This window comes from Streptomyces sp. NBC_00158 (genome assembly GCF_045160885.1).
Taxonomy (GTDB): Bacteria; Actinomycetota; Actinomycetes; order Streptomycetales; family Streptomycetaceae; genus Streptomyces.
In genome coordinates, this window is the sequence record NZ_CP108161.1 from 1,419,917 (window position 1) to 1,477,587 (window position 57,671).

Here is a 57,671-nt window from a genome sequence, read left to right on the forward strand (position 1 = left end):
GGCGATCCCGCGCACGGGGGTGCCGGTGAGGATCCGCGCCCCGGCGGCCCGGCAGGCGTCGGCGACGGCGAGCGGGAGCCGGCCGATGCCGCCGGCGATCCCGGCGAAGAAGGCGCCGGTGGCGGCCGCGCCGGTGACGGTGGTGCGTTCGGCGGCCGCGCGGGCGGCGGCGCCGCTCTGGAGGGAGCGGACGCTCTCGGTGAGCGTGGGGTGCCTGCGTACGGCCTGGTAGAGGGCGGGGACGGCGGCGCGCATCGAGATGCGGTAGGCGTCGCCCGCGTAGACCCCGCCGAGCAGCGGCTCGACCAGCCGGTCGACGACCTCGCGGCCCATGCGGGCGGCGACGTACTCGCCGACGGCGACGTCCTCGCCGACCTCGGTGGGCGGGAGCCTGGTGTCGGCGGCGATGCGGGCGAGGCCCTCGGCGGACAGGACGCCGGAGGCGGCGAGCGGGGCGGTGTCGCCGGGGACGCCCATGACGTGCCCCTTGGGCATGTCGCGCAGCGCGCCGCGGGTCCACAGCCGGGCGGTGGCGGTCGCCGGGGGCTGGAGGGCGTCGCCGAGGCCGACGGCCCGGGCCAGCTCCAGGGCCTCGGGGCGGCGGGCGAGCACGGATTCGGCACCGAGGTCGACGGGGGCGCCCGCGAGCTCTCCGGCGTACAGCTTGCCGCCGAGGCGGTGCCCGGCCTCCAGCAGGGTGACGCGGACCCCGTCGGCGAGCAGCCGGTGGGCGGCCGCGAGGCCGGAGATGCCGCCGCCGATGACGACGACGTGCCGCGGGGTGCCCGGCCGGTCCGTACGTGTGTCCGCTTCGTGCATGAACACATGGTCTCAGACCGGTCGGTGAGGCCTGAACGTGACCGCATCGGGACCGGGTCGGGACCTGGGGGGCGAAACCCGGCGGGGGCCGTCGGGCGTCGAAACGGGGACATCAGCCGATCCCCCGGGGGTACTGACGATGCACACGCTCCACAGACACCGCGGCGCCGCGGCGCTGGCCGGCCTCTCGCTCACGGGGGCCCTCGTGCTCACGGGCTGCTCGGCCGACGACAGCGCGAGGTCCTCCTCGGACCGGGCGGCGGTCGCCGGGCCCCGGGAGGGTGGGGCCGCGCAGGGCAAGCCGGGCGCCGAGGCGGCCGCACCCCCGGCGGCGGCGCCGGACGCCAAGGCCGGGTCGCAGGCGCCGCTGCGCCCGCACGTCATCCGTACGGGGACGCTGGGCATCGAGACGGCCGAACCGCAGAAGGCCCTCGCCGCGGCCCGTACGGCGGCGGAGGGCGCGGGAGGCTACGTCGGCAACGAGTCCACGGAGCGCGGCCGGGACGGCCGGATGACGTCGACGCTGACGCTGCGGGTGCCCGGCGAGCGGTTCGACTCGGTGATCGGCGCGCTGGAGGGCGGCGGGAAGCTGCTGAACCGGAAGGTCGAGGCGCAGGACGTGACCCAGAAGGTCGCCGACGTCGACAGCCGGGTGAAGTCGCAGCAGGCCAGCGTGGCCCGGGTGCGGGAGATGATGGAGAAGGCCTCCGCGCTGAGCGACGTGGTGATGCTGGAGGGCGAGCTGAGCCGGCGCCAGTCGGACCTGGAGTCGCTGCTGGCACAGCAGAACGCGCTGAAGGACCAGACGGCGATGGGCACGATCACGGTGTCGGTCTCGGAGCCGCCGCCGGCCGCGGCGGAACCGGAGAAGGACGGGGCCCCGGGGCTGGGCGACGCCCTGGGCGCCGGCTGGGGCGTGTTCGTCACGCTGGTGCGCTACCTGGCCCTCGCGGTCTCGGCGGTGCTGCCGTTCGGGATCGCCGCCGCCCTGCTGGTCCTCGGGTTCAAGGCGTACCGCAGGTTCCGCCCGGCGAAGCCGAAGACGGGCCCGGCCCGCACCCTGGTGCCCCGGCAGGCGCCCGCGCCCGGGACCGCCGTCGCGCCCGGGCGGTCCGACGCCCCTGGAGCGGATCTCCAGGACTGACGGCGGGTCCGCCCGTAGCGTGTCCCCGTAGGCGCAGGCAGCGGCACGGAGGCGGGGCGGACGATGGCGGTGGAACGACTGGTGGTGGTCGGCGGCGACGCGGCGGGGATGTCCGCCGCGTCGCAGGCCCGGCGGCTGAAGGGCCCGGCGGAGCTGGAGATCGTCGCGTTCGAGCGCGGGCACTTCACCTCGTACTCCGCGTGCGGGATCCCGTACTGGGTGGGCGGGCAGGTCGGCGGGCGGGACGAGCTGATCGCCCGCACCCCCGAGGAGCACCGCGCCCGGGGCATCGACCTGCGCACGCGCACGGAGGTCGTGGAGCTCGACGTGGCGGGGCGCCGGGTGCGCTCCCGGGACCTGGAGAGCGGCGCCGAGTCCTGGACGGGCTACGACAAGCTGGTCCTGGCGACCGGCGCCCGCCCGGTCCGGCCGAAGCTGCCGGGGATCGGCGCGCACGGGGTGCACGGGGTCCAGTCCCTGGACGACGGCCAGCGCCTGATGGACGACCTGGAGCGTACGCGGGGCCGCCGGGCGGTGGTGGCCGGCGCGGGCTACATCGGCGTGGAGATGGCCGAGGCCCTGGTGAACAGGGGCTTCGAGGTCACCGTCCTGCACCGGGGCCCGCAGCCCATGTCCACCCTGGACCCGGACATGGGCGGCCTGGTGCACACCGCGATGAACGCCATGGGCATCGTGACGGTCGCCGACGCGGACGTGGCGAAGATCCTCACCGACGAGGAGGGCCGGGCCCGCGCGGTGGCCACCGCGGACGGGCGCGAGTACCCGGCGGACGTGGTCGTGCTCGGCATCGGCGTGGAGCCCCGTACGGCACTCGCCCGGGCCGCCGGGCTGCCGCTCGGCGAGTCGGGGGGCCTGCTGACGGACCTGTCGATGCGGGTCCGGGGCCACGAGGACATCTGGGCCGGCGGTGACTGCGTGGAGGTCCTGGACCTGGTGGCGGGCCGGACGCGGCACATCCCGCTGGGCACGCACGCCAACAAGCACGGCCAGGTGATCGGCTCGAACGCGGGCGGCGGCTACGCCACCTTCCCGGGTGTCGTCGGGACGGCGGTCAGCAAGGTCTGCGACCTGGAGATCGCCCGTACGGGGCTGCGCGAGAAGGACGCCCGGGAGGCGGGCCTGCGGTACGTGACGGCCGCCGTCCGCTCGACGAACACGGCCGGCTACTACCCGGGGGCGCGGGAGATGACGGTCAAGATGCTGGCGGAGCGGCGCACGGGCCGGCTGCTCGGGGTGCAGATCGTCGGCGGCGCCGGTGCCGCGAAGCGGGTGGACGTCGCGGCGGTCGCCCTGACGGCGGGGATGACGGTGGAACAGGTGGTCTCGCTGGACCTGGGCTACGCCCCGCCGTTCTCTCCCGTATGGGATCCGGTGCTGGTCGCGGCCCGCAAGGCCGTGACCGCCGTGCGCTCCGCGGGGGTGTAGGGCCGCTGCGGCGGGGCTGTCCATAGCCCGTCCGGCGTTTGAGGACCGGGGTCCGGGGCGGAGCCCCGGGAAACGGAGAAAGGGCGGGGCGGGGAGCAGCGCCGCAGGCACCACCCCCCGCCCCGCCCCCGACGGCTAGCGCTGCGTCCGGGTGTGGACGTAGTCCACCAGGCGGGTCAGCGCGTCCGGGTCGGTGGTCGGCAGGACGCCGTGGCCGAGGTTGAAGACGTGGCCCTCCAGGCCGGCCGCGGCGGCCAGGACCTCGTCCGTCTTGGCCTCGACGGCCTCCGGGGTGGAGAAGAGGACGGCCGGGTCCAGGTTGCCCTGGAGCGCCTTGCCGGGGCCGACGCGGCGGACGGCCTCGTCCAGGGAGACCCGGTAGTCGACGCCCATGACGTCCGCGCCGGCCTCGCCCATCAGGCCGAGCAGCTCGCCCGTGCCCACGCCGAAGTGGATGCGCGGGACGCCGCAGGAGGCGACGGACTCCAGGACCTTCGCGGAGGCCGGCATGACCGAGCGGCGGTAGTCCGCCGGGGCCAGGGCGCCGACCCAGGAGTCGAACAGCTGGACCGCGGAGGCGCCGGCCTCGATCTGGACCTTCAGGAAGGCGGAGGTGATCTCGGCGAGGCGGTCGAGCAGGTCGGCCCACAGCTCCGGGTCCCCGTACATGAGGGCCTTGGTGTGCTCGTGGTTCTTCGACGGGCCGCCCTCGACGAGGTAGCTCGCGAGGGTGAAGGGCGCGCCGGCGAAGCCGATCAACGGCGTGGAGCCCAGTTCACCCGTGAGCATGCCGATCGCCTCGGTGACGTACGTGACGTCCTCCGGGGTGAGGTCGCGCAGCTGTGCGAGGTCCTCGCGGCGGCGGATCGGCTGGGCGACGACCGGGCCGATGCCCGGCTTGATGTCGAGGTCGACGCCGATGGCCTTGAGGGGGACCACGATGTCGGAGAAGAAGATCGCCGCGTCCACGTGGTGCCGCCGCACGGGCTGCATGGTGATCTCGGTGACCAGGTCGGGGCGCATGCAGGACTCCAGCATGGCCGTGCCCTCGCGCACCTTGCGGTACTCGGGGAGTGAGCGGCCGGCCTGCCTCATGAACCACACCGGCGTGTGGGGTACCGGCTCCCGCCGGCACGCCTTCAGGAAGGCGGAATCGTACGTCTGGCTCGGCGGGCCCTGGGGGCGGTCGTTGGCGCTCACGACCCGAATCTTCGCACGTATGAAGAAGTGCCCGGCCCGGCGCGGGTGTCCCTGCGCCGTACGGGCGCTCGTTCCGCCTAGTCTTCCCGGCATGGCTGCGGCTCAGGGACGATTTTCAGATGGCGCCGAGGGTACGGACAGCGCGAAGGAGAGTTCGGTCCCGCTCCCGTTCCGGCGGGCGGTCGACGGTTTGCGCAAGGCGCGGCTGCGGGCCGGGATCGAGATCGAGCCGGTGAAACCGCCCCAGCGGCTGGCGCCGTACGCCTACGCGCTGGAGGCGGCTGTCGTGGACGGGGAGGACGACCTGGCGGACGGCCGGCTGATCCTGCTGCACGATCCGGCCGGGCACGACGCCTGGCAGGGCACCTTCCGGCTGGTGACGCTGGTACGGGCGGAGCTGGAGCCGGAGATGGCGGCGGATCCGCTGCTGGCGGAGGTGTGCTGGTCCTGGCTGACGGGTGCGCTGCAGGCGCGCGGGCTGGCGTACGGGGAGGCGAGCGGCACCGTCACGATGGCGGCCTCGCACTACTTCGGCGGGCTCGCGGAGCGGCGTCCGGCGACGCAGATCGAGATCAGGGCCTCGTGGACGCCGCGCGAGGGGGTGGGCGGGGTGCCGGACACGAACGCGCACCTGGCGGCCTGGTGCGAGCTGCTGTGCCAGATCGCGGGGCTGCCGCCGGTGGGGCCGACGGACAACGCCACGGGCGTGGTGTCCCTGCCACAGCGGCGCGGTCCGCACCACCCGTAGCCGGGTGGCCGGTGGGGGCCGTACGGCCCCCACCGGCCGCCTCCGTCCACCCCCGTGCGCACCCGTGACGACCGGTCGTTGTCATAACGGTGCGTCAGAACGGCGCGTGCCGGGCGGCCTTCTGATCATCCCTTGATCGATCGTGCGTCCGAATTGCCCGAATTGTTACTCACCAAATCGTGATCATTCCCTAAAGCCGGGTGGGTGACGTGCCGAAGGAGTCAGTGACCATCCGCACGGTGCGAACCGGCTTCTCTTCCCCGAGCCGGCCGTCCCGCCACTCCCCCAGGAGGCCTAGGTGTCCGTTCTTCTCGAGCAGCCCGCAAGCCTGGTCGCCTACCGCCCGAACAAGCCGACGGCCATGGTCGTCGTGGCCGACCCGCGCGTCCGTTCCACCGTGACCCGCCATCTGTGGGCCCTCGGAGTCCGTGACGTGATCGAGGCGTCGTCCATCGCGGAGGCCCGCCCCCGCGTCGGCAGCCCGCGCGACATCTGCGTGGCCGACGTACACCTGCCCGACGGCTCCGGTCTCACCCTGCTCTCCGAGACCCGCGCCGCGGGCTGGCCGAACGGCCTGGCCCTGTCCGCCGCCGATGACATCGGTGCCGTGCGCAACGCCCTCGCGGGCGGGGTGAAGGGCTACGTCGTCACCGGTACGCGGACCAACATCGGGCTCCCCACCCGGCCCGGCGCCGCCCCCATCGGCGCTGCCGCCGCCCGTATGCACCGCCGCCCCCCGGGTGCCCCGAGCCACCCGGGCGGCTACCGAGAGCTCTCCGGCCGCGAGGTCGAGGTCCTGCGCCTCGTCGCGGAGGGCCAGTCCAACAAGGCCATCGGCGTCTCGATGGGCCTGTCCGCCCTGACCGTCAAGTCCCACCTCGCCCGGATCGCCCGCAAGCTGGGCACCGGCGACCGGGCCGGGATGGTCGCCGTCGCACTGCGGACGGGGATCATCCACTGATCCGTCCCGAGGCTCCCGGGCGAGGGGACACCCCCTGGCCGCCGGGAGACCCCGGGAACCGGCCGCCGTTCTCCCCCTCGCGCCCGTCGACGGAACGTTCCGGCGACGGGCGCGTCACATACACGGATACCCTTTACCGGTGACCGACGCCCAAGAGACCGCAGCACACCTGCGCACCACCACCGGGGGCGGCCCCCCGGACGCCGAGGTTCCGTCCGATGGGCAGCCGACGCCGACCCCCTTGCTGGAGCCCCGTGAGGGCATTCCGCCGGTCGTCGCCGACGCCGACGCCCTCGCCCGGGTCGTGGCGGCCTTCGCCGCCGGCACCGGGCCCGTGGCCGTCGACGCCGAGCGCGCCTCCGGCTACCGGTACGGCCAGCGCGCCTACCTCGTACAGCTGCGCCGCGAGGGCGCGGGCTCCGCGCTGATCGACCCGGTCGGCTGCCCGGACCTGTCCGCGCTGGGCGAGGCGCTCTCCGGGACCGAATGGATCCTGCACGCCGCCACCCAGGACCTGCCGTGCCTGCGTGAAATAGGCATGGTGCCCACCTCGCTCTTCGACACCGAGCTGGCCGGCCGCCTGGCGGGCTTCCCCCGGGTCGGACTCGGGGCGATGGTCGAGAGCGTGCTCGGCTACGCCCTGGAGAAGGGGCACTCCGCCGTCGACTGGTCCACCCGCCCGCTCCCCGAGCCCTGGCTGCGCTACGCCGCCCTCGACGTGGAGCTGCTGGTGGACCTGCGGGACGCGCTGGAGAAGGAACTGGACCGGCAGGGCAAGCTGGAGTGGGCCCGCCAGGAGTTCGACGCCATCGCCTCGGCCCCGCCCGCCCCGCCCCGCAAGGACCCCTGGCGCCGCACCTCCGGCATGCACAAGGTCCGCCGCCGCCGGCAGATGGCGGTCGTCCGGGAGCTGTGGGAGTCCCGCGACCGGATCGCGCAGCGCCGGGACGTATCCCCCGGCAAGGTGCTGGGCGACGCCGCGATCGTGGAGGCGGCCCTCGCCCTCCCCGTGAACGTGCACGCCCTGTCCTCCCTGCCCGGGTACGGGCAGCGGATGGGCCGGCGCCAGCTGGACCAGTGGATGGCGGCCGTGGACCGGGCGAAGGCCCTGCCCGAGAACGAGCTGCCGCAGCCCGGCGCCTCCCCGTCCGGCCCGCCCCCGCCGCGTTCCTGGGCGGACAAGGACCCGGCCGCCGCGGCCCGGCTGGCGGCGGCCCGTACGGCCGTCTCCGTGCTGGCCGAGCGGCTGAACCTGCCGCAGGAGAACCTGATCACCCCGGACACCGTGCGCCGGCTGTGCTGGGAGCCCCCGAAGCGGCTCGACGCGGACACCGTGGCGCAGGCCCTGGCCGGTCACGGCGCCCGCCCCTGGCAGATCGAGCAGGTGACCCCGGCGCTGGTCACGGCCCTGGCCGCGACCGCCTGAGCCCGACCCGACGAAAGCCCCCGGCCCCCGGCCGGGGGCTTTCGCGCTGTCCGCGCGCGCCTCGCGGGAGTGTGACCTTCGCCGCTCCTCGGGGAGGGGGTGTGCACATTGGTTACCCGCAAGTAGCATGGGCCGGGTGAGCGGGCGCTCAGCCATACCGGCCGGGCCGCCCCCGCGCAGCAGCGCCATCCCGTACCTGGAGGAGAGCCAACGTGCCTCGTACCGTCAGGGACGTCGTCTTCGTCGACGGCGTCCGCACCCCGTTCGGCAAGGCGGGCCCGAAGGGCATCTACCACGAGACCCGCGCCGACGACCTCGTCGTGAAGGCGATCCGGGAGCTGCTGCGCCGCAACCCGGACCTGGACCCCAAGAAGATCGACGAGGTCGCCATCGCCGCGACCACGCAGATCGGCGACCAGGGCCTGACGCTGGGCCGCACGGCCGGCATCCTCGCGGGCCTCCCGCAGTCCGTCCCGGGCTACTCCATCGACCGCATGTGCGCCGGCGCGCTGACCGCCGTGACCGCCGTCGCGGGCGGTGTGGCCTTCGGTGCGTACGACGTCGCCCTCGCGGGCGGTGTCGAGCACATGGGCCGCCACCCCATGGGCGAGGGCGTCGACCCGAACCCGCGCTTCGTCTCCGAGAAGCTGGTCGACGAGTCCGCCCTGTTCATGGGCATGACCGCCGAGAACCTGCACGACCGGTACCCGACGATCACCAAGCTCCGCGCCGACGAGTACGCCGTGCGCTCGCAGGAGAAGGCCGCCAAGGCGTACGCCGACGGCAAGATCCAGCAGGACCTGGTCCCGATCTCGGTCCGCAACACCAACGAGGCCGCGGGCGAGACGGGCTGGGGCCTGGTCACCACCGACGAGCCGATGCGCCCGGGCACCACGCTGGAGAACCTGGCCGGCCTGAAGACCCCGTTCCGTACGCACGGCCGGGTCACCGCGGGCAACGCCGCCGGTCTCAACGACGGTGCCACCGCCGCGATCATCGCGTCCGAGGACTTCGCCCGCGAGAACAACCTCCCGGTCAAGATGCGCCTGGTCTCGTACTCCTTCGCGGGTGTCGAGCCCGAGGTCATGGGCTACGGCCCGATCCCGGCGACCGAGAAGGCCCTGGCCCAGGCCGGCCTGACGATCGACGACATCGGTCTCTTCGAGATCAACGAGGCCTTCGCGGTCCAGGTCCTGGCGTTCCTGGAGCACTACGGCATCGCCGACGACGACGCCCGCGTGAACCAGTACGGCGGCGCCATCGCCTTCGGTCACCCGCTGGCCTCCTCCGGCGTCCGCCTGATGACGCAGCTGGCCCGCCAGTTCGAGGAGCAGCCGCACGTCCGCTACGGCCTGACCACCATGTGCGTCGGCTTCGGCATGGGCGCCACGGTCATCTGGGAGAACCCGAACTTCAACGCCGAGGGAGACTCCAAGTGAGCACCACCGCTGAGCTCCTGAAGGGCGCGGCCGAGCTGTTCCCGGACGAGGTCGTCACGTCCGCGCACGTCCGCCACCTGGACCTGCCGTTCGGCGCCGGGCGCTTCGCGCTCATCACGCTGGACAACGGCTTCGACCACACCAAGCCGACCACCTTCGGCCCGCAGTCCCTCGCCAACCTGAACGCGGCGATCGACCAGGTCGAGCAGGAGGCCGCGGCCGGCTCCATCGTCGGCGCGGGCATCACCGGCAAGCCGTTCATCTTCGCGGTCGGCGCCGACCTCAAGGGCGTCGAGCTGCTGAAGAAGCACGACGAGGCGCTCGCCATCGGCAAGGGCGGCCACGACGTCTTCAAGCGCCTCTCCGCGCTGGCCGTCCCCACCTTCGCGTACTACAACGGCGCGGCGATGGGCGGCGGTGTCGAGGTCGGCCTGCACTGCTCGTACCGCACCGTCTCGAAGGCCATCCCGGCCTTCTCGCTGCCCGAGGTCTTCCTCGGCCTGGTTCCGGGCTGGGGCGGCTGCGCCATCCTCCCGAACCTGATCGGCGCGGAGCGCGCGGTCTCGGTCATCATCGAGAACTCGCTGAACCAGAACCGCCAGCTCAAGGGCAAGCAGGTCTTCGAGCTCGGCATCGCCGACGCGATCTTCGAGGGCGCGGACTTCCTGGAGCAGTCGCTCCTGTGGACCGCGCGCGTCCTCAAGGGCGAGACCGAGGTCGTACGCGCCGAGGTCGACCGCGGCGAGGCCTGGGACGCGGCCGTCGCCAAGGGCCGCTCCATCGCGGACTCCAAGGTGCACGGCGCCGCTCCGGCCGCCTACCGCGCCCTGGAGATCATCGCCGCGGCCAAGGACGGCGACCTGCAGGCCGGCTTCGACGCCGAGGACAAGGCCCTGGCCGACCTCATCATGGGCGGCGAGCTGCGCTCGGGCATCTACGCCTTCAACCTGGTGCAGAAGCGCGGCAAGCGCCCGGCCGGTGCCCCGGACAAGTCCCTGGCCCGTCCGGTCACCAAGGTCGGCGTCGTCGGCGCGGGCCTGATGGCCTCGCAGCTGGCGCTGCTGTTCCTGCGCCGCCTGGAGGTGCCGGTGGTCCTCACCGACATCGACCAGGAGCGCGTGGACAAGGGCGTGGGCTACGTCCACGCCGAGATCCAGAAGCTGCTCGGCAAGGGCCGCATCAACCAGGACAAGGCCAACCGCCTGACCGCCCTGGTGACCGGCGTCCTGGACAAGGCCGAGGGCTTCGCGGACGCGGACTTCATCATCGAGGCCGTGTTCGAGGAGATGTCCGTCAAGCAGAAGGTGTTCGCGGAGGTCGAGGCGGTCGCCCCGGCGCACGCGGTCCTCGCCACCAACACCTCCTCGCTGTCGGTGTCGGAGATGGCCTCCAAGCTCCAGCACCCGGAGCGCGTGGTCGGCTTCCACTTCTTCAACCCGGTCGCGATCCTCCCGCTGCTGGAGATCGTCCGCGGTGAGCAGACGGACGACGCCTCGCTGGCCACCGCTTTCGGTGTCGCCAAGAAGCTGAAGAAGACCGCGGTCCTGACGAAGGACGCCCCGGCGTTCGTCGTGAACCGCATCCTGACCCGCTTCATGGGCGAGATCCAGAACGTCATCGACGAGGGCACCCCGGTCGTGACGGCGGAGAAGGCCATCGAGCCGCTCGGCCTGCCGATGTCCCCGCTGGTGCTGCTGGAGCTCGTCGGCCCGGCGATCGGCCTGCACGTCTCCGAGACGCTGAACCGTTCCTTCCCGGAGCGCTTCACCGTTTCCCCGAACCTCAAGCGGGTCGTCGAGGCGGGCAAGCGCGGCTTCTACGTCTACGATTCCGGCAAGCCGGAGCTGGACCCCGAGGTCGCCGCCCTCCTGGTGCAGGGCGACTCCGTCCTGACCGAGGAGCAGGTCCGCGACCGCGTCCTGGACGCGGTGGCGCAGGAGATCGGCCTGATGCTGGAGGAGGGTGTCGTGGCCGAGGCCCAGGACATCGACCTCTGCCTCATCACCGGTGCGGGCTGGCCCTTCCACCTGGGCGGCATCACCCCGTACCTGGACCGTGAGGGCATCTCGGAGCGGGTGAACGGCAAGAAGTTCCTCGCCCCGGGTGTCGCCAGCGTCCCGGCGTAACACCACGGGCAGTGACCGGAAGGGCCCGTCCGCACCTGGTGCGGACGGGCCCTTGCGCGTACGCCCTACCGGCGGCCGAGGCGTCCGGTCCTGACCAGGCGCCGGGCGGCCGGCGACTGCGGGTTGATGCCGAGCGCCCGCTGCCCCGCCCGCAGGCGCAGGTCGTCGCCGCGCCTGCCCAGCCTGGCGGCCGTCTCCGCGATCCGCAGCCACACCATGGCGCGCCCGCTGTCGGCGGAGATCTCGGCGGCCCGCTCGATCAGCTGCCTGGCCCGGTCGGTCTCCTTGCGGCGGACGTGGGCCAGGGCCATGCCGAGGAGCAGGTCGAGGTTCTCCTGTTCGGCCAGGAGCCGCGCGCCGACCTCCAGGACGCCCTGGTCGTCCTTGGCCTCGACGAGCGAGGCGAACCCGCTCATCGAGACGTCGGTGACGGGCGCCTCGTCCGGCTCGCGGGGCTCCCCGGTGCTGCGCAGGGTCCAGCCCAGGCCGCGCCGCCACTTCCAGGTGCGCGGGCCGGGCAGTTCCAGGCGGGTGCGGGTGCGCTCGTTGAAGTGCATGGACAGCTCGGGGCGCTCCTCCCACCGCTCGACGGCCGCGGCGATGTACGCCTCGGCGACCGGGCGCAGGAAGCCGAACCTCTTGGGCTGCATGCAGTAGCCGACGGCCTGGACGTACGGGGTGACCTCGGTCCGGACGTGTTCGGCGTCGAGGATCCGGTCCGCCGGGGCGGCCGCCGGGTCCTCCAGGTCGGGGACCAGGGCGTGGGTGAGGGTGGCGGGGATGCGGTTGCTGTTGGCGTACGGCCGCATGCGCCGGACCACCTCCAGCGCGCCGATCTGGGCGACGGGGATCCCGTAGAGGGCGCGGGCGGTGAACAGGCCGGTGGAAAAGCAGCCGATCACCCGGCCGGGGCTCAGGTACTCGAAGACGGTCTCGGCGAGGACGGGGACGTCCAGGACGAGGAAGGGGACCCCGGCCTCGCGGGCCGCGCCGGCGAGGGCGTCGGAGAGGCTGGAGGGGGCGCTGGGGTGCGGTTTGAAGACGACGGCGGTGTGGCCGAGCCGTACGGCCTGCTCGAACATGCGCCGGTGCAGGTCCTCTTCCTCCTCCTCGGTGAGGATGCCGAGGGGGGAGAGGTACTGGCCGAGGAGGAGTGCGGTCCCCGGGCCCTCCGCGGCGAGCTGCCGCGGGATCACCCGGTCGAGGACGGGGCGGCACTCCTCGGTGAGCTCCGCCATCAGTGTGCGGACGGCCCCGGTGTGCACGGGCCGGGAGGGGATGCCGTGCTCGGTGAGGAGCATGGGCAGCAGGGCGGGGATGAGGTCGAGGTAGAGGACCTGGCCGATCCGGCCGTGGATCGGGCGGGGCAGGTCGTTGCGGGTGGGGCCGTAGCTCATGACCCCGTCGGCGTACACGGCGAGGGTGGCGTCGGAGAAGATCTTGCAGAGCGTCTGGGCGGGCTTGACCTGGATCGACTCGACGACGAGTTCCAGGGGGCCGGGCCGGACGGCCATCTTCTCCCCCATGACGGTGCGCCAGAGCGGGGCGTCCTCGTCGCGCGGGGCCCACACCGCCGGGTGGAAGGGGTAGATGAGGTCGTTCCAGTAGACGACCCGGTGGAAGCGCTCCAGGACGGCGGCGGCGCCGGGCATGCGGTGCAGCGGGGTGGCGACTTCCGGGATGTCGACGTTGTTGCAGACGAGCAGGATCCGCTCGCGGTCGTCCCGGCCGAACTGCCCGGCGTCGATGGCGGCGGCCACCGTCATGGCGCCGTAGAGGGTGGAGGCGGCGAATATCCGGGTCATCGGGCGGCGGCGCCCTGGTGCTGCGACATGAGTTCCCTGAGCTTGGTCACGCGTGCGGAGTCCATTCCCGCCAGGGTTCCTTCGAGGACGTCCTGGGGGAGGTCGAAGAGGATCTGCGCGCCGCGTTCGCGCAGCAGGTCCCGGGTGAGTTCCTCGTACTGCTCCTCGCGGCCCAGGTGAATGACGATGAGCGCGCACAGGGTTCGCATGGCCTTGAACGACAGTTCATATCCGCGCGGGTGGTGGGAGAGCTCGTCGAAAATCATCCGGAAGGCGGGGAGGAAGTCCAGCTGCCGTTCGTCGGGGACCTTGGTGAGGGAAGTGGACACGTCGCGGCGGTAGAAGACGCCGTGCAGGTCGACCACTCCGAAGGAGCGCATCCGCAGGTGCAGCTTGTAGAACCAGGGGCGGTCCTCGGCGGTGCGCAGGCTCTCGTCGAAGAACAGCGCGTCGGCCCGCCGCAGCCGCTCCCGGTCGTAGATGCCGGCCCAGGACTGCGGGTAGTCCATGAAGGTGGAGGCGTCGACGGGTCCTATGTAGTCGGCGGGGTCCAGCGGAAGGGCCCGCGGCGCGAGCGGCGCCATGACGATCTTCCGCTTTCTCCCGTACACGCGGACGTGGCCGGTGCGCAGGAAATCCACACCCGACTCGCTCATCCAGCCGACCAGTTGCGCGAGATATCCGGGGGCGTACCAGTCGTCGCCGTCGAGGAAGGTGAAGAAACGGCCGCGGGCGGCGGCGAGGCCCGTGTTGCGGGTGGCCGATATCCCCATGTTGCGCTCGTTGCGGATCAGCACGGCGCCGGGAATCCCCGGGACCATCTCCCGCAGGATCTCTGACGTGCCGTCGGTGGAGCAGTCGTCCACGACGATGAACTCGAAATCCTCCCGGGCATTGAGCGCCAGGGACTTGAGCGCCGTCCGACAGAACTCCCGGACGTCACACATCGCGACGATTACCGAAAGGGTCACCACCGGAAGCACTCACCTTCTCCCCATTGCCCACACACGTCCGCCCGGGCCCCGCGGACGGACCGGACATCATGATAGAAGCGCCCGGAGAGGCCCCCGGAACCTCAGGGTGTGACGTACAACTCCCTGGGCCGTCGAAGCCTTTTCGTGACACATAAGGCTCAGGTGAGCATGTAGGGTCCATGGGGCCCGGCGGCAGTCCCAAGCCCCTCGCCCGCGCCGGCCGCGGGCACGCCGACGGCAGTTGGGCTCCGCCGACCGACCCGGGAATCACCAAGTGCGCATCCACGTGCTCGCAGACTCCGACACCCGCTGGAAATGGGGCGCGGGGCTGGCGGTGGGCCTGGCACCGGGCAGCGAGGTGCACGCCCACATGCTGCGCGGCCGCAGCACCCCGACGGCCCGCCAGCTGGCGGAGGTCGGCATCACCCCCGCCTCGATCACCGAGGCCACGCTCGCCGGTTTCGCGGCGGCGCCGGAACTCGACGGAGCGGATCTGATCATCCTGGGCACGGTCGGCGGCGCCACCCACGCGGCCCTGCACGCGCTCGCCCACCGGTTCGCCGGGGCGCCGCGGCGGCCGGTCCTGATGACGGGATACGTGGGCGTCGTCTACGAGAAGATGGCCGACGGGCTGCTGCTGCGGGCCGGCGCCGACATCGTCCTCGCCAACAGCCCCTTCGACCGGCGCCGTTTCACCGAGGTGTACGAGCCCCTCGGGATTCCCGTTTCCTGCATAGTCCAGACGGCGCTCCCGTTCCTCGACCAGAGGCCTTACGACGCGAACCGCACGTACGCCGCCCACCCCTATACCGTGTGCTTCGCCGTCCAGCCGTCGGTGCCCGCCGACCGGAACGGACGCCTTTACATGCTGCGCCGCGCGATATCCCACGCGCGGCTGCGCCCGGGGCGCGACGTGCTGGTCAAACTGCGCAGCAAGCCCGGTGAGGCGACCACCCACGTGGAGGCGTTCCACTACCAGGTGCTGGCGGAACAGCTGGAAGAGCCGCTGCCGCCCAATCTGCATTTCGTCTACGGAAACATGTCGGACACCCTCGACCGCACCGACCTGCTGGTGACGGTCAGTTCCACGGCCGCCCTGGAATCGATGCACCGGGGAATGCCGACCGCGATCCTCAGCGATCTCGGAGTCCGGGAGGTCCACGGGAACCACTACTTCACCGGTTCCGGCTGCGTCACCGACTGGACCGCGATAGACGAGGGCGACGCCCCGCTCGCGGACGAATCCTGGACGGCCGACCAGGGAATCCGCGCGGTGAATCCGTACGGGGAACTCCGCCACCGGATCGAGCAGTTGCGCGGCGCCCCGTTGCCGCCGATATCCCCGTACTACACGGCCGACAGCGCCCCCGAATACGTGAGCACGCTGCTGCGCCGCCGGGGCCTGAACCCGGACGGCTCCCCCGGCGCGGCCGCCGCCGCCCGCCGCCCGAGCGGCCCCATGCGGCGCACCTCCCGCCGCGTGCTCAAGGTCGCCTACCAGTTCGGGGTGCAGCGCGTGGCCCCGAAGATCCAGCAGTGGGGCGGCGTATGACCGCCCCCGCCGTACCCGCACCCCAGGGGGAAGCCTCGTGAACGTCACCGCCGTCATACCCGCCCGGGGCGGCTCCAAGGGCATCCCCGGGAAAAACACCGCCGAGGTCGGCGGGGTCCCGCTGGTCGCCCGCGCCGTCCTCGCCTGCCGGGGCGCCGCCCACGTGACCCGGGTCGTGGTCTCCACCGACGACGGGGAGATCGCCCGGGCCGCGCGCGCGGCCGGCGCGGAGGTCGTCGACCGGCCGGCGGAGCTGGGCTCCGAACGGGCGTCCAGCGAGTCCGCGCTGCTGCACGCGCTGGACGTGCTGGAGGAACGTCACCGCGAGCCCGTGGACGTGCTCGTCTTCGTCCAGTGCACCAGCCCCTTCACCACCCCGGAGGAGGTCGAGGAGACCGTGCTGGCCGTGGTCCGGGGCGGCGCCGACTCGGCCTTCACCGCCGTGCCCTTCCACGGCTTCCTCTGGGGCACCGGGCCCGCCGGGGCGCAGGCCCGCCACCACGCGCACGGGGTCAACCACGACAGCTCCGTACGCCTGCGCCGCCAGGACCGCACCCCCGAGTACCTGGAGTCGGGCGCCGTCTACGCCATGCGCGCCGACGGCTTCCGCGAGCACGGCCACCGCTTCTTCGGCCGGACCCAGCTGGTCCCCACCGCCCCCGAGCGGGCCATCGAGATCGACGAGCCCGGCGACCTCGACCGGGCCCGGGCCCTGGCCCCCCTCCTCGACTCCCTCCCCGACCCCCAGCAGACCCCGGCGGCCCCGTCGTCGCCGGACCCCTCGCAGTACCCCGGAAAGGAACTCTGAACAGTGGTGCACAGCAGCCGAATCCGCCGGATCGGGAACAAGGAGGTCGGCCCCGGCCGGCCCACCTATGTGATCGGCGAGATCGGGATCAACCACAACGGTGAGCTCGCCAACGCGCTCGCGCTCGTCGACGCGGCCGCCGACGCGGGCTGTGACGCCGTCAAGTTCCAGAAGCGCACCCCCGAGATATGCACCCCCCGCGACCAGTGGGACATCGAACGGGACACCCCCTGGGGCCGGATGACGTACATCGACTACCGCCACCGCGTGGAGTTCGGCGAGGACGAGTACCGGGCCATCGGCGAGCACTGCTTGATGCGGGGCATCGACTGGTTCGCCTCCCCGTGGGACACCGAGGCCGTGACCTTCCTGGAGAAGTTCGGCGTCCCCGCCCACAAGGTGGCCTCCGCCTCCCTGACCGACGACGAGCTGCTGCTCGCCCTGCGCGCCACCGGCAAGACCGTCATCCTGTCCACCGGGATGTCCACCCCGCAGCAGATCCGGCACGCGGTGGAGGTGCTGGGCAGCGCGAACGTCGTCCTGCTGCACGCCACCTCGACCTACCCGGCGAAGGCCGAGGAGCTCAACCTGCGCGTCATCAACACGCTCCAGGACGAGTACCCCAACGTCCCGATCGGCTACTCCGGCCACGAGACGGGCCTGCAGACCACCGTCGCCGCCGTCGCCCTCGGCGCGTGCGCGGTGGAGCGGCACATCACCCTCGACCGCGCCATGTGGGGCTCCGACCAGGCCGCCTCCGTCGAACCCGGCGGCCTCGCCCGCCTGGTCCGTGACATCCGCACCATCGAGACCGCCCTCGGCGACGGCGTCAAGCGCGTCTACGACTCCGAGCTCGGCCCGATGAAGAAGCTCCGCCGCGTCCAGGGCACCCTCGCCGCCGAGGGCGTGACGGCCTCGGCATGAGCGACACCCTCGCCCTGGTGGAGAGCCCGGCTCAACTACTGAACGTGCTGGAGTGGGCGTACGTCCACCCGGGCGAGGCAGCGTCCCTCACCATCGCCGTGCTCCAGCCGGTGGACCCGCGTTCGCGCGCCCAGGTCCGCCGGCTGTGCCGGTTCGCCTCCCAGTCCAAGGTGGTCTGGCGGCGCTACGAGGTCCGCGCGGGCTACCTGGGGCGGGCCGGGGAGCTGGTCCGCCTCGGCCGCGCGGTCGCGGCCGCCCGGCGCCTGGTCATCGGCGACCTGTTCTCCCGTACGATCCAGCTGCTGCTGCCCCGCTCCAAGGCCCGCGAGGTGGTCGTCGTGGACGACGGCACCGCCACCACCGAGCTGGTCAGCCTGCTGACCCACGGCGGGCAGCTGACCCGCTGGCACCAGGGCGAGCTCAAGCCCTCCGGAAAGGGCGGCCCGGTCAACCGCTGGCTGGCCCGCCAGGAGCTGGAGCGCGCCGTCTTCTTCACCTGCATGCCGGTCGTCGCACCGCCCGGCACCGAGGTGCGGCCCAACGACTACGCCTGGAGCCGGGCCGCGTTCGGTCCGGTGCGGGTGCGGCCCGGGGCCGATCTGGCGGGCAGCTCGCTGGTGGAGACCGGGGTCGTCGACGAGGACCGGTACATCGACGCGGTCGGCTGGATCGCCCGCCACCGGGCGGCCGGACGCTACTTCGCGCACCGCAGGGAGAGCGGGCCCAAGCTGGAGCGGATCGCCGGGCTCACCGGCATGGAGATCGTCCAGCCCGAGCTGCCCCTCGAACTGACCGCGCTGACCGAGCCCATCGGGCAGTCCCTGCTGACCTTCGCCTCGACCATCGCCTACACCCTGCCGATCGTGCTGGCCGGCTCGGCCGTGCGGGTGGAGCTGTGCGACATCGACGACGCCTGGATCACCCCGGACACCGCCGAGCGGTCGGTGGACTTCCTGCGCCGGATATCGGCGCTGGCGGTGGACCGGCACAACCTGACGCGGATCCCGCCGCAGGGGCGGCGGCGCCCCCAGCCGTCAGAGGCGCTGCCAGCGGCCCAGTGACAGGCCGGAGTTGTCCTTCTGCCGACTGACCAGGAGCTCGCCGCGGGTCCCGACGCAGGCGATGACGACCAGGCCCCGGGCGTCGACGGCCAGCGCCGGGGAGCCCACGCCCTCCTCCCCGATCTCTGTCCACCAGAGCCCCGCCGCCTCGTACTCCGTGGGGTACGCCGCCAGGGCGGTGCGCCCGTTCACGCCCCGGTGGGCCAGTACCGTGCAGTCGTAGCCGTCGACCAGGGCGCGGACGGCCGCGACTGCGCCGGCCGCCGGTCCGCCGCCCAGGGCCATCACCCCGGCGCCCTCCCGGCAGGCGAACACCCCGCTGCCGTCGGCGGCGTGCCAGAAGTGGGTGACGCGGCCCGGGGAGGTCTCCAGCGTGCGCACCGAGCCGTCCTGGGCGGGGTACGGGACGTCCTCGGCCCGCTCCACGGGGCCGCCGTGCGTGTGCTGGGTCCAGCGGGAGAGCCCCTTCTCGCCGGGCGCCGCCAGCCAGATCCGGCCGTCGCCGGTGGAGTCGGCGGTGATGCCCTCGAAGGCCTTGCTGCCGTGCAGGTCCTCCCAGTCCCGCCAGTCGCCCTTGCCGTCCTGACGCCTGACGTGGACCCCGCGGCCGGCGTTGCGGACGAAGAGGTGGGGCGCGCCCTGGGCGTCCACCGCCAGGGCGGGCGGGCCGCCGCGGTGCGTCGCGCCGGGCCGCTGGTAGAGGGTGCCGAGGGATTCCCAGGGGCCCAGGGGGCGGCCGCTCTGGTACTGCACCGCGTGGTGGTAGGTGACGGCCGCTCCGTCCCCGGTCCCGGTGCGGCGGCGGCCCGCGAAGTGGGCGTACCCGTCCGGGCCCTGGCCCACCGTGAGGTCGGTCAGCCCGTCGGCGGGCAGGAGGTCGGGGCCGCTCCAGCCGGGGCCGCCGGGGGCGTTCTCGGTCCAGCGGAGCAGGCCGTTCCCGGCGCGCGCGTAGGCGGTGAGCCGGCCGTCCTTGCCGGCGAGGAGCCAACGGCCGGTCAGGGGGCCCAGGGCCGTGGTGTTCCGGTCGCGTGCGAGGGAGCCGGCGGCGCCGGAGGGCTGCTCGGGGGACCTGTCCGAACCGCGCCTCGATCGCGTCGCCATGGAACCGCAGCAACCCTTCCGCTTCGTCGTTCGAACAGATGCAGGATACCCCGGGGCTCCCGGGCGGCACCCTGCGTCTATGTTGTAGCCCGTGACCTCAGACGCCACCGCCACCGCCAAGCCGCCCCGCTCCCGCGCCTCCCGGATCCGGCGGGGGCTCGCCTGGACGGCCGCCGTGGTGGTCCTCGGCGCGGCGGGGTCCGGCTGGTGGGTGTACGGCCACCTCAGCGGGAACATCGACAGCGTGGACCTGGACAAGGCCATCGGCAGCGACAACCGGCCGCCGAAGGTGGTCGAGAACGCGCAGAACGTCCTGGTGCTCGGCTCCGACTCGCGGGCCGGTGCCAACGGCGAGCTCGACCACGGCGACGTCAGCGGGGCCCGCTCCGACACCGCGATGCTGGTGCACATACCCGAGGGCCGGTCCAGGGCCACCGCGGTGAGCATCCCGCGCGACACCCTGGTCACCCGGCCCGAGTGCAAGGACGGGGACGGCGCCACGGTCCCCGAGGCCCGCCGGGTCATGTTCAACTCCGTCTACTCGCTGGCCGGTCCGGCCTGCGTGGTCAAGACGGTGGAGCAGCTGTCCGGGATCCGCGTGGACCACTTCGTCGAGGTGGACTTCGCCGGCTTCAAGGGCCTCGTCGACGCCCTGGGCGGGGTCACCGTCACCCTCGACCAGCCGATGACCGGCGCGAAGGGCGGCCTCAAGCTGGACGCGGGGACGCACCGCCTGAACGGCACCGACTCGCTGAAGTTCGTACGCACCCGCTACGGCTACGGGGACGGCAGCGACCTCGGACGCATAGGCCTCCAGCAGCAGTTCATGCTCGCGCTGCTCGCCGAGATCAAGAACCAGGACGCCCTCGGCAACCCGGCCCGGCTCTACAAGCTGGCCGACGCCGGCACCAAGTCGCTGACCACCGACTCCGATCTGGCCTCGCTCACCGCGCTGTCCGACTTCGCGCGGAGCATGCAGCGGGTGGACCCGTCCACCATGGAGACCATCATGCTGCCGGTGGCCTACGACAAGGTGGACCCGAACCGGGTCGTGGTGGCGCAGGAGCAGGCCTCCCAGCTGTGGGAGGCCCTGCGCAACGACCGGAAGGTGCCCGCCTCGGCGAAGGACTCCCCCGCCAAGGGCGGCGGCCCGGGCGCCAAGTCCAAGGCGCCCGGGCCGTCCCCGTCGTCCTGATTGGCCTTGCGTCCGCGTCCTCCTAGTACTCCGCGTCCTGGCCGACCTGGGCGAGGCGGCTCTTGCGCTTCCCGTACAGGAAGTAGACGACGAAGCCGATCACCATCCAGATCCCGAAGCGCACCCAGGTCTCGGCCGGCAGGTTGAGCATCAGCCAGAGCGAGGCCGCCATCGACAGGATCGGGACCACCGGCACCCACGGGGTGCGGAAGGACCGGTGCAGGTCGGGGCGGGTCTTGCGCAGGATGATCACGCCGAGCGCCACGATGACGAAGGCGAACAGGGTGCCGATGTTGACCAGTTCGGCCAGCTTCGCGAGGCTGGTGAACCCCGCGATGACCGCGATGACCGAGCCGAGGAGCAGCGTGGCCCGGTAGGGGGTGCGGTACTTGGGGTGGGTGACCGAGAAGACGCGCGGCAGCAGGCCGTCGCGGCTCATCGCGAAGAACACCCGGGTCTGGCCCAGCAGCAGGATCATGCTGACCGTGATCAGGCCGACGGCCGCCCCGAGGCTGATGGCACCGGAGAAGAACGGCTGGTTCACGGACTTGAAGGCCTCGGCGAGCGGTGCTGTCGGCGACATCTCCGCGTAGTACTGCATGCCGGTGACGACGATGGTCACGGCGACGTAGAGCAGCGTGCAGATGAGCAGCGAGCCGAGGATGCCGCGCGGCATGTCCCGTTGCGGGTTCTTGGTCTCCTCGGCCGCGGTGGCCACGACGTCGAAGCCGATGAAGGCGAAGAAGACCAGGGAGGCCGCGGTGAAGATGCCCATGACGCCGAAGTTGGTGGGCTCGTACCCGAACAGCAGCTGCACCAGTGGTGCCGTCCAGCCGCTGCCGCCCTCCTGCGGCTTCGCCGGGGGGATGAAGGGCGAGTAGTTGTCGGCCTTGATGAAGAACAGGCCCGCGATGATGACCAGCAGCACCACGACGACCTTGATGGCCACGACGACCGCGGTGATCCGGGCCGACAGCTTGGTGCCGACGACGAGGATCGCGGTCAGGACGATGACCAGCAGGAAGGCCATCAGGTCGAAGGTGCCGCCCGCGTCGGGCCCGGACAGCGCGACGGGCATGTCCCAGCCGAGGTTCGTGTGCATGAGGTGGCGTACGTACCCGGACCAGCCGACGGCCACGACGGCCGTGCCGAGGGCGAATTCGAGGACCAGGTCCCAGCCGATGATCCAGGCCGGCAGCTCGCCGATCGAGGCGTACGCGAAGGTGTACGCCGATCCGGCCACCGGGACGGTGGAGGCGAACTCGGCGTAGCAGAGGGCCGCGAGGGCGCAGACGACGCCCGACACCACGAAGGAGAGCGCGGTGGCGGGGCCGGCGTTGTTGCGGGCCGCGATGCCCGTGAGGACGAAGATGCCGGTGCCGATGATGACGCCGACACCGAAGACCGTCAGGTCCCAGGCGGAGAGCGATTTGCGGAGCGCGTGCTCCGGCTCCTCCGTGTCACGGATGGACTGTTCCACCGTCTTGGTGCGGAACGGGCTGTTCGGATCCGTGCTCACCGACGCACCTCCCAAGAAGTACGCGAACGGGCCGGGAGGCCCACCCTTCAAGGGTGATCTCCCGGCCCGTGACGTGCAACCGCGCGATCCGGCCTGGTGCGGCTAGTCGACTGTGGCGGCCGGCTCGCTCTCGAAGCGGCCGTCCAGCTTGGCGACCAGACCGGTGACCTGGCGGGCGATGTCCGGGGCGGTCAGGCCGATCTCGGCCATGATCTCCTTGCGCTGCGCGTGGTCGAGGAAGCGCTGCGGGATGCCGAAGTCACGCAGCGGTACGTCGACGCCCGCGTCGCGCAGGGCCTGCGAGACGGCGGCGCCCACACCGCCGGTGCGGCCGTTGTCCTCGACGGTGACGACGACCCGGTGGCGCTCGGCGAGCGGGGCGAGGGCCTCGTCCACCGGCTTGACCCAGCGGGGGTCGACCACGGTGGTGGAGATGCCCTGCTTGTCGAGCAGGCCGGCGATCTCCAGGCACATCGGGGCGAGCGCGCCGACGGAGACGAGGAGTACGTCCGGACGGGTGACCTCGGGGGCCGGCTCGCGCAGGACGTCCATGCCGCCGATCCGGCCGACGGCCGGAACGGCCGGGCCGACGACGCCCTTGGAGTAGCGCACGACGGTCGGGGCGTCCTTGACCTCGACGGCCTCGCGCAGCTGGGCGCGCAGCTGCTCGGCGTCGCGGGGCGCCGCCAGGCGGAGGCCGGGGACGACCTGGAGGATGGACATGTCCCACATGCCGTTGTGGGAGGCGCCGTCGTCGCCGGTGACGCCCGCGCGGTCGAGGACGAAGGTGACCCCGCACTTGTGCAGGGCCACGTCCATGAGGACCTGGTCGAAGGCGCGGTTGAGGAAGGTGGCGTAGACCGCGAAGACGGGGTGGACGCCGCCGGTGGCGAGGCCGGCGGCCGAGGTGGCGCCGTGCTGCTCGGCGATGCCGACGTCGTAGATGCGGTCCGGGAAGGCCTCGGCGAACTTGTTCAGGCCGACCGGGTGGAGCATGGCGGCGGTGATGCCGACGATGTCCTCGCGCTCGTGGCCGAGCTTGACCATCTCGTCGGCGAAGACGGAGGTCCAGCTGGCGGCGGCGGTCTTGACCGGGAGGCCGGTGTCGGGGTGGATCACGCCGACCGCGTGGAAGCGGTCCGCCTCGTGCTCCAGGGCCGGGGTGTAGCCGCGGCCCTTCTGGGTGAGGCAGTGCACGATGACCGGGCCGCTGAAGCGCTTGGCGCGCTGGAGCGCGGACTCCAGGGCCTCGATGTCGTGGCCGTCGATGGGGCCGATGTACTTCAGGCCCAGGTCCTCGAACATGCCCTGGGGGGCGATGAAGTCCTTGAGGCCCTTCTTGGCGCCGTGCAGGGTCTCGAAGAGCGGCTTCCCGACGACGGGGGTGCGCTCCAGGATCTCCTTGCCGCGGGCCAGGAAGCGCTCGTAGCCGTCCGTGGTGCGCAGGGTGGCCAGGTGGTTCGCGAGGCCGCCGATGGTGGGGCCGTACGAGCGCTCGTTGTCGTTGACGACGATGACGAGCGGGCGGTCCTTGGCGGCGGCGATGTTGTTCAGCGCCTCCCAGGCCATGCCGCCGGTGAGCGCGCCGTCGCCGATGACGGCGGCGACGTGGTGGTCCTCGCGGCCGAGCACCTCGTTGGCCTTGGCGAGGCCGTCGGCCCAGCCCAGCACCGTGGAGGCGTGCGAGTTCTCGATCACGTCGTGGTCGGACTCGGCGCGCGAGGGGTAGCCGGACAGGCCGCCCTTGGCGCGCAGGTCCGAGAAGTCCTGGCGGCCGGTGAGCAGCTTGTGGACGTAGGCCTGGTGGCCGGTGTCGAAGAGGACCTTGTCCTTGGGCGATTCGAAGACCCGGTGCAGGGCGATCGTCAGTTCGACCACGCCGAGGTTGGGGCCGAGGTGCCCGCCGGTCTTGGAGACGGCGTCGACGAGGAAGGACCTGATCTCTGCCGCGAGCTGGTCGAGCTCCTCCTGGCTGAGCCGGTCCAGATCGCGCGGTCCCTTGATGCGGGGCAGCAGCACCCGTGCCTCCTTGCAGTTGCTTGCTGGTCTGTCGAGTCTAATGTTCCGCTCGCGAGGGCGGTCATCGGGCGGTACCTGGCGGGTCACACCTTTGTCATACCTGTACACCTCGTCGCGAAATCACACATCCCAAACGGGCGTACAGCTGCACACCCGTACGCACACGTGTACGCACGGGTGCCCGGCACCACACGGAGTGGCACCGGGCACTGTGACGGGTCTTACCGCCTGGGATCGGCCCAGGTCGCGCGGTCAGGCGCGGCCGGCCGACTTCTGGGTCTTGCGGGTCACCGAGTCGATGACCACCGTGGCCAGCAGCACGGCACCGGTGATCATGTACTGGATCGGAGTCGCGATCCCCTCCAGGGCCAGACCGTACTGGATGCTGGTGATGACCATCACACCGAGGAGGGCGTTCCAGGTGCGGCCGCGGCCGCCGAAGAGGCTGGTGCCGCCGATGACGGCCGCCGCGATCACGTTCATCAGGAGGTCGCCGGCGCCGGCGCTCTGGTTGGCCGCCGCGATCTTGGAGGCCCAGAAGAGGCCGCCGATCGCCGCGAAGGTGCCGGCGATCGAGAAGACCGCGATGCGGATCCCGTTGACGTTGATGCCCGCGCGGCGGGAGGCCTCGACGCTGCCGCCGAGGGCGAAGACGTTGCGGCCGAAGGTGGTGCGGCGCAGGACGAAGTCCGTTCCGACCAGGGCCACCACGAAGATCACCAGGGCCAGGGGCAGGCCCTTGTACTGGTTGAACACGACGGCCGGGCCGAAGGTGAAGACCGCCAGCAGGCCGGTGCGCAGCAGGATCTCGCTGAGCGGCCGCGAGGGGACCCCGGCGGCCTCCCGGCGGCGGTTGTCGGAGTGGGTGGCGAGGAAGTAGGCCACGGTGGCGACGGCCGCGAGGCCGTAGCCGGCGGCCACGTCCGAGAAGTAGTACGTGGTGAGCTTTCCGACCACGCCCTCGGAGTCGAGGTTGACGGTGCCGTTGCTGCCCAGGATCTGGAGCATCGCACCGGACCAGAACAGCAGGCCGGAGAGGGTGACGGCGAAGGCCGGGGCGCCGATCTTGGCGAAGAAGAAGCCGTGGATCGCGCCGATCAGGGCGCCGCCGCCGACGGCGGCGAGGATCGCGACCCACTCGTTGACGCCGTGGGTGACGGCGAGGACGGCGACGATCGCGCCCGAGACGCCGCTGACGGAGCCGACCGAGAGGTCGATCTCGCCGAGCAGCAGCACGAAGATGATGCCGACGGCCATCATGCCGGTGGCGACCATGGTGATCGCGATGTTGGAGAGGTTCTCCGGGGAGAGGAAGTTGGAGTTCAGCCCCTGGAAGATGCTCCAGATGATGATCAGGCCGAGGACGACGGGGATCGAGCCCAGGTCGCCGGCCTTCATCTTGCGGCCGAACTCGCTCAGGTAGCCGGACAGCCCCTGCTCGCGCACGAGCAGGCGCGGGTCGACCACCGGAATGGCGTCCGCCGGGGCGGCGGGGTTGGCCAGCTTGGCCACCTCTTCCGCCGCGGTGTGGTGTTCGGTGCTCACTTGCGGGCCTCCCCGGTGCGGGCCGCCCGGCGGGTCACGGCGTTGTCCGTGGCCCCGGTGATGGCGGAGATGATCTCTTCCTGCGAGGTGTCGGCGACGTTGAAGACACCGTTGTTGCGGCCCAGCCGCAGCACCGCCACCTTGTCGGCGACGGCCTTCACATCGGCCATGTTGTGGCTGATGAGGATGACGGCGTGGCCGCGCTCGCGCAGCCGCTCCACGAGGTCGAGCACCTGTGCGGTCTGCTCGACGCCGAGGGCCGCGGTGGGCTCGTCGAGGATGACGAGCTTGGGCTCGCCCAGCATCGAGCGGGCGATCGCGACGGTCTGGCGCTGGCCGCCGGAGAGCGAGGCGATGGGGATCCGGACACTGGGGATCCGGATGGACAGGGTGGTCAGGAGCTCGCGTGCGCGGCGCTCCATCTCCACCTCGTCGAGGACGCCGAAGCGCTTGAGCTCGCGCCCGAGGAAGAGGTTGCCGACGACGTCGATGTTGTCGCACAGCGCGAGGTCCTGGTAGACGGTCGCGATGCCGAGGTTCTGGGCGTCGTGGGGCTTGCCGATGGAGACCGGGCGGCCCTCCCACTCGATGACTCCGTCATCGATGGGGTGCACGCCGGCGATCGTCTTGACCAGCGTGGACTTGCCGGCGCCGTTGTCGCCGACCAGGGCGACCACCTCACCGGAGTGGATCTCGAGTTCTACGTCGGTCAGGGCCTGGACGGCACCGAACCGCTTCGAGACCCCTCGCAACGCCAGCACGGGCGCAGCGGACACATGAACCATCTCCTTCGCCGCCTGACCGGCGGGGATGTCGTGCAAAAGAGCAGGAGCGGGGCGGATGGGATACGACGAGCTAGAGGTGAATCGTCTTTGCGATAAATCGTTTCTGCCCGGCGCCCCGCGGTTGGCGGGGTATGAGGGGCGGGGCGCCGGGCAGGGCAGGGGGTCGTCGGGCCGCGGGAGGGGCGGCAGCGTCGACGGGGCCTTACTTGAGGCCGATGGTGGCGCAGGCGGCCGAGAACTTGTCGGTGCAGATCTCTTCGACCGTGTAGACGCCGTCCTTGACGACGGTGTCCTTGATGTTGCTCTTGGTGAGCGAGACGACCGGGATCAGCACGGACGGAACGCCCTTGGTGGTCGGGCTGTCGATCTTGTTGTTGATGATCCCGTCGATCTTCTCGCCCTTGGCGAGGGCGACGGCCATCTCGGCGGCGGCCGCGGCCTCGGGGGCGTACGGCTTGTAGACGCTCATGAACTGCTCGCCCGCCACGATCCGCTGCACGCCGGCGAGTTCGGCGTCCTGGCCGGTGACCGGGGGCAGGGGGGACAGGCCGGCCGCCTTGAGGGCGGTGATGATGCCGCCGGCCATGCCGTCGTTGGCGGAGTAGACGCCGATCACCTTGTCCTTGCCGAGCGCGGTCAGCGCACCCGCCATGTTGGTGTTCGCGTTCTCCGGCTTCCACTCCTTGGTGTCGTACTCCTTGCCGATGGTCACCTTGCCGTCGAGGACGGAGTGGGCGCCCTTCTTGAACAGCGCGGCGTTCGGGTCGGTGACGGAGCCGTTCATCATGACGATCTGGCCGTCCTTGGCCTTGTCGCCCAGGGCCTCCAGCAGGGCCTTGCCCTGGACCTTGCCGACCTCTTCGTTGTCGAAGGAGGTGTAGGCGTCGATCGGACCCTCGGCCAGGCGGTCGTAGGCGACGACCGGGATGCCGGCGTCCTTGGCCTTCTTGACCGAGCCGGCGATGGCCTTGGCGTCGACCGCGTCCACGATCAGGACGTTCACCTTGTTGGTGATCATCGTGTCGACCTGGGAGTTCTGCGTGGTCGCGTCCTGCTTGGCGTTGGCGTAGACGACCTGCGCCTTGCCGCCGGTGAGATCGGCGACCTTCTTCTCGATCAGCGGCTTGTCGAACTTCTCGTAGCGCGCGGTCTGGTTCTCGGGCAGGAGCAGACCGACCTTGATCGCGTCACCGGCGGCGGCGGGCCCGGAGGGCTTCTTCTCGCCGCCCGCTTCCTTGGCACTGCCACATGCGGCCAGCGAAACGGCCATGGCACCGGCGGCGACGGCTACGGCGGCTCTACGCATACGCGTGTTCATTCGTTGAACCTCCCTGACGAGGCCGCAACGCTGCGGCCGAGGTGGACGTGAGTCAACCCCGGCCGCGGTTTGCCGTCAAGGAGTGAATCCTTAACGAGATGACAACGGTGCCATCCGTTATCTACCTGAAGACATGGCGGCGGGGACTCGCACCCCAATGCCATTTTCCGCCAAAAGCGTCGAATCGCCCATCTCGCTGAGTACGAGGGCCAGTGCGCCCAGTACTTCCGCCCGGCCGCCCAGCGACCCGGTGAGGACCGACAACTGGCGGGCCGCGCTGGGGATCGCGTACCGCCCCACGGACTCGCGGATCGGCGCGAGCACCAGCTCGCCGGCCTCCGCCAGCGAGCCGCCGAGCACGATCCGGCTCGGGTTCAGGAGGTTGCAGAGGCTGGCCGCGCCGCTGCCGATGTGCCGGCCCACGTCGGCGATGACCCGGCGGCAGCCGGGGTCCCCGCCCCGGGCCAGCTCGACCACCTTCTCCATGGTCAACTCGGGCCCGTGCGTGCCCTGGAGCAGCGGCAGCACGTACCGCGCGGCGGCGAAGGTCTCCAGGCAGCCGCGGTTGCCGCAGCGGCAGACGGGGCCCGATTCGTCCAGGGTGATGTGCCCGATCTCGCCCGCCGTGCCGCCGGGCCCCCGGTAGATCTGGCCGTTGATCACCAGCCCGGCGCCCACACCGCTCGCGACCTTGATGTACGCCAGGTCGCGGACCCCCCGGCCGCTCCCCCAGACGAGTTCCCCCAGCGCGCCGAGGTTCGCGTCGTTGTCCACGTAGACGGGTACGCCCAGGCGCTGCGAGAGCTCCTGGCGCGGGTTGATCCCGGCCCAGCCCGGCAGGATCGCCGTCGAGCCGAGGGTGCCGGACTCCACGTCGATCGGGCCCGGGACGCCGAGCCCGACTCCGATGACCTTGTCGCGGGCCACCCCGATGCCCTGGACCAGCCGTCCGACCAGGGCTTCCGCCCGGTCGAAGCCGTCCACCCAGGAGGCGTCCACGTCCAGTGGCTCGGTCTCCTCGGCGAGCACCTGGTGCGCCAGGTTGCCCACGGCCACCCGCAGGTGGGTGTGGCCGAAGTCCACTCCGATGACGATGCCCGCGTCCCCGCTGAGGGAGACGCTGCGGGCCCGGCGGCCGCCGGCCGAGGTGTCGGTGACCTCTACGGTCCCGCTCTCCTTCAGTTCGCGGACGATGTTGGAGACCGTGGCCGCCGACAGTCCGGTGGTGCGGGCGATCTCCGCCTGGGTCAGCGAACCGGCGAGGCGCACGGCCCGCACGACTCTCTCCAGGTTCGCGCGATGCAGCGAGGACTGCGATCCGGGAGTCTGCACGACTCATCCACTCCTGCCCATAAGCGACGGACGTCCGTCGCCCCCCGGCCGGTTTCGCGGCTATGCGCTCCGAGACCCCGGCGTCTCTCCAACTTGTGAAGCTTAAGTCGAGCCTTTGCCCACTCCGCCGTCAAGAGCCTGAGACAGAGCGAACCGGACACATGGCCCGAAAGTATGAACAAGGGCCGCCGAGATCGTGTTACGGTCGCTGAGGCGCCGGTCCTCTGCGGCCTTTCCGGCCGGACCGCGCGCCGTGCCGTGACAGCGCTACGCGAGGAGGTGTTCGGGATGAGTCCCGATCGAAGTCCTCGCCGCGCCTGCGCCGGCTGACGCGCCGACCGTCCGGGCATCCGCCCCGCTGATCGGCTGACCCCGCGCGCACGCCCACGGCGACGACCCCGCGCCGTTCCCGTGCCGCGCCCGCGCCGGTCCACCGGCGGGACCCCGTTCCCCTTCTCCTTTCGCATGCCCTGACTCTCCTGTCAGGCATACGTCATCCATGTCCGCGGCGCACCCCGTGGCGTCCCCCGCCACCCCGCGCCGCACATCGATCACTCCACGTCACCGGACGGCTGCGCGCTGCCCGGACGCCGTGGAGGGAGGTATTCGTCATGACCATGCTCACCCCTCGTACCCCCGTGAAGCTCGCGCCGCCGGGCCGCGGCCGCCGCGAGCGCAAGGCCGCCGAGCTCGAAACCGCCACCCGCCTCGCCGGCGAGCGGCTGGCCGCGATCAGCGCCCGCCCGGCCGTCCGGGTCCTCCAGGACGCCGACACCTCCCGCAGCGGCCTCACCCACGCCGAGGCCGCGCTGCGGCTGGAGCGGCACGGCCCCAACGTCGTCGCCCGGGAGCGCACCCCGCTGTGGATCACGCAGCTCGCGAAGGCCTTCTGCAACCCCTTCATCGGCGTCCTGGTCTTCCTGGCCGCCGTCATGTTCTGGCAGGACCCGGCGGACCCCGGAGTCGTCATCCTGTCGGTGATGGTGGCGGTCAGCGGGCTGCTGCGGTTCTGGCAGGAGTACCGCTCGGGTCGGGCCGCAGACGCCCTGAAGAAGCTCGTCACCACCACCTGCGCGGTGCAGCGCCGGGCCGGCAGCGGCTCGGCGCCCACCACCTTCGAGGTGCCGATGGACCGGGTGGTCCCGGGCGACCTGGTCAAGCTGGCCGCCGGCGACCTGATCCCGGCGGACCTGCGGCTGATCACCTCCAAGGACCTGATGGTGGGCCAGGCGGCCCTGACCGGCGAGTCGTTGCCGGTCGCCAAGGCCGACGCTCCCCCTCGCTCCGCCGGGGGGACCCCCAGCGCCGAGGACCTCGGCCAGGACACGACCACCGACCCCGTGGAGGCCGACAACCTCTGCCTGATGGGCACTTCGGTGACCTCCGGCACCGCCACCGGCGTGGTCGTCGCCACCGGGGCCGGCACCTACTTCGGCTCCATGGCCGGCACCCTGGTCGGCGAGCGCCCGCAGACCAACTTCGACACCGGCGTGCGCAAGGTCAGCTTCCTGCTGATCCGCTTCATGCTGGTGATGGTCCCCGTCGTCTTCATGGTCAACGGCCTGACCAAGGGCGACTGGGACGAGGCCTTCCTCTTCGGCATCGCCGTCGCTGTGGGCCTGACCCCCGAGATGCTGCCGATGGTCGTCTCCGCCAACCTGGCGCGCGGCGCGGTCGCCATGTCCCGGCGCAAGGTCGTCGTCAAGCGGCTGAACGCGATCCAGAACCTGGGTGCGATGGACGTGCTCTGCACGGACAAGACCGGCACCCTCACCGAGGACCGGATCGTCCTGGACCGCTACCTGGACGTGCACGGCGCCGAGGACGGCGAGGTCCTGGAGTACGGGTACCTCAACGCCCACTTCCAGACCGGCCTGAAGAACCTGATGGACCAGGCGGTCATCGACCGCGTCAACGAGGCCGAGGAGGTTGTCGTCGACGCACGGTTCTCGATGGTCGACGAGATCCCCTTCGACTTCGCCCGGCGCCGGATGTCCGTGGTCCTCAACCGCAACAGCATGACGGCGACGGCCGGCCGGCCCGAACACGTCATGATCACCAAGGGTGCGGTCGAAGAGGTCCTGGCCCTCTGCACGCACATGACCGACCGCGGCGAGAAGGTCGAACTGACCGACGGGCTGCGGCTGCGCGCCACCCGGATCGCCGAGGAGAACAACCGGCAGGGCCTGCGGGTGCTGGCGGTGGCCACCCGTACCGTCGCCGAGCCCCGCGGCACCTACACCGTCGCGGACGAGGACGGGCTGACCCTGGTCGGCTTCCTCGCCTTCCTCGACCCGCCGAAGGCTTCCGCGGCCGCTGCCCTCCAGGGCCTGGCGGACAAGGGCATCGCGGTCAAGGTGGTCACCGGCGACAACGAGCTCGTCGCGGCCCGGGTCTGCGCCGACGTCGGCATCGAGGTGGGCCACGTGGTCTCGGGCTCCGAGGTGGACGCCCTCGACGACACCGCACTGCGCGCGCTGGCCGCCCGTACGACCGTGTTCGCCAAGGCCAACCCGGTCCAGAAGGCGCGGATCGTACGCGCCCTGCAGGCCGAGGGGCACACCGTCGGCTTCCTCGGCGACGGGATCAACGACGCGGCCGCCCTGCGCGACGCCGACGTCGGCATCTCGGTGGACACCGCCGTGGACATCGCCAAGGAGTCGGCGGACATCATCCTGCTGGAGAAGGACCTGACCGTCCTGGAACAGGGCGTGGTCCAGGGCAGGACCACCTTCGGCAACACGATCAAGTACATCAAGATGACGGCCTCGTCGAACTTCGGCAACGTCTTCTCGGTGCTGGTGGCGAGCGCGTTCATCCCCTTCCAGCCGATGCTCGCCATCATGCTGCTGGTGCAGAACCTGGTCTACGACATCTCCCAGCTGGCCACGCCCTGGGACCGGATGGACCCGGAGTACCTGCGCAAGCCCCGGAACTGGGACGCCAAGGGCATCTTCCGCTTCATGGTCACCATCGGCCCCATCAGCTCGATCTTCGACATCGCGATGTTCGTGGTCATGTGGCACGTCTTCGCGGCGAACACGGCGGCCGAACAGTCGCTCTTCCAGTCCGGCTGGTTCGTCGAGGGCCTGCTCTCGCAGACCCTGATCGTCCACATGATCCGCACCCGCAAGATCCCCTTCATCCAGTCCCGCGCCTCCTGGCCGGTGATGACGATGACCGTCCTCGCGGTGCTGACCGGGCTCTGGCTGCCCTTCTCGCCGCTGGCCCCCTCGCTGGGCTTCGTCGCCCTCCCGGCGTCGTACTTCCCGTGGCTGATCGGCGTACTGCTCGCGTACTGCACGCTCACCCAGCTCGTGAAGACCTGGTACATCCGCCGCTTCGGCACCTGGCTCTAGCCGGACGCGGGCAACGAGGAACGGAAGGAGGACGGGCCGATGACCCTCCTCACGGAATGGCAGATGGCCGCCCACCTCGCCGCGGCCCTCGGCTTCGGCTCGGTCATCGGCCTGGAGCGCCAGTGGCGCGCCCGGATGGCGGGGCTGCGGACGAACGCCCTGGTGGCGGGCGGGGCGGCGCTGTTCGTCCTGCTCTCGCAGTACGGCTTCCTGAGCGCGGTCTCCGAGGTGAACTACGACGGCTCGCGGGTCGCCGCCCAGATCGTCTCGGGGATCGGCTTCCTCGGCGCCGGGGTGATCATGCGGGACGGGCTGAGCGTCCGGGGCCTGAACACGGCCGCCACCCTGTGGTGCTCGGCGGCCGTGGGCTGCCTGGCCGGGGTCGGCCTGTTCGTCCTCGCCGCCTTCGGCACGGCGGGCGTCGTGGGGGCCAACCTCCTGCTGCGCCCGCTGGGCCGGCGCCTGGACCGCGAGCCGGGCGGCGGGGCGGAGGTGTCCGCCGACTACCACTTCGAGGCCGTGTGCCTGGAGGCGGAGGAGGCCCACATCCGCCACCGGCTGGTCGACGCCCTGGCCCGGCCGGGCTACCAGCTGCGGGAGATCCGCAGCCAGGACGGCCCGCTGCCGGGCCGGGTGACGGTGTCGGCGCTGCTGACCGCGGAGGGCGAGAAGGGCCGCGCGCTGGAGGAGGCGGTCAGCAGCCTCTCGCTCGACCCGTCGGTCTCGGCGGTCAGTTGGTCGGTCGTCCCCGCCCAATGAATCGAACACGTTCAGCCCGGCTGGCAGTATGGGTCCTGGACGGTCACCGGGGGGCGAGCATGCGTCAGAAGCGTTCGTACGGACGGGTCCTGCTGGTCTCGGTACTGGTGGGATACCTGGAGGTCGCACTCACCGTCGTGGTCGCGCTGCTGTACGTGCGGACGCAGCCGCCCCCCGACACACCACCCGACTGGGGCTGGATCGCGGCAGGCCTCGTCTCCCTCACGGGCATCGTCGGCGTGATCGCGTTCCTGCTGTCGCTGCTCTTCGTGCTCCCGGCGGTCGCGCTGTCCGACCTGCTCGGCCGCCGGCTCGGCGAGCGTGCCGCGTGGTGCTGCACACCGCCGCTGGTGGCCGCCCTGCTGGCGCCGCCCGTCTGGACCTTCGCCGCGTACAACGCCGCGCGGACCGGCCCCGTGCTGCTCTTCTGGGCCGCGGCCACGGCCTCGCTGTCGGCCGGCGCCCTGGCCGCCCGGCCCCGGGGCGAGGGGCTCGCGCGCCGGGTGGCGCTGTGGGGCGGGGCGCTGGTGGCGGGGACGGGCCTGTTCGGCACCCTCGGGCTCGTCACCGGGGCGCTGCCCCCGTACGAACCCCCGGTGATCGGCCCGGCGGCCCTGGCCGGCACCTGGGCCGACCACACGGGCAACACCCTGACCTTCACGGCGGACGGCCGGGTCACCGCCTCCGGTGTCGCCGAGCACTCCCCCGGCGACACCTCGGGCCGCACCCCGCCGGGCTGCTCGGGCACCGGCACCTGGTCGTACGAGCCCGGCCGGGACCCCTGGTCCCAGCGGGTCCGCCTGGACGTACCGGGGTGCGGCTGGCCGGCGTGGGGCGTCGGCGGCACCGGACGGGAGCCCAGGCTCCACCAGAGCGTCGGGGGTCCCGGCTCCGGAAAGCTGTACCAGCTGCGGAAGGCTACTTCAGGGTCGCCGAGGTGAGGCCCGCCTGGATCTGGCGCTGGAAGGACAGGTAGACCACCAGCATCGGGATCATCGCGATGGTCACGCCGGCGAAGAGCACCGGCAGGTCCGTCTCGTAGCCCATCTGGTACTGGAGCTGGATCAGGCCCTGGGTGAGCATGTAGCGCTCGGGGTCGGAGCCGCTCTGCGGCTGCATCAGGACCGAGGGCAGGATGTACTGGTTCCACTGGCCCAGGACATTGAATATCCCGACGCTGATCAGGCCGGGCTTGGCCATCGGCAGCATCACCTGGAAGAAGATCCGGGTGTCGGAGGCCCCGTCGATCACCGCCGCCTCGTGCACCGCCGTCGGCAGGGTGCGGAAGAAGGAGTGCATGAAGAAGACGGTGAACGGCAGCGAGTAGGCGACGTAGACCAGGATCAGCCCCTGGTAGGTGTTGAGCATGTCCAGGCGCCTGACCATGAAGAACAGCGGTACGAGCGCCAGGAAGACGGGGAACATCGCCCCGCTGACGAAGAAGTAGTAGATGATCCGGTTCCCCCGGAAGGGGTAGCGGGCCAGCACGTACGCGGCCATCGACCCGAGCAGCATCGTCAGCGGGACCGAAAAGGCCATCACGATCAGGGTGTGGCCGAAGTAGCCGCCGATGCCCTTGTCCCAGGCCCGGCCGAAGGCGTCGAAGTGCCAGTTGGAGGGCCAGCTGAGGGCCGAGGCGCCGATCTGGGTGTCGGTCTTGAAGGAGCCGAGGGCCAGCCAGACGAGCGGCAGGACGATCAGGACCGCCCAGACGGCCAGGAAGCCGTGCGAGAAGACGTTGAGCACCATGCCGTCGGAGCGGCGGCCCCCGTCGCCCCGGGGGCCGCGCCCGGCGCCGCCGGAACCCTCGGCGCCGGACTCGCCCGGCGCCTTGATCACTGTGGACTGTGCAGTCATCGTGGTCTCCCGCTCAGAACTCGATGCGCTCGCGGCGGGTGGCGCGCAGCGTGACGATGGAGAGGATCATGGTCAGGAGGAGCATGACCACGCCCATGGCGCAGGCGTAGCCGCTCTTCCCGAAGTACAGGAAGTTGCGCATCAGCACCGTGGCCATGACCTCGCTGTGGTGGTCGGGTCCGCCGCCGAACTGGCCCGAGGTCATGGTCGACACGAGGACGAACATGTCCATCGCGGCGATGCCCAGGTAGACCGCGGAGGTCTGCACAGAGTCCCACAGCAGGGGCAGGGTGACCCGGAAGAAGGTCTGGGCGCGCCCGGCGCCGTCGAGCAGGGCGGCCTCGTAGATGTCCTTGGGCACGGACTGCATGGCGGCCGAGAAGAGGACGAGGTAGAAGCCGACCCCGTGCCAGACCACCACGAGGAGCAGGCACCACAGGACGAGGTCGGGGTCGTTGAGCCATTCGACGGGGTGGGCCGGGTCGACGAGGCCGGCCCGGGCGAGCAGCCCGTTGAGCAGGCCGCCCTCGTCGCTGCGGTACACCGCTCCGAAGAGCACCGCGAGGATGGCGAGGGAGAGGACCTGCGGGAAGAAGTAGACGACCTTGTAGAAGGCCGATCCGCGTACGCCCCGCACCCCGCCGGCCCCGCTGCGCCCTCCCGCGTTCACCATGAAGGCGAAGAAGAGGGCGAGCAGGATGGTGATCACCGGGACGAACACCAGGAGCAGCAGGTTGTGCCAGAGGGCGCCGCGGAAGACCTCGTCGTCCATCAGGGCGGAGTAGTTCTCCAGGCCGACGAAGTCGAACGTCGGTGACTGGCCCGACCAGTTGGTGAAGGAGTAGCCGAACGTCTGCACGTACGGCCAGATGACGAAGGTCAGGTACAGCGCGAGCGGCAGGACGAGGAAGCCGGCGATGAAGCCGGTGGTCCTTCCCCTGCGCCGGGCTACTTGGCTCATGGTGTCCGTCCCTGTGACGCTGCCGGTGGACGTGGGGTCAGCTGCGGTGGTTGTTCTTGGCGTTGGGGTCCTTGGCAGCCTTGTCTACCGCAGCCTGGGCCCGCTTGATCCACTCCTTTGGCTGGATCCGCTGGGCCATCAGCTCATTGGACGCGTTCTGGATCTCGGAGTCCATCTCGCTGTACCAGTCGGGGTAGAGGTAGTTGAAGGTGTCGGCCCCGGCGGCCTTGACCGCGGCGACGGCGGACTGGGTGCCCGGCCGGAGCTTGACGCCCGGGTCGACTCCGTCCTTGACGACGGTGAGGGAGTTGGCCTGCTGGGCGAAGGTCGTCGACCATTCGCGGGAGAGCATGGAGCGCAGGAACTCCAGGCCGCCGGCCTTGTTGGCGGCCTTCTCGGGGACGACGAAGGCCTCGTTGGCGCCGGCCCGGATGGCGGTGAAGGGCAGCTTGCTGTCGGCGAGCACGGGCACCGGCAGGAACTTCATGTCGAAGTCCTCCGGGGTCTGCTTGAGCTGCTCGTTCTCCAGCCAGGAGCCGGAGGGGATGAAGGCGGCCTTGTACTGGTTCCAGGCGGTCTGGGACTCGGTGTGGGTCAGGCCGTTGGTGCCGGGCATGAGGTAGCCCTTCTCGACCACCTCGTAGACCGCCTCGACCGCGGCCAGGGCGGCGGGGTTGCCCTCGAAGGCGTTCGGGGCGAGGTTGTCGATGGCCTTCATGGCCTCCAGACCGCCCTTCTTGGCGATCAGGTCCATGATGACGACGTTGATGTAGTACGGGTACTTGCCCTGGTGGGCCAGGCCGCCGATGCCGGCCTCCTTGGCCTTGGCGCAGACGGCCAGGAACTCGTCCCAGGTCTTGGGCTCGGTCCAGCCCTTCTCCTTGAAGAGCTTGCCGGAGTACCAGAGGCCGAAAACGGTGTACACGTAGTTGAGGGCGACGAACTTGCCGCCCTGGGAACCCTGTTCGACGGTGCCCGCGATCAGGGTGTCGCGGACCTTCTTGCCCGGGTCGTCGAGCGAGGGGGAGTCGAGGAGCGCGGTCAGGTCGGCGAGCTGGCCGCCCTTGGCCAGGACGTCGATCTTGATCATCTGGGCGCCGGAGTCGTTGAGGACGTCCGGCGGGCTGCCGGCGTTGAACCGGGGCTGGAGCTTGGCCGCGATCTCCTGGGTGGCCAGGTGGGAGCTGGTGGTGCCCCACTTCTTGTCGAACGCGGCCTCCCAGGCCTTCGCGTAGTCGTCGCCGAAACCGCCCTTGAAGATGACCACGTCGAGCTTCCCGCCCTTGGCGAGGCCGAAGGGGTTCTCCTTGGACACGGCCCCCTTGTCGGGGCCCTTCGTGGTGTCCTCACCGCCGGAGGCGCAGGCGGACAAGAAGCTCATCGTCGGCACGCTGATCAGTCCGAGCGCTGCGGAACGCTTGATCAGATCACGGCGGCCGAAGCCCTCACCAGTGGATCCCATGCTCAAGTCCTCGCCTTCGTCAGGTGTGTGAAGGAGGCCGGAAACAACGGCAGTTACCGTGCACGCGGGCATCACCGCAGGTCCCCCGGCTTCCCCCGGCCCGGGGCCGCTCGTCGCGCGGTGGCCCGGACGGGCACAGGTATAGTCCACTTCCGCTCGGCTGAGCAAGATCGTGCACAAGGATCGTTCCCGGCTTTTCCGAGTTGAGACCTGTCCGTCACCTGAGACCGCCGCCGCGAAAAGCGGAAGGGCCGCACCCCCTTAACGGGGGTACGGCCCTATGGTGCCGACTGACGGCGGATCGCTCCGCCTGGCGCGCCCTTAGCCGCGGATGAGGTTCCGCAGGACGTACTGCATGATGCCGCCGTTGCGGTAGTAGTCGGCCTCACCCGGCGTGTCGATGCGGACGACCGCGTCGAAGGAGACACCGGTGTCGGTGGTGACCTTGACCGTGCGCGGGGTGGTGCCGTCGTTCAGCTCCTCCACACCGGTGAAGGAGAAGGTCTCCTCGCCGGTGAGGCCCAGGGAGGCCGCGGTGACGCCCTCGGGGAACTGGAGCGGGAGGACGCCCATGCCGATCAGGTTCGAGCGGTGGATGCGCTCGTAGGACTCGGCGATGACGGCCTTGACGCCGAGCAGCGCGGTGCCCTTGGCCGCCCAGTCGCGGGACGAGCCGGAGCCGTACTCCTTGCCCGCCAGGATGACCAGCGGGATGCCGGCGGCCTGGTAGTTCTGGGAGGCGTCGTAGATGAAGGAGACCGGCGCGCCCTCGACGGTGAAGTCGCGGGTGAAGCCGCCCTCGGTGCCCGGCGCGATCTGGTTGCGCAGGCGGATGTTGGCGAACGTACCGCGGATCATGACCTCGTGGTTGCCGCGGCGGGAACCGTACGAGTTGAAGTCGCGGCGCTCGACGCCGTGCTCCGTGAGGTACTTGCCGGCCGGGGTGTCGGCCTTGATCGCACCGGCCGGGGAGATGTGGTCGGTGGTGACCGAGTCGCCCAGCTTCGCCAGCACGCGGGCGCCGGCGATGTCGGAGACCGGGGTGGTCTCCATCGTCATGCCCTCGAAGTAAGGGGGCTTGCGGACGTAGGTGGACTGCGGGTCCCACTCGAAGGTGTTGCCGGTCGGGATCGACAGCGCCTGCCACTGGGCGTCGCCCGCGAAGACGTCCTGGTAGGACTTCGAGAACATGTCCTCGCCGATGGCGTTGGCGACGACGTCGTTGACCTCGGCCTCGGAGGGCCAGATGTCCTTGAGGAAGACCGGGTTGCCCTCGGTGTCGACGCCGATGGCGTCGGCGGTGATGTCCACCTTCATGGAGCCCGCGATGGCGTACGCGACGACCAGCGGCGGGGAGGCCAGGTAGTTCATCTTGACGTCGGGGTTGATGCGGCCCTCGAAGTTGCGGTTGCCCGAGAGGACCGAGGTGACCGCGAGGTCGTGCTCGTTGATCGCCTTCGAGATCTCCTCGTCCAGCGGACCGGAGTTGCCGATGCAGGTGGTGCAGCCGTACCCGACGAGGTTGAAGCCCATCTTGTCGAGGTACGGGGTCAGGCCGGCCTTGTCGAAGTAGTCGGTGACGACCTTCGAGCCCGGGGCCAGGGTGGTCTTGACCCACGGCTTGCGGGTCAGGCCCTTCTCGACCGCCTTCTTGGCCACGAGCGCCGCGGCGACCATGACGTAGGGGTTCGAGGTGTTGGTGCAGGAGGTGATCGCGGCGACGGTGACGGCGCCGTGGTCGATCTCGAAGGAGGTGCCGTCGGCCAGGGTGACCTGGGTCGGGCGGGTCGGCACGCCGTTGGTGGCGGCCGGGGCGTCGGAGGCCGGGAAGGACTCCTTGCCCGCCTCGTCGGCGTCGTCCACGTAGTTCAGGACGTCCACCGCGAACTGCTGGGCGGCGTTCGCCAGGACGATGCGGTCCTGCGGGCGCTTCGGGCCGGCGATGGAGGGGACGACCGTGGAGAGGTCGAGCTCCAGCTTCTCGGAGAAGTCCGGCTCGGCGGCCGGGTCCAGCCACAGGCCCTGCTCCTTGGCGTACGCCTCGACGAGCGCGACCTGCTGCTCGGAGCGGCCGGTGAGCTTGAGGTACTTCAGCGTCTCGCCGTCGATCGGGAAGATCGCGGCGGTGGAGCCGAACTCCGGCGACATGTTGCCGATGGTGGCGCGGTTCGCGAGGGAGGTCGCGGCGACGCCCTCACCGTAGAACTCGACGAACTTGCCGACGACGCCGTGCTTGCGCAGCATCTCGGTGATCGTGAGCACCAGGTCGGTGGCGGTGGTGCCGGTCGGCAGCTCGCCGGTCAGCTTGAAGCCGACGACGCGCGGGATCAGCATGGAGACCGGCTGGCCGAGCATCGCGGCCTCGGCCTCGATGCCGCCGACGCCCCAGCCCAGCACGCCGAGGCCGTTGACCATGGTGGTGTGCGAGTCGGTGCCGACGAGGGTGTCCGGGTACGCCTGGCCGTTACGGACCATGACCGTGCGGGCCAGGTGCTCGATGTTGACCTGGTGGACGATGCCGGTGCCCGGGGGGACGACCTTGAAGTCGTCGAAGGCGGTCTGGCCCCAGCGCAGGAACTGGTAGCGCTCCTTGTTGCGGCCGTACTCCAGCTCCACGTTCTGGGCGAACGCGTCCTTGGTGCCGAACTTGTCGGCGATGACCGAGTGGTCGATGACCATCTCGGCGGGCGAGAGCGGGTTGATCTTCGCCGGGTCGCCGCCGAGCTCCTTCACGGCCTCGCGCATGGTGGCGAGGTCCACGACGCAGGGGACGCCGGTGAAGTCCTGCATGATCACGCGGGCCGGCGTGAACTGGATCTCCTGGCTGGGCTGCGCCTGGGAGTCCCAGCCGCCGAGCGCCCGGATGTGGTCGGCGGTGATGTTCGCGCCGTCCTCGGTGCGGAGCAGGTTCTCCAGCAGGACCTTCAGGCTGTAGGGAAGGCGGGCGGCGCCCTCAACCTTGTCCAGCCGGAAGATCTCGTACGACTCGTCGCCCACCTGCAGCGTGCTGCGGGCGTCGAAGCTGTTCGCCGACACGACAGTCTCCTTCATGCATGATCTCGCGCGTATAACCGCAATCCTGCCGCCACGCCCTGTGGCCAATCCGCTAAGGTCAGGCTAAGTTAGGTAACCCTTACCAGCGGGGGCGGCTGCGGTACGCCTTCGGCAGATATCTCGATGTCGAGATAACTCTAGTACATGTCCGGGGGCGGGCACGAGGTGCGCACCTCGCGGCCCGCCGGAGCCGTCCACCGGGCGGCCGCTCGGCCATGCCCGGACGCCGGCCGGCCGGAGGCTCCGGACGCCGGCGCGGCCACTGCCCCCTCCCTCCAAAAAGGGACGAGTGGCAATCTATCCCCGAAAGCTCGACACACCGACACAAAGGGGAGTTGACTCCACGCCCCGCCGAATCCGCGCGGCGCAAACCCCGTTGGGCCGTCCGCGCAATCTGACGGGCCGATAACACCCGTCCGCCACGCCTCGACACACCTCGACACACCCCAGGCGATCCACATCTCATATCTGAGATACGGTGCACCCATGGCAGACGACTACCTCGTACGCATCGGCAAGCTCATCCGTGACGCCCGGCAGCACCGGGGCTGGACGCAGAGTCAGCTCGCGGACGCCCTCGGCACGAGCCAGAGCGCCGTGAACCGCATCGAGCGCGGCAACCAGAACATCAGCCTTGAGATGATCGCCCGAATCGGTGAAGCGCTCGACAGCGAGATCGTCTCCCTGGGCTACGCCGGCCCGATGCACCTGCGCGTCGTCGGCGGCCGCCGCCTGTCCGGCTCGATCGACGTCAAGACGAGCAAGAACGCGTGCGTGGCGCTGCTGTGCGCCTCCCTGCTCAACAAGGGCCGTACGGTCCTGCGCCGGGTGGCCCGCATCGAGGAGGTCTACCGGCTGCTGGAGGTGCTGAACTCCATCGGCGTCCGCACCCGCTGGATCAACGACGGCGTGGACCTGGAGATCGTCCCGCCGGCCCGCCTCGACATGGACGCCATCGACGCGGAGGCGGCCGTCCGCACCCGCAGCATCATCATGTTCCTGGGCCCGCTGCTGCACCGGCTGGACCAGTTCCGCCTGCCGTACGCCGGTGGCTGCGACCTCGGCACCCGCACCATCGAGCCGCACATGATCGCCCTGCGGCGCTTCGGCCTGGACATCACCGCGACCGAGGGCATCTACCACGCGAAGGTCGAGGCGGGGGTCGCCCCCGACCGCCCGATCGTCCTGACCGAGCGCGGGGACACGGTCACCGAGAACGCCCTGCTCGCCGCGGCCCGCCACGACGGCGTCACCGTCATCCGCAACGCCTCCTCCAACTACATGGTCCAGGACCTGTGCTTCTTCCTGGAGGCGCTGGGCGTCAAGGTCGAGGGCATCGGCACGACCACCCTCACGGTGCACGGCGTCCCGGTCATCGACGTGGACGTGGACTACTCCCCCTCCGAAGACCCGGTCGAGGCGATGAGCCTCCTGGCCGCCGCGGTCGTCACCGAGTCCGAACTCACCATCCGCCGGGTCCCGATCGAGTTCATGGAGATCGAGCTCGCGGTCCTGGAGGAGATGGGCCTCGACCACGACCGCTCCCCGGAGTACGTCGCCGACAACGGCCGCACCCGCCTGGTCGACCTCACGGTCCGCCCGTCCAAGCTCGAAGCCCCGATCGACAAGATCCACCCGATGCCCTTCCCCGGGCTGAACATCGACAACGTCCCGTTCTTCGCCGCCATCGCCGCGTCCGCGCAGGGCAAGACCCTGATCCACGACTGGGTGTACGACAACCGGGCCATCTACCTGACCGACCTCAACCGCCTCGGCGGCCGCCTCCAGCTCCTGGACCCCCACCGCGTCCTGGTCGAGGGCCCCACCCGCTGGCGCGCGGCCGAGATGATGTGCCCCCCGGCGCTCCGCCCGGCGGTGGTCGTCCTCCTGGCCATGATGGCGGCCGAGGGCACCTCGGTCCTGCGCAACGTCTACGTCATCAACCGCGGCTACGAGGAACTCGCCGAGCGCCTCAACTCGGTGGGCGCCCAGATCGAGATCTTCAGGGACATCTGAGTCGCCCCGGCGCAGCATGAAGGCCCCGCCCCCGGAGTCCTCCGGACCGGGCGGGGCCTTCCCCACGTCCGGTCCGGGCCGGGGGCCTTCGCCGTTCTCCGGGTCAGGAGACGGTGCGCGAGCGGAGCTTCAGCAGGTCCGACGGGGTCAGGCCGAGACCGTTGGTGAGGAAGTCGCCGAAGCTGCCGTAGTCGGCCACGGCCTGCTCCCGGAACGCGGCGAGGTAGCTGCCGCGGACTTCCTGGAGCGGGATCAGCAGGTCCGGGTCCTGCATGTACCCGGCCGCCTTCACCTGGTCGCGCAGGGCCTTGTCCGAGGCGGCCCGCAGGCTGTTGGAGAGGAGGTAGTCCTGCTCCGAGGTCGAGGCGGGCACGCCGACGGCGCGGAGGATCGTGTCCGCGAGGACGCCGGTGCGGTCCTTGCCCGCCGAGCAGTGGAACGCGATCGGCTTGACGGAGTTGGCGACGTCCTTGATCGCCGCACCGAGCTGGGCCCGGTTGCCGGGGTTGGTCACGAAGCCCTTGTAGAGGGCGGTCATCCGCGCTTCCGCCGCCCCGTTGCCGAGCTGCGCCTGCTGGTGGACGGGGTCCTTGGAGCGGACCACACCGCCGATGAACGCGAAGAGGCTGGTGTCGTCGACCGGGCGGGCCACCGCGGTCACGCCGGCCGGGAGCCTGTCGGTGCCGTCAGCGGAGATCTCCGGGGCGGTGCGCAGGTCGACGACCTTGCCGAGACCGAGCGCGCCGACGGCGTTGACGCCTTCGGGGGTGAGCTTGGAGAGGGTCTCGGTGCGGTAGACGGTGCCCCACTTGGTGGTCTTGCCGTCGTAGGTGGTGTAGCCGCCGAGGTCGCGGGCGTTGACGAGTCCGGGGACGGACAGGACGCGGCCGGTCGCGCCGGCGAGCGCCGTGGCCGGCGCGGGGGCGGTGGAAGCGGCGTGGGCGGCCACGGGAGCCAGCGTGGCGGCGAGGGCCAGGGCGACGGCGGACGCGCCGAGGGCACGGAAAACGGATCTCACGCGAGTGGTCCTTCCTTGGGCGAGGGCGGGGACGGTAGCGCCTGGATCCTCAGATCTGAAGATGTTGCTCCGGTGGTCGACTGACGAACAATCAGCGTCGCGAGAATGGCAATGCATGTCAGGGTGGCTCGCTGCGCCATGCTGGACTCGGGAGTCGGGGTGTGTTTCCAGAACCCGGCGGCAGCGGCGCGGGCGGCGGTGAAATCCGGCCGGATGGCTTGTCAGGGGTCGATCCGGGTGGGGGCTGCGGGCAGAATCCCCTTGTCCGACGGTGTCCAGAGGCAGGGGCGGGGAATGGCTGACGGGGTGCGGGTTCCGGGACTGGAGGGGGTGCCGCTGGTCGGGTCGCTCTTCGACCTGAAGGCGGACTCCCTCGGGACCTACGAGCGGGCCCGGGAGCGGCACGGGGACCTCGTGCGGATCAGCGCAGGCCCGCCCGGGCTGCGCGCCGAGCTGTACTGCGTGTTCTCCGCGGAGGGCGCCCAGCGGGTGCTGGCCTCCGAGGCGGCGAACTTCCGCAAGGACAACGCCTTCTACCAGGAGGTCCGCGACTCCTTCGGCAACGGCCTGCTGACCAGCCAGGACGCGGACTACATGCGCCAGCGCCGGCTGGTCCAGCCGCTGTTCACCCGCAAGCGGGTGGACGGCTACGCCGGGGCCGTCGCCGCCGAGACCGAGGGGACCCTCGCGGCGTGGGCGGAGGCCCGGGACGGGATCGTCGACGTCTCCACCGAGATGATGCACCTGGCCCTGCGCGCGGTCACCCGGATCCTCTTCGGTGCGGACGTCGACGCCACCGTGGACGTCGTGGACCGGTGTTTTCCGGTCATCACGGAGTACGTGCTGCGCCGGGGTTACTCCCCCGCCAACCTCCCGCGCACCTGGCCGACCCCGGGCAACCGGCGGGCGGCCGCCGCGCTGGACGAGCTGTACGCCGTCTGCGACAAGATCGTCGCGCAGCGGCTCGGGGCCCCGACCGAGCGGGCGGAGGACGATGACCTGCTGACGCTGCTCGCGGGTGCGCGGGACGAGGACGACGCCGCCTTCGGCCCCGCCGAGCTCCGCGACCAGGTGCTCGTCTTCCTGCTCGCCGGGCACGAGACGACCGCAACCTCGCTGGCCTTCGCGCTGCACCTGCTGGGCCGCCACCCCGAGGAGCAGGCCCGGGCCCGGGAGGAGGTGCGGAGCGTACTGGGCGGGCGGCTGCCGGAGGCCGGTGACCTGGAGCGCCTCCCGTACCTCACCCAGGTGCTCAAGGAGGCGATGCGGCTCTACCCCGCGGCCCCGGTGATCGGGCGCAAGGCCGTCGCCGCCACCGAGATCGAGGGCCACACCGTCCCGGCGGGCGCGGACGTGATCGTGTCCCCCTGGGTCACGCACCGCCACCCCCGGTACTGGAACGATCCGGAGCGCTTCGACCCCGACCGGTTCTCGCCGGAGGCCGAGGCCGGGCGGCACCGCTACGCCTGGTTCCCGTTCGGCGGCGGGCCGCGCGCCTGCATCGGTCAGCACTTCTCGATGCTGGAATCCGTGATCGCGCTGGCGATGCTGCTGCGGGCGTACGAGTTCGAGGCCGTGGACCGGGAGGTTCCGGTGAGTGCCGGGATCACCCTGCGGGCGGAGGGTCCGGCGCGCTGCCGGATCCGCCGCGTCGGGGTCCGGGGTCAGCGGTAGTCGTCCGGGTGGTCCTGCATCCAGGTGTTGATCTGGTCGCGGGTGCCGATGAGCGCGGTCTGGTGCTTCTTCAGGTTCTCGAAGGTGCGGTCGCCCCCGAGTTCCTTGTCGAGCTTGGCGATCTGGGCGATCGGCTCGGGGAAGTGGCCGGGGCCCTTCGCGTCGGCCTTCATCGCGCGGTCCAGGCGGTGGAGTTCGTCGTAGACCCGGCCGAGGAAGTAGGCGCAGTTGCCCGGGGTGCAGGAGTCGTTCAGGGTCGCCTGGAGTCCGGCGAAGGCGTCCCGGACGAGCTCGGGCGGGGCGGAGGGCATGCCGGAGGGGATGCCCGAGGCGCTGCTCGCGGAGGGCCGCGCGGTCGGCGTCGCGGCCGCCGAGGGCGTTCCCGTGCCGGCCGGGGACGCGCTCGGGGACGGGGAAGGGGCGGAGGCGGCCGCGGTGGGCGACGCGGCCGAGGAGGCCTTGGCCTTCGGCTCGGCGTCGTTGCCGCAGGAGACGGTGAGTGCCGCCAGGGTGACGGTCAGGGCTGCCGCGGCGGCCGCGCGCAGGGTCGGTCGGTACATCGGATTTTCCCCCCGGTTTTCGATGATCGGCAGAGCCTACCCGCCCCGCTCGCCCGGGACGGCCGCCGGGGTGTGGTTTCCCTGGAGTCGTTCCAGGTCGGAGGGGCGGACCTGGATGGCGAAGACCGCGATGACCGCGCCGACGAGGGTGAAGAGCGAGGCCGCGACGAACGCCGCGCCGACCCCGGAGGTCAGCACCTGGTCGGCCCAGGGCTTGGGGAGCTGCCCGGTGCTCGCGAAGAAGGCCTTCTGCTCGGGGCTCGCCGAGCCGAGGAAGGCCGGCACCTGTTCCCTGGCCTCGTTGCGGCTGGCCGTGCCGAAGACGGTGACCAGGATCGACAGTCCGAGCGACCCGCCGATCTGCTGCATCGCGTTGAGCAGACCGGAGGCGGCGCCGGACTCCCGGTCGGGGACGTTGGACAGGGCCATCAGCGTCAGCGAGACGAACTGGAGCCCCATGCCGGTGGCGAAGACCAGGATCGGGCCGAGGATGCTGCCGGGGTAGGTGGAGTGGACGTCCACGAGGGTCAGCCAGCCCAGTCCGGCGGCGCAGCACAGCGCGCCGGTGACCATGAAGGGCTTGGGCCCGTACTTCGGCAGCAGTTGGGAGGTGGTCCCGGCGGCGAGCGCGACCATCACGCTGACGGGGAGGAAGGCGAGTCCGGCGCGCAGCGGGCTGAAGCCGAGGACGTTCTGCACGAACAGGGTCAGGAAGAAGAACATGCCGAAGATCGCGCAGGCGAGGAAGAGCATGATCCCGTAGGTCCCGGCGCGGTTGCGGTCGGCGAACATGTGCAGCGGGGTGATCGGCTGCGGCGAACGCCGCTCGTTGAGGACGAACAGGACCAGCAGGACCACGGCCGCGGCGAAGGAGCCGAGGGTGAACCCGTCGCGCCAGCCGTCCTGGGAGGCGCGGATGAACCCGTAGACGAGGGCGACCATGCCGCAGGTGCCCAGCAGGGCGCCGATCAGGTCGAAGTGTCCGGGGTGGCGTTGGGACTCGCGCAGGACCCGGGCGGCGAGTACGGCGATCAGCAGGGCGATCGGGACGTTGACGAAGAGCACCCAGCGCCAGTCGAGCCATTCGACGAGCACCCCGCCCGCGAGGAGCCCGATGGCGCCGCCGCCCGCGGAGACGGCGGCGAACACGCCGAAGGCCCGGTTGCGTGCCGGGCCTTCGCGGAAGGTGGTGGTGATCAGGGCGAGCGAGGTCGGGGAGGCGATGGCTCCGCCGACGCCCTGGAGGGCCCGGGCGGCCATCAGCTGGCCGGCGTTCTGGGCGAGTCCGCCGAGCAGGGAGGCGAGGCCGAAGAGCAGGACGCCGAAGACGAAGACGCGCTTGCGGCCGAGGATGTCGCCGGTGCGGCCGCCGAGCAGGAGCAGGCCGCCGAAGGTCAGGGTGTAGGCGTTGACGACCCAGGACAGGCTTTCGGTGGAGAAGTCGAGGGCGGTCTGGATGTGTGGTAGCGCGATGTTCACGATGGTGATGTCGAGCACGACCATGAGCTGGCAGGAGGCAATCACGAACAGGGCCAGCCCGTTTCCGCTCCCGCGGACCTTGCCGTCGGTCCCGTTGTTGTTCGGCAGTGCGTTCGGGTCCACTAGTCGACGCTAAGCCCGTGGACCAGGGGTCACCACTCGAATGGCCTATGCTATGTGATATTGCACATGCCACAATGCGATCATGGACGATTTCCTCAGGCTCTCCGCCGAAACGGCCCGGTTCACCCACGGCTCGCCCAGGGCCTTCTCGTTCGGCGACGACGGCCGCCTCCTCTGGTTCCTGCGTTCCACGGGCCCCACCGACGCCTTCGACAGCCTCTGGGTCCTCGACACCGCCACCGGCGCCGAAACCCGGCTCGCCGACCCGCGCGAACTCTCCCCCGAGACCGGTGAACTCCCCCTCGCCGAACGCCGCCTGCGCGAGCGCACCCGGCTCGTCGCCGCCGGAATCGGCTCGTACGCCCTCTCCGGCGACGGCCGCCGCGCCGTCTTCCCGCTCTACGGCCGGCTGTACGCGGTCACCTGCGACGCAACCGCCGCCCCCGAGCCGCTCCCCGCCGCCGGCCCCGCCCTGGACCCGCGCCCGAACGCCGACGGCTCGCGCACCGCGTACGTCACCGACGACGCCCTGTACGTCCACCCCGGCGGCCGGATCAGCCCCGCCGACGGGGCCCGCTGGGGCCTCGCGGAGTTCGCCGCCGCCGAGGAACTCGGCCGCGCCCGGGGCCACTGGTGGTCCCCCGACGGCACCACCCTGCTCGCCGCCCGCGTCGACGAGAGCGCCCTCCAGCGCCGCCACTTCGCCGACCCGGCGCACCCGGAGCTCCCGGCCGAGGACTTCGCCTACCCCGAGGCGGGCGGCCCCAACGCCGACGTCCAGCTGTGGGTGCTCGGCGCCGACGGCGGCCGGGTCCGGCTCGACTGGGACGCCGGGGCCTTCCCCTACGTCTCCGACGCGGGCTGGGAGTCCGGGTCCGAGATCCTGCTGACCGTGCAGGACCGGCTCCAGCGCACCGTGCTCCTGCTCGCCGCCGACCCCGCCACCGGCCGCACCACGGAGCTGTCCCGCACCACGCACCCCCAGTGGGTCGACCCGCTCGTGCCCGGCACCCCGGCCCGGCTGCCCGACGGCCGGATGCTCACCGCCGCCGACACTCCCGGCGGCACCGCCCGCGGCCTCGCCCTCGACGGGAAGCCCCTCACAGGCGAGGGGGTGCAGGTCCGCGCCGTCGCCGGACTCCACGAGGGCCGGCTGCTGATCGAGGCCGGACTGCGCGACCCCGCCGAGCAGCAGGTGCTGCTGCTGGACCCCGACAGCGGCGAGCTGACCCCGCTCGCCGACGGACCCGGCGTGCACGGCGTCTCCGCCTCGGCCGGGACCCTGCTGCTGACCGGCGCCGACGCCGACGGCGTCCGGCGTACCGTACGCACCCCGGACGGGCGCGAGTTCGTGCCGGCCGACCTGTCCGCCCCGCTGCCGTACCGGGTGGAGCCGGTCCTGGAACGGGTCACCGAACGCGGGATCCCCACCGCCCTGGTGCTGCCCCGCGGCCACGTCCCGGGCCGCCGGCTGCCGGTGCTGGTGGACGGCTACGGCGGCCCCGGCTTCCAGGACGTGTCCGCCGAGCCGCGCCGCTGGCAGGCCCGGCAGTGGTGGGCCGACCAGGGCTTCGCCGTGGTCACCGCCGACAACCGGGGCACCCCGTACGTCTCCCCCGCCCACACCCACGCCATGTACCGGGGCTTCTCCGAGGTCACCCTGGAGGACCAGGTCGCGGCCCTGCGGGCGCTCGGCGAACGCCACCGCGACCTCGACCTCGGCCGGGTCGGGATCCGCGGCTGGTCCTACGGCGGCTACCTGTCGGCGATGGCGGTGCTGCGCCGGCCGGACGTCTTCCACGCGGCGGCCGCCGGGGCCGCCCCCACCGACTTCCGGCACTACGACACCGCCTACACCGAGCGCTACCTCGGACTCCCGCAGGAGCACCCCGAGGTGTACGAGCGGGACTCCCTGATCCCGGACGCGCACCGGCTGACCCGGCCGCTGCTGCTGGTCACGGGTCTGGCCGACGACAACGTCCACCCCTCCCACACCCTGCGGCTGTCCCGGGCCCTCACCGACGCCGGCCGCCCGCACCAGCTGCTGGCGCTGCCCGGGGTCACGCACATGACCCCGGGCGGGACGCGGGAGAAGGTCATGGCGCTGGAGCTGGAGTTCTTCCGCCGCGAACTGGCCCTCTGACACGCCCCCGGACGGCGGGAGGGCCCCGCGGACGCTGTCGTCCGCGGGGCCCTCCCTTCTTCCCGTGATCCCCGTCAGTCACCCGGGAAGTGACAGGCCACCTCTCGCGAGGCGGCGGGCCGCAGCAACGGCCGCTCGGTGCGGCAGACCTCCTGCGCCTTGGGACAGCGCGGGTGGAAGGTGCAGCCCGGGGGCGGGGCGGCCGGGCTCGGCGGGTCACCGAGCAGCACGATCCGCTCTCGCCGCCGCTCCGCCGCCGGGTCCGGCAGCGGTACGGCGGACAGCAGCGCCCTGGTGTAGGGGTGCTGCGGGTTCTCGTAGAGGGACTTCTTGTCCCCGATCTCGACGATCCGGCCGAGGTACATGACCGCCACGCGGTCGCTGACCCGCTTGACCACCGAGAGGTCGTGGGCGATGAACACGTACGCCAGGCCCAGTTCGGCGCGCAGCCGCTCCATCAGGTTGACGATCTGCGCCTGGACGGAGACGTCGAGGGCGGAGACCGGCTCGTCGGCGATCACCAGCCGGGGGCTGGTGGCCAGCGAGCGGGCGATGCCGATGCGCTGGGCCTGCCCGCCGGAGAACTCGTGCGGGTAGCGGTCGATGTGCTCGGGGATCAGCCCGGTCAGCTCCATCAGCTCGGCGGCCCGGCGGCGGGCGTCCGCCGCGCTCCAGCCCTGTACCAGCAGCGGGTCGGAGATGATCCGGGCGACCGTCTGGCGGGGGTTGAGGGAGGAGTGCGGGTCCTGGAAGACCATCTGGATGTCGCGGCGCAGGGGGCGCAGCGCCCCCTGGGAGAGCCGGCTGATGTCCCGGCCGTCGAAGGCGATGCTGCCGGAGGTGGGTTCCAGCAGCCTTACCAGCATCCTGCCGGTGGTGGACTTGCCGCAGCCCGACTCGCCGACGAGACCGAGGGTGCGGCCGGGCTCCAGGTCGAAGGAGATCCCGTCGACGGCCCGGACGGGCGCGGACCGGCGCCCGGTCAGCGACCGCCTGCCGGGGAAGGTCATGGTCAGGTCGCGTACGGAGAGCAGGGGGCCGGCCGGGGCGTCCGGCCGCGCGGCCCGCTCCTGGCCGGTGGCCGGGGCGGTCATCGGGACACCTCCGGGGTGGTGGCGGGGGCGGGGGCGGAGCCCGCGAAGTGGCAGGCCGCGGTCCGGGCCGGGGACCCGTACGGGCGCGGCTCGGGCAGTTCGCCCGTGCAGCGCTCCCGCTCCCGGGGGGTGCCGGCGGCGGCGCGCGGGCAGCGGGGGGCGAAGGCGCAGCCCGGGTCGCGGTTGAGGAGTGAGGGCGGGGAGCCGGGGATGGAGGGCAGCGGGACGTCGTCGGGGCTGTCGAGGCGGGGCAGGGATTCGAGCAGGCCCCGGGTGTAGGGGTGCGCCGGGTCGGCGAACAGCACGTCGGCCGGAGCCTGTTCGGCGGCCCGGCCGCCGTACATGACGAGGACCTCGTGGGCGACGCGGGCCACCACCCCCAGGTCGTGGGTGATCATGACGACGCCGAGGCCGCGTTCCTCCTGGAGGCGGGCGATCAGTTCGAGGATCTGGGCCTGGACGGTGACGTCGAGGGCGGTGGTGGGCTCGTCGGCGATCAGCAGGTCGGGTTCGCAGGCCAGGGCCATGGCGATCATGGCGCGCTGGCGCATGCCGCCGGAGAACTGGTGGGGGTACTCGCCGGCCCGGCGGGCCGGTTCGGGGATGCCGACCTCGCCGAGCATGTCGACGGCGCGTTTGCGGGCGGCTGCCCGTCCGGCCCGGAAGTGGACCCGGAAGTGTTCGGCGATCTGTTCGCCGACGGTGTAGTAGGGGTGCAGGCTGGACAGCGGGTCCTGGAAGATCATGGCCATCCTGCGGCCTCGGACCTTGGACAGTTCCTTCTCGGGGAGGCCGTTCAGCTCCTGTCCGGCGAGCCTGACGGAGCCGGTGACCTCGGCACCGGTGCGGTGCAGGCCCATGACGGCGAGGGAGGTGACGGACTTGCCGGATCCGGATTCGCCGACGATGCCGAGGGTGCGGCCCGCTTCGACGGTGAAGCCGAGCGAGTCGACGGCGCGGACCGTCCCGCGCGGGGTGCTGAACGTGACGTGCAGGTCGCGCACTTCGAGCAGCGGGGTGGTCATCAGTACCTCACCCTCGGGTCGACTACGGCGTACAGGAGGTCGACGGCGAGGTTCGCGACGACGATGAAGAAGGCGGCGAGCAGGGTGACCCCGAGGACCACGGGCTGGTCGGAGTTGACGAGGGCGCCGTAGAAGAGCCTGCCGATGCCGGGGAGTCCGAAGATGGACTCGGTGATGACGGCTCCGGCGAGGAGGCCGCCGAGGTCCATGCCGAAGATGGTGAGGATGGGGGTCATGCCGGAGCGGAGGCCGTGTTTGACGACGACGGTGCGTTCGGGCATGCCCTTGGCGCGGGCGGTGCGGATGTAGGGCTCGGCCATCGCCTCGATCATCGACCCGCGGCTCTGGCGGGCGTACATGGCGGCGTAGAGCAGGGCGAGCGCGGTCCAGGGCAGCAGCAGGTTCGCGGCCCAGGCGAGGGGGTCGTCGGTGAAGGCCTGGTAGGTGGGGTAGGGCAGCAGTCCGGCGACGCGGATGACTCCGTAGATGAGCATGACGGAGGTGAAGTAGACCGGCAGGGAGGCGGCGGCGACGGCGCCGACCATGAGGGCCTTGTCGGTGGCGGTGTCCTTGCGCAGGGCGGCGGTGACGCCGGCGCCGAGGCCCAGCAGCAGCCAGAGGGCGGCGGCGCCGACGGCGAGGGAGGCGGAGACCGGGAGCCGGTCCATCAGCAGGTCCCAGACGGGCAGGGAGTTCTCGTACGAGTAGCCCAGGCAGGGGAAGTCGCACTGGACGGCGTACTGGCCGGAGCCGAGGGTGCGGCCGGTGAAGATGCCGGTGAGGAAGTCGGCGAACTGCCGCCACAGGGGCTGGTCGAGGCCGAGGTAGACGCGTACGTCGGCCAGCCGTTCGGCGCTGCAGGTCTTGCCGCAGGCGGCGGCGGCCGGGTCGGAGGGCAGGACGTAGAAGATGAGGAAGGTGACGGCCGCGATGGCGAGGAGCACGCCGGCCAGGGCGAGCAGGCGGCGCAGCAGGTAGAGGATCAACTGCGGCCGCCCCTCGGGTCGAGGATGTCGCGCAGGGCGTCGCCGAGGAGGGTGAAGGCGAGCACGGCGAGGAAGAGGAAGACGCTCGGGATGACGAAGTACATGGGGTCGGTCTCGTAGAAGGCCACGGACTCGGCGATCATCTGGCCCCAGGACGGGGTGGGCGGGCGGACCCCGACGCCGAGGTAGCTGAGTGCGGCCTCGGTGCTGATCATGCCGGGGATGAGCAGGGTGGTGTAGGCGATGACCGGGCCGGAGACGCCCGGGAGGATGTCGCGGGTCAGGATGCGCCAGGCGCTCGCGCCGCCGACGCGGGCGGCGTCGACGTACTCGCGGTGTTTGAGGGAGAGGGTCTGGCCGCGGACGACGCGGGCGACGCCGGGCCAGCCGAAGAGGCCGATGACGGAGGTCATGAGGACGATGCGGTTGACGTCCTTGGCCACGGACAGCATCGCGATCATGAAGATCAGCGAGGGGAAGGACATGGTGAGGTCCATCAGCCGGGACAGGACGGCGTCGGTGCGGCCGCCGAAGTAGCCGGCGGCGATGCCCGCGGCGGTTCCGGCGAGGACGACGATGGCGGTGGCGGCGAAGGCGATGAGCAGGGAGACCTGGGCGCCGTGGACGACGCGGGCGAACAGGTCGCGGCCGGTGACGGGTTCGACGCCGAGCCAGTGGTCGGGGCCGATGCCGCCGAGGTCGCCGAGCGGGAGGCCGCCGAGGTAGGGGTCGACGGCGCTCTTGTCGAACTCCTCGGGGGACCAGCCGCCGAGTGCTCCGAGCCAGGGGGCGGTGAGGGCCATCAGGACGAAGAGCAGGACGACGAGGGCGCTGACGCGGACGGCGGGGCGGCGGCGCAGTTCCCGCCGGGCGAGCTGCCAGGGGCTGCTGCCCGGCGCCGCCGCGGGCGGGGCGGTCTCGGTGCCGGGTGCGGGGGCGGCGCCGGGTGCGGTGGTGGTCATGGTGTCGGGGCCTCGGGCTTCGCTCAGCCCTGGCTCTTCGACGGGTCCTTGAGGCCGACGTTCCCGTAGTCGATGGTGCCGGTCCAGGAGGGGTGGCCGTAGGCGCCGGCGATGTTGGGGCCGACGAGCAGCGGCTTGCGCTCCAGCAGGATCGGGATGGAGGGGGACTTCTTCATGATCTCGGCGTCGAGGTCGATCCAGGCCTGGTTGGCCTGCTTGGCGTCGGCCATCGCGTTGATCTCGTCGATCCGCTTCATGGTGGCCTCGTCGCGGAACTGGGAGTAGTTGCCCTGGTTCCCCTTGTCCTTGATGGTGCGTCCGTCGAAGACGAAGGGCAGCCAGGTGGAGCCGGAGGGGTAGTCGGGGCACCAGCCGGTGTACGTCATGTCGGGGGTCGTGGAGAGGTCGCCGATGGCGTCGTAGTACGCGCCGGGGTCGACGGTGTCGATGACGACCTGGATGCCGGCCCGGGACAGGCCCTGCTGGATGGCCTCGGCCTTGCCCTTGTCGCCGGTGGAGACGGAGAGGCTGACCTTGAGGTTCTCCTTGCCGGCGGCCTTGAGGAGCTCCTTGGCCTTGGCCGGGTCGCCGGCCGGGGCGATCTTCAGGGTGTCGGCCTGCTTGCCGCCGGAGAGGGCCGGGGGCAGGTAGGCGGTGGCGACCTCGTTGAGGGCGGGCCCGCCGCCCGCGGTGATGACGGCCTCCTTGTCGACCGCGTACTGCACGGCCTCGCGGACCTTGGGGTCGTTGAAGGGGGCTCGGGAGTTGTTCAGGTGGAGCATGACCGTACAACCCTGGGACTCGGCGAGCAGGCGGGCCTTGACCTCGGGCTTGGGCAGCACCTTGGGGGCGCTCTCGGGGCGCATGTTGGCGTACTCGACGGCGGAGGCGTCGGCGCCCTCGCCGGCGATGATGCGGTCGTCGATCTGGCCGCCCTTGAGGCCCATCACGACCACGAACTTGTCCGGGTAGGCCTTGCGGACGGTGTCGGTCTTCGGGTCCCAGTGCTCGTTGCGGACGAGGACGAGCTTCTTGTCGCGGTCGTACGTCTCGATCTTGTACGGGCCGGAGGAGAACGGGCGGGCGTCGTACTGGGTGCCCTTCTCCTGGGACTGCGGGACCGGCGCGAAGGTGGGGAGGGTGGCGGTCTGGGAGAACTCGGCGACGGGGCGCTTGAGCTCGAAGACGATCGTGCGGTCGTCGGGGGTCTTGACGGAGTCGAGGTGCTGCCCCTGGAGGGGGCCCTTGTAGCCCTCGGCGCCGGCCAGGTACTGGGCGGCGTAGTCGGGGCCGCCGGTGAGGTCGGGGGCGAAGGAGCGCTCGACGTTGTACTTGACGTCCTGGGCCTTGATCGGCGAGCCGTCCTCGTACTTGAGGCCTTCCTTGAGGGTGAAGGTCCAGGTGCGGCCGCCGTTGGAGGGGGTGCCGAGGTCGGTGGCGAGGTCGGGGACGAGCTCGCTGCCCGCCTTGCCGGGCTCCGCCTTGAAGGTGACGAGCGTGCGGTAGAGCAGCCGCGTGCCGAAGTCCATCGTCGGCAGCGTCCAGTTGCGGGCCGGGTCGAGGTGGGAGAAGTCCTGGTTGGACAGGACGGTGAGGGTGCCGCCCTTGACCGGGGTGCCGCCGAGGACCTTCCCGTCGTTGGCGGCGGCGGGGTTGGAGGCGCCGCCGGCCGCGGGGCCCTTCTTGGTGTCGGAGCAGCCCGATGCGCCGAGTACGAGCGTCGCCACCAGGGCGGTGGCGAGGGTGAGCTGGGTGCGCTTGGTCATGGGTCACTCCAGGGAAGGGCCGCGCTTCAGCACGCACTTCAGCACGCGCTTTAGGATGTGACCGGTAACATAGTAATGTGAAATTGTACTGACAAGAGGTTGCCGCCGCCGTTATCCAGCCGTGTCCAAAACCGGTGCGGGAAAAGCGAGTTGGGCCCGGACCAGAAGGTCCGGGCCCAACGGGCGTACGGGGATCAGCCCGGCCGCCACGGGCTCCGGGGCCGGAGGGCGGGCCGGGTCAGAGGCCCGAGCCGAGACCGCCCTGGGGGCGGCCCACGGGCTCGTCACGGCCCTGCGCCCAGAGCGAGCGGACATGGCCCAGGTGGCGCTGCATGCAGGCCTCGGCCCCCTCCGCGTCACCGGCGATCATCAGGTCGAGCAGCTCGATGTGCTCCTCTGCGGAGGAGACCAGCTTGCCGGCCTCGTCCAGGCCCGTGAGCCCGTACAGCCGGGAGCGCTTGCGCAGGTCGCCGACGGTCTCGACCAGGCGCTCGTTGCCCGCGAGCGCGAGCAGCCCGAGGTGGAAGCGCCGGTCGGCCTCCAGGTAGCCGATCAGGTTGTGCTCGCGGGCACTGGTGACGATCTCCTCGGCGATCGGGCGCAGCTGCTCCAGCTGCTCGGCCTTGGCCATCCGGGTGACCCGGCCGACGGTCGGCACCTCGATCATCGTGCGGAGTTCGGTGTACTGGTCGAGGTCGCGCTCGCTGACCTCGGTGATCCGGAAGCCCTTGTTGCGGACGGGCTCCACCAGGCCCTCGCGGGCGAGGTCCAGCATGGCCTCGCGGACCGGGGTGGCCGAGACGCCGAGCTCGGCGGCGAGACCCGGGGCCGAGTAGACGCTGCCGGGGCGCAGCTCGCCCGCTATCAGCGCGGCGCGCAGGGCATGGCCGACCTGGTCGCGCAGCCGCTCCTGGGCCTTGATGAGACTGTGCTGCTTCAGGTCACCCATTGCTCTTCCTCCGAGACCCCGCACACCACCGACGTGCGGAGGAACAGCGTACAATGTCACGTTTCGCTGTTCGCTCCGGTCGCGTGGTAGATCGCCACCGCGACGGCAAGATCTTCCCAGGCCATGCCCACGCTCTTGAAGAGCTGTGGACAACTCGGCCTCCCGCCCGTGGAATTGCGTCCCGCGACCAGGTCGGCGAGGGTGCCTGCGATATGACCGGGCCCGATCGCCCCCTCGGCCTCCGGGACCAGCAGGTCCCCCGCCTCCCGCAGCGCGGCCGCCCGCGACTCCACGTACACCGCCGCCCGTCGCACGAGGGCGGTGTCGGTCTCCCGGGCGTCCGGCTCGTGCGAGCCGACGGCGACGACCACCGCGCCCGGGGCGACCAGGCGCCCGTCGAAGAGGGGCTCGCGGGCGGTGGTGCAGCACAGCACCAGGTCGGCGCCGGCCACGTCGGCGGGCGTGCCGGTGCGGGCCGGGACGCCGAGGCTCCGGGCGTGCGCGGCCAGCCGCTCCGCGCGGCCCCCGTCGCGGGCCACGACCACCGCCCCGGCCAGGTCCCGCAGTTCCAGCACCGCTTCGAGGTGCCCGTACGCCTGCGGTCCCGAGCCGAACAGCACCAGCCGCAGCGGGCGCCCGGGCGCGGTCAGGTACCGCAGGGCGAGCGCGGAGACCGCCGGGGTGCGCAGGGCGGTCAGGGCGGCGCCGTCCAGGAGGGCCAGCGGGCGCAGGGTGGGGCCGTCCAGCAGGAGGTAGCTGCCGGTGATCCGGGGCAGCCCCCGCGCCGGGTTGCCGGGCGCCACTCCGGCGATCTTCACCCCGGCGTACGCGCCCGACGCGGCCGGCATCAGCAGCAGTTCGCCGCCGGGCGCGGGCACGCTGGTGCGCTGCGGGCAGGCCTCGGGGTCCAGGCCCGCGCGCAGGGCGGCCTCCAGGGCGTCGGCGGCCCGCCCGGGGGTGAGCAGCCCGGCCGTGTCGCGGGCGTCCAGCTGGAGGAAGCCCGTCGCGGGGAGGCCCGTCACAGCTGGAAGCCCGCGCCGAGGGCGTCGTACGGGTCGGCGGTGAACGCGTGCTCGCCGGTGCGGTAGGCGGTCCCGGTGACCTCGGTGACCCCGTCCGGGAGGATCCGTCCGGTGAAGACGGTCCCGGTCACCGACTCGTGCAGCAGGTCCTCCCC

Annotated in this window: 44 protein-coding genes (2 of these 44 running past the window's edge); 18 read left to right on the forward strand and 26 right to left on the reverse strand. The window is 71.5% G+C overall.

Annotated features, from left to right (window positions below):
* Window positions 1-819 carry the 5' portion of a protoporphyrinogen oxidase gene (hemG, locus tag OG553_RS06385; protein ID WP_405978041.1) on the reverse strand. It extends 660 nt beyond the left edge of the window, so 819 of the gene's 1,479 nt are visible here — the first part of the coding sequence; its start codon is at window positions 817-819; its stop codon lies beyond the left edge, outside the window.
* A 139-nt stretch (window positions 820-958) separates the two neighbouring features.
* On the opposite strand from hemG, the gene OG553_RS06390 reads away from it, so the two are divergent.
* Both OG553_RS06390 and OG553_RS06395 read left to right on the forward strand, forming a co-directional pair.
* A complete protein-coding gene (locus tag OG553_RS06390; RefSeq protein ID WP_405978042.1) occupies window positions 959-1,963 on the forward strand; it encodes a DUF4349 domain-containing protein in 1,005 nt (334 codons plus the stop codon).
* A gap of 63 nt (window positions 1,964-2,026) precedes the next feature.
* A complete protein-coding gene (locus OG553_RS06395) occupies window positions 2,027-3,409 on the forward strand; it encodes an FAD-dependent oxidoreductase (protein WP_405978043.1) in 1,383 nt (460 codons plus the stop codon).
* A 135-nt stretch (window positions 3,410-3,544) separates the two neighbouring features.
* Here OG553_RS06395 and hemE read toward each other — a convergent pair whose 3' ends face one another.
* Window positions 3,545-4,609 carry a uroporphyrinogen decarboxylase gene (gene hemE, locus OG553_RS06400; protein WP_405978044.1) on the reverse strand — a complete coding sequence of 355 codons (1,065 nt, stop codon included), beginning with the start codon at window positions 4,607-4,609 and terminating at the stop codon, window positions 3,545-3,547.
* Between the two features lie 91 nt (window positions 4,610-4,700).
* Here hemE and OG553_RS06405 point away from each other — a divergent pair, with 91 nt between their 5' ends.
* From OG553_RS06405 to OG553_RS06425, 5 genes are all read left to right on the forward strand, one after another.
* Window positions 4,701-5,357: a DUF3000 domain-containing protein gene (locus tag OG553_RS06405; protein ID WP_405978045.1), complete on the forward strand. Its 657-nt coding sequence runs from the start codon at window positions 4,701-4,703 to the stop codon at window positions 5,355-5,357.
* 298 nt (window positions 5,358-5,655) lie between these two features.
* On the forward strand, window positions 5,656-6,318 hold the full coding sequence (locus tag OG553_RS06410; protein WP_007267191.1) for a response regulator transcription factor: 663 nt from the start codon (window positions 5,656-5,658) through the stop codon (window positions 6,316-6,318).
* Between the two features lie 139 nt (window positions 6,319-6,457).
* Window positions 6,458-7,744 carry an HRDC domain-containing protein gene (locus OG553_RS06415; protein WP_405978046.1) on the forward strand — a complete coding sequence of 429 codons (1,287 nt, stop codon included), beginning with the start codon at window positions 6,458-6,460 and terminating at the stop codon, window positions 7,742-7,744.
* A 212-nt stretch (window positions 7,745-7,956) separates the two neighbouring features.
* Window positions 7,957-9,183 carry an acetyl-CoA C-acyltransferase gene (locus OG553_RS06420; RefSeq protein ID WP_125814944.1) on the forward strand — a complete coding sequence of 409 codons (1,227 nt, stop codon included), beginning with the start codon at window positions 7,957-7,959 and terminating at the stop codon, window positions 9,181-9,183.
* Window positions 9,180-11,309, forward strand: a complete 2,130-nt coding sequence (locus OG553_RS06425) for a 3-hydroxyacyl-CoA dehydrogenase NAD-binding domain-containing protein (RefSeq protein WP_405978047.1) — start codon at window positions 9,180-9,182, stop codon at window positions 11,307-11,309. Before OG553_RS06420 ends, OG553_RS06425 begins: the two co-directional genes overlap by 4 nt.
* Before the next feature lie 65 nt (window positions 11,310-11,374).
* Here the strand turns inward: OG553_RS06425 and OG553_RS06430 are convergent, their stop codons facing one another.
* Entirely contained in the window at window positions 11,375-13,114 is a 1,740-nt protein-coding gene (locus tag OG553_RS06430; RefSeq protein WP_405978048.1) for a polysialyltransferase family glycosyltransferase, read from the reverse strand.
* Window positions 13,111-14,085: a glycosyltransferase family 2 protein gene (locus OG553_RS06435; RefSeq protein ID WP_405978049.1), complete on the reverse strand. Its 975-nt coding sequence runs from the start codon at window positions 14,083-14,085 to the stop codon at window positions 13,111-13,113. The genes OG553_RS06430 and OG553_RS06435 overlap by 4 nt, the downstream gene beginning before the upstream one ends.
* Before the next feature lie 277 nt (window positions 14,086-14,362).
* Between OG553_RS06435 and OG553_RS06440 the strand changes: the two genes are divergently transcribed.
* Genes OG553_RS06440 through OG553_RS06455 form a run of 4 tightly spaced genes read left to right on the forward strand, consistent with a single transcriptional unit; the run spans window position 14,363 to window position 18,433 of the window.
* A complete protein-coding gene (locus OG553_RS06440) occupies window positions 14,363-15,640 on the forward strand; it encodes a DUF6716 putative glycosyltransferase (RefSeq protein ID WP_405978050.1) in 1,278 nt (425 codons plus the stop codon).
* A 37-nt stretch (window positions 15,641-15,677) separates the two neighbouring features.
* Window positions 15,678-16,448 carry a cytidylyltransferase domain-containing protein gene (locus OG553_RS06445; RefSeq protein WP_405978051.1) on the forward strand — a complete coding sequence of 257 codons (771 nt, stop codon included), beginning with the start codon at window positions 15,678-15,680 and terminating at the stop codon, window positions 16,446-16,448.
* Window positions 16,449-16,454: 6 nt separating this feature from the next.
* The gene (locus OG553_RS06450) at window positions 16,455-17,372 is read left to right on the forward strand and encodes an N-acetylneuraminate synthase family protein (protein ID WP_405978052.1); all 918 of its coding nucleotides are present in this window, start codon (window positions 16,455-16,457) and stop codon (window positions 17,370-17,372) included.
* Window positions 17,369-18,433 carry a hypothetical protein gene (locus OG553_RS06455; RefSeq protein ID WP_405978053.1) on the forward strand — a complete coding sequence of 355 codons (1,065 nt, stop codon included), beginning with the start codon at window positions 17,369-17,371 and terminating at the stop codon, window positions 18,431-18,433. The genes OG553_RS06450 and OG553_RS06455 overlap by 4 nt, the downstream gene beginning before the upstream one ends.
* Here the strand turns inward: OG553_RS06455 and OG553_RS06460 are convergent.
* A complete protein-coding gene (locus tag OG553_RS06460) occupies window positions 18,407-19,534 on the reverse strand; it encodes a hypothetical protein (protein WP_405978054.1) in 1,128 nt (375 codons plus the stop codon). The genes OG553_RS06455 and OG553_RS06460 overlap by 27 nt on opposite strands.
* Before the next feature lie 91 nt (window positions 19,535-19,625).
* Between OG553_RS06460 and OG553_RS06465 the strand changes: the two genes are divergently transcribed.
* Window positions 19,626-20,729 carry an LCP family protein gene (locus OG553_RS06465; protein ID WP_405978055.1) on the forward strand — a complete coding sequence of 368 codons (1,104 nt, stop codon included), beginning with the start codon at window positions 19,626-19,628 and terminating at the stop codon, window positions 20,727-20,729.
* A gap of 22 nt (window positions 20,730-20,751) precedes the next feature.
* Here OG553_RS06465 and OG553_RS06470 read toward each other — a convergent pair whose 3' ends face one another.
* From OG553_RS06470 to OG553_RS06495, 6 genes are all read right to left on the reverse strand, one after another.
* Window positions 20,752-22,248 (reverse strand): amino acid permease, encoded by a 1,497-nt coding sequence (locus OG553_RS06470; RefSeq protein ID WP_405978056.1) that lies wholly within the window; start codon window positions 22,246-22,248, stop codon window positions 20,752-20,754.
* 102 nt (window positions 22,249-22,350) lie between these two features.
* Window positions 22,351-24,267: a 1-deoxy-D-xylulose-5-phosphate synthase gene (dxs, locus tag OG553_RS06475; protein WP_405978057.1), complete on the reverse strand. Its 1,917-nt coding sequence runs from the start codon at window positions 24,265-24,267 to the stop codon at window positions 22,351-22,353.
* A gap of 252 nt (window positions 24,268-24,519) precedes the next feature.
* A complete protein-coding gene (locus OG553_RS06480) occupies window positions 24,520-25,812 on the reverse strand; it encodes a sugar ABC transporter permease (protein WP_405978058.1) in 1,293 nt (430 codons plus the stop codon).
* A complete protein-coding gene (locus tag OG553_RS06485; protein ID WP_007267176.1) occupies window positions 25,809-26,597 on the reverse strand; it encodes an ATP-binding cassette domain-containing protein in 789 nt (262 codons plus the stop codon). The genes OG553_RS06480 and OG553_RS06485 overlap by 4 nt, the downstream gene beginning before the upstream one ends.
* Before the next feature lie 202 nt (window positions 26,598-26,799).
* Complete coding sequence (locus OG553_RS06490) at window positions 26,800-27,915, reverse strand: sugar ABC transporter substrate-binding protein (protein WP_405978059.1); 1,116 nt, start codon at window positions 27,913-27,915, stop codon at window positions 26,800-26,802.
* A gap of 117 nt (window positions 27,916-28,032) precedes the next feature.
* Window positions 28,033-29,247 carry an ROK family protein gene (locus tag OG553_RS06495; protein ID WP_405978060.1) on the reverse strand — a complete coding sequence of 405 codons (1,215 nt, stop codon included), beginning with the start codon at window positions 29,245-29,247 and terminating at the stop codon, window positions 28,033-28,035.
* Between the two features lie 611 nt (window positions 29,248-29,858).
* Here OG553_RS06495 and mgtA point away from each other — a divergent pair.
* Genes mgtA through OG553_RS06510 form a run of 3 tightly spaced genes read left to right on the forward strand, consistent with a single transcriptional unit; the run spans window position 29,859 to window position 34,306 of the window.
* Window positions 29,859-32,606, forward strand: a complete 2,748-nt coding sequence (gene mgtA, locus OG553_RS06500) for a magnesium-translocating P-type ATPase (protein ID WP_405978061.1) — start codon at window positions 29,859-29,861, stop codon at window positions 32,604-32,606.
* Window positions 32,607-32,645: 39 nt separating this feature from the next.
* On the forward strand, window positions 32,646-33,365 hold the full coding sequence (locus OG553_RS06505; protein WP_405978062.1) for an MgtC/SapB family protein: 720 nt from the start codon (window positions 32,646-32,648) through the stop codon (window positions 33,363-33,365).
* A 59-nt stretch (window positions 33,366-33,424) separates the two neighbouring features.
* The gene (locus tag OG553_RS06510) at window positions 33,425-34,306 is read left to right on the forward strand and encodes a hypothetical protein (protein ID WP_405978063.1); all 882 of its coding nucleotides are present in this window, start codon (window positions 33,425-33,427) and stop codon (window positions 34,304-34,306) included.
* Here OG553_RS06510 and OG553_RS06515 read toward each other — a convergent pair.
* The 4 genes from OG553_RS06515 to acnA form a co-directional block, all read right to left on the reverse strand.
* Entirely contained in the window at window positions 34,284-35,222 is a 939-nt protein-coding gene (locus OG553_RS06515) for a carbohydrate ABC transporter permease (RefSeq protein WP_405978064.1), read from the reverse strand. The two genes, OG553_RS06510 and OG553_RS06515, sit on opposite strands and share 23 nt — an antisense overlap.
* A gap of 13 nt (window positions 35,223-35,235) precedes the next feature.
* Window positions 35,236-36,183: a carbohydrate ABC transporter permease gene (locus OG553_RS06520; RefSeq protein WP_405978065.1), complete on the reverse strand. Its 948-nt coding sequence runs from the start codon at window positions 36,181-36,183 to the stop codon at window positions 35,236-35,238.
* A 37-nt stretch (window positions 36,184-36,220) separates the two neighbouring features.
* On the reverse strand, window positions 36,221-37,645 hold the full coding sequence (gene ngcE, locus OG553_RS06525) for an N-acetylglucosamine/diacetylchitobiose ABC transporter substrate-binding protein (RefSeq protein ID WP_405978066.1): 1,425 nt from the start codon (window positions 37,643-37,645) through the stop codon (window positions 36,221-36,223).
* 321 nt (window positions 37,646-37,966) lie between these two features.
* A complete protein-coding gene (gene acnA, locus OG553_RS06530; protein WP_405978067.1) occupies window positions 37,967-40,681 on the reverse strand; it encodes an aconitate hydratase AcnA in 2,715 nt (904 codons plus the stop codon).
* Between the two features lie 504 nt (window positions 40,682-41,185).
* Between acnA and OG553_RS06535 the strand changes: the two genes are divergently transcribed.
* On the forward strand, window positions 41,186-42,715 hold the full coding sequence (locus OG553_RS06535; RefSeq protein ID WP_405978068.1) for a helix-turn-helix domain-containing protein: 1,530 nt from the start codon (window positions 41,186-41,188) through the stop codon (window positions 42,713-42,715).
* Window positions 42,716-42,818: 103 nt separating this feature from the next.
* Here the strand turns inward: OG553_RS06535 and OG553_RS06540 are convergent, their stop codons facing one another.
* Window positions 42,819-43,733, reverse strand: coding sequence for a tyrosine-protein phosphatase (locus OG553_RS06540; protein WP_405978069.1), 915 nt, complete (start codon window positions 43,731-43,733; stop codon window positions 42,819-42,821).
* A gap of 294 nt (window positions 43,734-44,027) precedes the next feature.
* Here OG553_RS06540 and OG553_RS06545 point away from each other — a divergent pair, with 294 nt between their 5' ends.
* On the forward strand, window positions 44,028-45,407 hold the full coding sequence (locus OG553_RS06545; RefSeq protein WP_405978070.1) for a cytochrome P450: 1,380 nt from the start codon (window positions 44,028-44,030) through the stop codon (window positions 45,405-45,407).
* Here OG553_RS06545 and OG553_RS06550 read toward each other — a convergent pair.
* Complete coding sequence (locus OG553_RS06550) at window positions 45,398-45,967, reverse strand: hypothetical protein (protein ID WP_405978071.1); 570 nt, start codon at window positions 45,965-45,967, stop codon at window positions 45,398-45,400. The genes OG553_RS06545 and OG553_RS06550 overlap by 10 nt on opposite strands.
* A 36-nt stretch (window positions 45,968-46,003) precedes the next feature.
* Window positions 46,004-47,569, reverse strand: coding sequence for an MFS transporter (locus tag OG553_RS06555; protein ID WP_405978072.1), 1,566 nt, complete (start codon window positions 47,567-47,569; stop codon window positions 46,004-46,006).
* An 82-nt stretch (window positions 47,570-47,651) separates the two neighbouring features.
* Between OG553_RS06555 and OG553_RS06560 the strand changes: the two genes are divergently transcribed.
* A complete protein-coding gene (locus OG553_RS06560) occupies window positions 47,652-49,712 on the forward strand; it encodes a prolyl oligopeptidase family serine peptidase (protein ID WP_405978073.1) in 2,061 nt (686 codons plus the stop codon).
* Window positions 49,713-49,786: 74 nt separating this feature from the next.
* Here OG553_RS06560 and OG553_RS06565 read toward each other — a convergent pair whose 3' ends face one another.
* From OG553_RS06565 to OG553_RS06600, 8 genes are all read right to left on the reverse strand, one after another.
* Complete coding sequence (locus OG553_RS06565; RefSeq protein WP_405978074.1) at window positions 49,787-50,806, reverse strand: ABC transporter ATP-binding protein; 1,020 nt, start codon at window positions 50,804-50,806, stop codon at window positions 49,787-49,789.
* A complete protein-coding gene (locus OG553_RS06570; RefSeq protein ID WP_405978075.1) occupies window positions 50,803-51,831 on the reverse strand; it encodes an ABC transporter ATP-binding protein in 1,029 nt (342 codons plus the stop codon). The genes OG553_RS06565 and OG553_RS06570 overlap by 4 nt, the downstream gene beginning before the upstream one ends.
* Complete coding sequence (locus OG553_RS06575) at window positions 51,831-52,817, reverse strand: ABC transporter permease (protein WP_405978076.1); 987 nt, start codon at window positions 52,815-52,817, stop codon at window positions 51,831-51,833. Before OG553_RS06575 ends, OG553_RS06570 begins: the two co-directional genes overlap by 1 nt.
* Window positions 52,814-53,779: an ABC transporter permease gene (locus tag OG553_RS06580; RefSeq protein ID WP_405978077.1), complete on the reverse strand. Its 966-nt coding sequence runs from the start codon at window positions 53,777-53,779 to the stop codon at window positions 52,814-52,816. Before OG553_RS06580 ends, OG553_RS06575 begins: the two co-directional genes overlap by 4 nt.
* A gap of 23 nt (window positions 53,780-53,802) precedes the next feature.
* Window positions 53,803-55,545 carry an ABC transporter substrate-binding protein gene (locus OG553_RS06585; RefSeq protein ID WP_405978078.1) on the reverse strand — a complete coding sequence of 581 codons (1,743 nt, stop codon included), beginning with the start codon at window positions 55,543-55,545 and terminating at the stop codon, window positions 53,803-53,805.
* Window positions 55,546-55,783: 238 nt separating this feature from the next.
* Window positions 55,784-56,494, reverse strand: coding sequence for a GntR family transcriptional regulator (locus OG553_RS06590; protein WP_405978079.1), 711 nt, complete (start codon window positions 56,492-56,494; stop codon window positions 55,784-55,786).
* 56 nt (window positions 56,495-56,550) lie between these two features.
* Entirely contained in the window at window positions 56,551-57,516 is a 966-nt protein-coding gene (locus OG553_RS06595) for an ornithine cyclodeaminase family protein (RefSeq protein WP_405978080.1), read from the reverse strand.
* Window positions 57,513-57,671 carry the end of a proline racemase family protein gene (locus OG553_RS06600; RefSeq protein WP_405978081.1) on the reverse strand. The gene runs 861 nt beyond the window's last position, so only the last 159 of its 1,020 coding nucleotides appear in the window; its start codon lies beyond the right edge, outside the window — the gene reads right to left on this strand; it ends in the stop codon at window positions 57,513-57,515. The genes OG553_RS06595 and OG553_RS06600 overlap by 4 nt, the downstream gene beginning before the upstream one ends.

What these genes read in the sequence shown, in the direction of transcription:
- OG553_RS06390 (WP_405978042.1), top strand. Translation starts at nt 959, where the DNA reads ATGCACACGCTCCACAGACACCGCGGCGCCGCGGCGCTGGCCGGCCTC.
- OG553_RS06395 (WP_405978043.1), top strand. Translation starts at nt 2,027, where the DNA reads ATGGCGGTGGAACGACTGGTGGTGGTCGGCGGCGACGCGGCGGGGATG.
- OG553_RS06405 (WP_405978045.1), top strand. Translation starts at nt 4,701, where the DNA reads ATGGCTGCGGCTCAGGGACGATTTTCAGATGGCGCCGAGGGTACGGAC.
- OG553_RS06430 (WP_405978048.1), bottom strand. Translation starts at nt 13,114, where the DNA reads ATGACCCGGATATTCGCCGCCTCCACCCTCTACGGCGCCATGACGGTG.
- OG553_RS06455 (WP_405978053.1), top strand. Translation starts at nt 17,369, where the DNA reads ATGAGCGACACCCTCGCCCTGGTGGAGAGCCCGGCTCAACTACTGAAC.
- OG553_RS06460 (WP_405978054.1), bottom strand. Translation starts at nt 19,534, where the DNA reads ATGGCGACGCGATCGAGGCGCGGTTCGGACAGGTCCCCCGAGCAGCCC.
- OG553_RS06485 (WP_007267176.1), bottom strand. Translation starts at nt 26,597, where the DNA reads ATGGTTCATGTGTCCGCTGCGCCCGTGCTGGCGTTGCGAGGGGTCTCG.
- OG553_RS06490 (WP_405978059.1), bottom strand. Translation starts at nt 27,915, where the DNA reads ATGAACACGCGTATGCGTAGAGCCGCCGTAGCCGTCGCCGCCGGTGCC.
- mgtA (WP_405978061.1), top strand. Translation starts at nt 29,859, where the DNA reads ATGACCATGCTCACCCCTCGTACCCCCGTGAAGCTCGCGCCGCCGGGC.
- OG553_RS06505 (WP_405978062.1), top strand. Translation starts at nt 32,646, where the DNA reads ATGACCCTCCTCACGGAATGGCAGATGGCCGCCCACCTCGCCGCGGCC.
- OG553_RS06510 (WP_405978063.1), top strand. Translation starts at nt 33,425, where the DNA reads ATGCGTCAGAAGCGTTCGTACGGACGGGTCCTGCTGGTCTCGGTACTG.
- OG553_RS06515 (WP_405978064.1), bottom strand. Translation starts at nt 35,222, where the DNA reads ATGACTGCACAGTCCACAGTGATCAAGGCGCCGGGCGAGTCCGGCGCC.
- OG553_RS06520 (WP_405978065.1), bottom strand. Translation starts at nt 36,183, where the DNA reads ATGAGCCAAGTAGCCCGGCGCAGGGGAAGGACCACCGGCTTCATCGCC.
- ngcE (WP_405978066.1), bottom strand. Translation starts at nt 37,645, where the DNA reads ATGGGATCCACTGGTGAGGGCTTCGGCCGCCGTGATCTGATCAAGCGT.
- OG553_RS06535 (WP_405978068.1), top strand. Translation starts at nt 41,186, where the DNA reads ATGGCAGACGACTACCTCGTACGCATCGGCAAGCTCATCCGTGACGCC.
- OG553_RS06545 (WP_405978070.1), top strand. Translation starts at nt 44,028, where the DNA reads ATGGCTGACGGGGTGCGGGTTCCGGGACTGGAGGGGGTGCCGCTGGTC.
- OG553_RS06550 (WP_405978071.1), bottom strand. Translation starts at nt 45,967, where the DNA reads ATGTACCGACCGACCCTGCGCGCGGCCGCCGCGGCAGCCCTGACCGTC.
- OG553_RS06560 (WP_405978073.1), top strand. Translation starts at nt 47,652, where the DNA reads ATGGACGATTTCCTCAGGCTCTCCGCCGAAACGGCCCGGTTCACCCAC.
- OG553_RS06565 (WP_405978074.1), bottom strand. Translation starts at nt 50,806, where the DNA reads ATGACCGCCCCGGCCACCGGCCAGGAGCGGGCCGCGCGGCCGGACGCC.
- OG553_RS06570 (WP_405978075.1), bottom strand. Translation starts at nt 51,831, where the DNA reads ATGACCACCCCGCTGCTCGAAGTGCGCGACCTGCACGTCACGTTCAGC.
- OG553_RS06580 (WP_405978077.1), bottom strand. Translation starts at nt 53,779, where the DNA reads ATGACCACCACCGCACCCGGCGCCGCCCCCGCACCCGGCACCGAGACC.
- OG553_RS06585 (WP_405978078.1), bottom strand. Translation starts at nt 55,545, where the DNA reads ATGACCAAGCGCACCCAGCTCACCCTCGCCACCGCCCTGGTGGCGACG.
- OG553_RS06590 (WP_405978079.1), bottom strand. Translation starts at nt 56,494, where the DNA reads ATGGGTGACCTGAAGCAGCACAGTCTCATCAAGGCCCAGGAGCGGCTG.